Source organism: Marmoricola sp. URHA0025 HA25 (genome assembly GCF_054059435.1).
Genome location: NZ_JBSSCD010000001.1, coordinates 3,592,240 through 3,649,763, shown reverse-complemented (window position 1 = coordinate 3,649,763; position 57,524 = coordinate 3,592,240). Strand labels below are relative to the sequence as shown.

Annotated in this window: 49 protein-coding genes and 1 tRNA gene (2 of these 50 only partly in view); 21 read left to right on the top strand and 29 right to left on the bottom strand. The window is 66.5% G+C overall.

From position 1 onward, the window contains the following. Positions 1–93 carry the final stretch of a LysR substrate-binding domain-containing protein gene (locus tag ACVW00_RS17990; RefSeq protein WP_457112265.1) on the top strand. It extends 795 nt beyond the left edge of the window, so 93 of the gene's 888 nt are visible here — the last part of the coding sequence; its start codon lies beyond the left edge, outside the window; the stop codon is at positions 91–93. 583 nt (positions 94–676) lie between these two features. Here ACVW00_RS17990 and ACVW00_RS17985 read toward each other — a convergent pair. The 4 genes from ACVW00_RS17985 to ACVW00_RS17970 all read right to left on the bottom strand — a co-directional run bounded on the left by ACVW00_RS17985 (position 677) and on the right by ACVW00_RS17970 (position 5,866). Next, complete coding sequence (locus tag ACVW00_RS17985; RefSeq protein WP_457113135.1) at positions 677–964, bottom strand: DUF4913 domain-containing protein; 288 nt, start codon at positions 962–964, stop codon at positions 677–679. 543 nt (positions 965–1,507) lie between these two features. Continuing rightward, a complete protein-coding gene (acs, locus tag ACVW00_RS17980) occupies positions 1,508–3,484 on the bottom strand; it encodes an acetate--CoA ligase (protein WP_457112264.1) in 1,977 nt (658 codons plus the stop codon). Beyond that, entirely contained in the window at positions 3,477–4,334 is an 858-nt protein-coding gene (locus ACVW00_RS17975) for an MBL fold metallo-hydrolase (protein WP_457112263.1), read from the bottom strand. Before ACVW00_RS17975 ends, acs begins: the two co-directional genes overlap by 8 nt. 68 nt (positions 4,335–4,402) lie before the next feature. Then, a complete protein-coding gene (locus ACVW00_RS17970; protein WP_457112262.1) occupies positions 4,403–5,866 on the bottom strand; it encodes a purine-cytosine permease family protein in 1,464 nt (487 codons plus the stop codon). Between the two features lie 110 nt (positions 5,867–5,976). On the opposite strand from ACVW00_RS17970, the gene ACVW00_RS17965 reads away from it, so the two are divergent. Next, a complete protein-coding gene (locus ACVW00_RS17965) occupies positions 5,977–6,759 on the top strand; it encodes a helix-turn-helix domain-containing protein (protein WP_457112261.1) in 783 nt (260 codons plus the stop codon). Positions 6,760–7,369: 610 nt separating this feature from the next. Here ACVW00_RS17965 and ACVW00_RS17960 read toward each other — a convergent pair. From ACVW00_RS17960 to ACVW00_RS17920, 9 genes are all read right to left on the bottom strand, one after another. Then, entirely contained in the window at positions 7,370–7,930 is a 561-nt protein-coding gene (locus tag ACVW00_RS17960) for a hypothetical protein (RefSeq protein ID WP_457112260.1), read from the bottom strand. Next, on the bottom strand, positions 7,927–9,654 hold the full coding sequence (locus ACVW00_RS17955) for a type IV secretory system conjugative DNA transfer family protein (protein WP_457112259.1): 1,728 nt from the start codon (positions 9,652–9,654) through the stop codon (positions 7,927–7,929). Before ACVW00_RS17955 ends, ACVW00_RS17960 begins: the two co-directional genes overlap by 4 nt. Beyond that, on the bottom strand, positions 9,651–11,099 hold the full coding sequence (locus ACVW00_RS17950; protein WP_457112258.1) for an ATP-binding protein: 1,449 nt from the start codon (positions 11,097–11,099) through the stop codon (positions 9,651–9,653). The genes ACVW00_RS17955 and ACVW00_RS17950 overlap by 4 nt, the downstream gene beginning before the upstream one ends. Next, positions 11,096–12,574, bottom strand: a complete 1,479-nt coding sequence (locus ACVW00_RS17945; RefSeq protein ID WP_457112257.1) for an SCO6880 family protein — start codon at positions 12,572–12,574, stop codon at positions 11,096–11,098. Before ACVW00_RS17945 ends, ACVW00_RS17950 begins: the two co-directional genes overlap by 4 nt. Then, complete coding sequence (locus ACVW00_RS17940; protein WP_457112256.1) at positions 12,574–13,965, bottom strand: hypothetical protein; 1,392 nt, start codon at positions 13,963–13,965, stop codon at positions 12,574–12,576. The genes ACVW00_RS17945 and ACVW00_RS17940 overlap by 1 nt, the downstream gene beginning before the upstream one ends. A 7-nt stretch (positions 13,966–13,972) precedes the next feature. After that, positions 13,973–14,350, bottom strand: coding sequence for a DUF6112 family protein (locus ACVW00_RS17935; protein ID WP_457112255.1), 378 nt, complete (start codon positions 14,348–14,350; stop codon positions 13,973–13,975). A gap of 100 nt (positions 14,351–14,450) precedes the next feature. Beyond that, complete coding sequence (locus tag ACVW00_RS17930; protein WP_457112254.1) at positions 14,451–15,494, bottom strand: M23 family metallopeptidase; 1,044 nt, start codon at positions 15,492–15,494, stop codon at positions 14,451–14,453. Continuing rightward, on the bottom strand, positions 15,491–16,108 hold the full coding sequence (locus ACVW00_RS17925) for a hypothetical protein (protein WP_457112253.1): 618 nt from the start codon (positions 16,106–16,108) through the stop codon (positions 15,491–15,493). Before ACVW00_RS17925 ends, ACVW00_RS17930 begins: the two co-directional genes overlap by 4 nt. A 142-nt stretch (positions 16,109–16,250) precedes the next feature. Beyond that, positions 16,251–16,562 (bottom strand): hypothetical protein, encoded by a 312-nt coding sequence (locus ACVW00_RS17920; protein ID WP_457112252.1) that lies wholly within the window; start codon positions 16,560–16,562, stop codon positions 16,251–16,253. A gap of 984 nt (positions 16,563–17,546) precedes the next feature. On the opposite strand from ACVW00_RS17920, the gene ACVW00_RS17915 reads away from it, so the two are divergent. Then, positions 17,547–17,807, top strand: coding sequence for a hypothetical protein (locus ACVW00_RS17915; RefSeq protein WP_457112251.1), 261 nt, complete (start codon positions 17,547–17,549; stop codon positions 17,805–17,807). Between the two features lie 183 nt (positions 17,808–17,990). Here the strand turns inward: ACVW00_RS17915 and ACVW00_RS17910 are convergent, their stop codons facing one another. Next, positions 17,991–18,887, bottom strand: coding sequence for an endonuclease/exonuclease/phosphatase family protein (locus tag ACVW00_RS17910; RefSeq protein WP_457112250.1), 897 nt, complete (start codon positions 18,885–18,887; stop codon positions 17,991–17,993). A gap of 331 nt (positions 18,888–19,218) precedes the next feature. On the opposite strand from ACVW00_RS17910, the gene ACVW00_RS17905 reads away from it, so the two are divergent. Beyond that, positions 19,219–19,395, top strand: a complete 177-nt coding sequence (locus ACVW00_RS17905; protein WP_457112249.1) for a YegP family protein — start codon at positions 19,219–19,221, stop codon at positions 19,393–19,395. A gap of 178 nt (positions 19,396–19,573) precedes the next feature. Here the strand turns inward: ACVW00_RS17905 and ACVW00_RS17900 are convergent, their stop codons facing one another. Both ACVW00_RS17900 and ACVW00_RS17895 read right to left on the bottom strand, forming a co-directional pair. After that, complete coding sequence (locus tag ACVW00_RS17900) at positions 19,574–19,963, bottom strand: hypothetical protein (RefSeq protein ID WP_457112248.1); 390 nt, start codon at positions 19,961–19,963, stop codon at positions 19,574–19,576. Between the two features lie 388 nt (positions 19,964–20,351). Then, positions 20,352–21,176, bottom strand: coding sequence for a hypothetical protein (locus ACVW00_RS17895; RefSeq protein ID WP_457112247.1), 825 nt, complete (start codon positions 21,174–21,176; stop codon positions 20,352–20,354). A 149-nt stretch (positions 21,177–21,325) separates the two neighbouring features. Between ACVW00_RS17895 and ACVW00_RS17890 the strand changes: the two genes are divergently transcribed. Together ACVW00_RS17890 and ACVW00_RS17885 are read left to right on the top strand one after the other, a co-directional pair. Beyond that, entirely contained in the window at positions 21,326–22,600 is a 1,275-nt protein-coding gene (locus ACVW00_RS17890; RefSeq protein WP_457112246.1) for a hypothetical protein, read from the top strand. A gap of 230 nt (positions 22,601–22,830) precedes the next feature. Next, the gene (locus ACVW00_RS17885) at positions 22,831–24,006 is read left to right on the top strand and encodes a DUF4041 domain-containing protein (protein ID WP_457112245.1); all 1,176 of its coding nucleotides are present in this window, start codon (positions 22,831–22,833) and stop codon (positions 24,004–24,006) included. Between the two features lie 424 nt (positions 24,007–24,430). Here ACVW00_RS17885 and ACVW00_RS17880 read toward each other — a convergent pair whose 3' ends face one another. After that, positions 24,431–24,889: a hypothetical protein gene (locus ACVW00_RS17880; protein WP_457112244.1), complete on the bottom strand. Its 459-nt coding sequence runs from the start codon at positions 24,887–24,889 to the stop codon at positions 24,431–24,433. Between the two features lie 46 nt (positions 24,890–24,935). On the opposite strand from ACVW00_RS17880, the gene ACVW00_RS17875 reads away from it, so the two are divergent. After that, positions 24,936–26,087, top strand: coding sequence for a hypothetical protein (locus ACVW00_RS17875; RefSeq protein WP_457112243.1), 1,152 nt, complete (start codon positions 24,936–24,938; stop codon positions 26,085–26,087). A gap of 113 nt (positions 26,088–26,200) precedes the next feature. Here ACVW00_RS17875 and ACVW00_RS17870 read toward each other — a convergent pair whose 3' ends face one another. Further along, positions 26,201–27,646, bottom strand: coding sequence for a hypothetical protein (locus ACVW00_RS17870; protein ID WP_457112242.1), 1,446 nt, complete (start codon positions 27,644–27,646; stop codon positions 26,201–26,203). Positions 27,647–27,947: 301 nt separating this feature from the next. On the opposite strand from ACVW00_RS17870, the gene ACVW00_RS17865 reads away from it, so the two are divergent. After that, complete coding sequence (locus ACVW00_RS17865; RefSeq protein ID WP_457112241.1) at positions 27,948–28,418, top strand: hypothetical protein; 471 nt, start codon at positions 27,948–27,950, stop codon at positions 28,416–28,418. Between the two features lie 230 nt (positions 28,419–28,648). On the opposite strand, the gene ACVW00_RS17860 is transcribed toward ACVW00_RS17865, so the two are convergent. The 5 genes from ACVW00_RS17860 to ACVW00_RS17840 all read right to left on the bottom strand — a co-directional run bounded on the left by ACVW00_RS17860 (position 28,649) and on the right by ACVW00_RS17840 (position 33,582). After that, the gene (locus ACVW00_RS17860; RefSeq protein WP_457112240.1) at positions 28,649–29,275 is read right to left on the bottom strand and encodes a hypothetical protein; all 627 of its coding nucleotides are present in this window, start codon (positions 29,273–29,275) and stop codon (positions 28,649–28,651) included. Positions 29,276–29,454: 179 nt separating this feature from the next. Further along, positions 29,455–30,999: a hypothetical protein gene (locus ACVW00_RS17855; protein ID WP_457112239.1), complete on the bottom strand. Its 1,545-nt coding sequence runs from the start codon at positions 30,997–30,999 to the stop codon at positions 29,455–29,457. 371 nt (positions 31,000–31,370) lie between these two features. After that, positions 31,371–32,030, bottom strand: coding sequence for an HIRAN domain-containing protein (locus ACVW00_RS17850; protein ID WP_457112238.1), 660 nt, complete (start codon positions 32,028–32,030; stop codon positions 31,371–31,373). Then, positions 32,008–32,919, bottom strand: a complete 912-nt coding sequence (locus ACVW00_RS17845) for a HipA domain-containing protein (RefSeq protein WP_457112237.1) — start codon at positions 32,917–32,919, stop codon at positions 32,008–32,010. The genes ACVW00_RS17850 and ACVW00_RS17845 overlap by 23 nt, the downstream gene beginning before the upstream one ends. Positions 32,920–33,402: 483 nt before the next feature. Beyond that, positions 33,403–33,582 (bottom strand): hypothetical protein, encoded by a 180-nt coding sequence (locus ACVW00_RS17840; protein ID WP_457112236.1) that lies wholly within the window; start codon positions 33,580–33,582, stop codon positions 33,403–33,405. A 208-nt stretch (positions 33,583–33,790) separates the two neighbouring features. Here ACVW00_RS17840 and ACVW00_RS17835 point away from each other — a divergent pair, with 208 nt between their 5' ends. Next, the gene (locus ACVW00_RS17835; RefSeq protein ID WP_457112235.1) at positions 33,791–37,384 is read left to right on the top strand and encodes a hypothetical protein; all 3,594 of its coding nucleotides are present in this window, start codon (positions 33,791–33,793) and stop codon (positions 37,382–37,384) included. Between the two features lie 175 nt (positions 37,385–37,559). After that, positions 37,560–39,713: a hypothetical protein gene (locus tag ACVW00_RS17830; RefSeq protein WP_457112234.1), complete on the top strand. Its 2,154-nt coding sequence runs from the start codon at positions 37,560–37,562 to the stop codon at positions 39,711–39,713. Between the two features lie 209 nt (positions 39,714–39,922). Here the strand turns inward: ACVW00_RS17830 and ACVW00_RS17825 are convergent, their stop codons facing one another. The 6 genes from ACVW00_RS17825 to ACVW00_RS17800 form a co-directional block, all read right to left on the bottom strand. Further along, a complete protein-coding gene (locus ACVW00_RS17825) occupies positions 39,923–41,128 on the bottom strand; it encodes a toprim domain-containing protein (protein WP_457112233.1) in 1,206 nt (401 codons plus the stop codon). Beyond that, complete coding sequence (locus tag ACVW00_RS17820) at positions 41,125–42,531, bottom strand: hypothetical protein (RefSeq protein ID WP_457112232.1); 1,407 nt, start codon at positions 42,529–42,531, stop codon at positions 41,125–41,127. The genes ACVW00_RS17825 and ACVW00_RS17820 overlap by 4 nt, the downstream gene beginning before the upstream one ends. 265 nt (positions 42,532–42,796) lie before the next feature. Then, positions 42,797–46,354 carry a MobF family relaxase gene (gene mobF, locus ACVW00_RS17815; RefSeq protein WP_457112231.1) on the bottom strand — a complete coding sequence of 1,186 codons (3,558 nt, stop codon included), beginning with the start codon at positions 46,352–46,354 and terminating at the stop codon, positions 42,797–42,799. Positions 46,355–46,535: 181 nt separating this feature from the next. Next, a tRNA-Phe gene (locus ACVW00_RS17810) sits at positions 46,536–46,612 on the bottom strand. Positions 46,613–46,670: 58 nt separating this feature from the next. Then, positions 46,671–47,693, bottom strand: a complete 1,023-nt coding sequence (locus tag ACVW00_RS17805; protein ID WP_457112230.1) for a zinc-dependent alcohol dehydrogenase — start codon at positions 47,691–47,693, stop codon at positions 46,671–46,673. Between the two features lie 71 nt (positions 47,694–47,764). Next, positions 47,765–48,211 carry a DUF6069 family protein gene (locus ACVW00_RS17800; protein WP_457112229.1) on the bottom strand — a complete coding sequence of 149 codons (447 nt, stop codon included), beginning with the start codon at positions 48,209–48,211 and terminating at the stop codon, positions 47,765–47,767. Between the two features lie 162 nt (positions 48,212–48,373). Here ACVW00_RS17800 and ACVW00_RS17795 point away from each other — a divergent pair, with 162 nt between their 5' ends. The 11 genes in view from ACVW00_RS17795 to ACVW00_RS17745 are tightly spaced (at most 5 nt apart) and all read left to right on the top strand, a layout consistent with a single transcriptional unit that may run on beyond the window. Beyond that, a complete protein-coding gene (locus ACVW00_RS17795) occupies positions 48,374–49,150 on the top strand; it encodes an SDR family oxidoreductase (RefSeq protein ID WP_457112228.1) in 777 nt (258 codons plus the stop codon). Beyond that, complete coding sequence (locus ACVW00_RS17790; RefSeq protein WP_457112227.1) at positions 49,147–50,538, top strand: cytochrome P450; 1,392 nt, start codon at positions 49,147–49,149, stop codon at positions 50,536–50,538. Before ACVW00_RS17795 ends, ACVW00_RS17790 begins: the two co-directional genes overlap by 4 nt. Beyond that, positions 50,535–50,729: a ferredoxin gene (locus ACVW00_RS17785; RefSeq protein ID WP_457112226.1), complete on the top strand. Its 195-nt coding sequence runs from the start codon at positions 50,535–50,537 to the stop codon at positions 50,727–50,729. The genes ACVW00_RS17790 and ACVW00_RS17785 overlap by 4 nt, the downstream gene beginning before the upstream one ends. Further along, positions 50,729–51,391, top strand: coding sequence for a hypothetical protein (locus ACVW00_RS17780; protein ID WP_457112225.1), 663 nt, complete (start codon positions 50,729–50,731; stop codon positions 51,389–51,391). The genes ACVW00_RS17785 and ACVW00_RS17780 overlap by 1 nt, the downstream gene beginning before the upstream one ends. Beyond that, complete coding sequence (locus ACVW00_RS17775) at positions 51,388–52,893, top strand: aldehyde dehydrogenase (RefSeq protein WP_457112224.1); 1,506 nt, start codon at positions 51,388–51,390, stop codon at positions 52,891–52,893. The genes ACVW00_RS17780 and ACVW00_RS17775 overlap by 4 nt, the downstream gene beginning before the upstream one ends. Position 52,894: 1 nt before the next feature. Further along, positions 52,895–53,641 carry an SDR family oxidoreductase gene (locus tag ACVW00_RS17770; protein WP_457112223.1) on the top strand — a complete coding sequence of 249 codons (747 nt, stop codon included), beginning with the start codon at positions 52,895–52,897 and terminating at the stop codon, positions 53,639–53,641. Positions 53,642–53,646: 5 nt separating this feature from the next. Then, positions 53,647–54,537, top strand: coding sequence for an NAD(P)-dependent oxidoreductase (locus ACVW00_RS17765; protein WP_457112222.1), 891 nt, complete (start codon positions 53,647–53,649; stop codon positions 54,535–54,537). Continuing rightward, positions 54,534–54,896, top strand: a complete 363-nt coding sequence (locus tag ACVW00_RS17760; RefSeq protein ID WP_457112221.1) for a carboxymuconolactone decarboxylase family protein — start codon at positions 54,534–54,536, stop codon at positions 54,894–54,896. The genes ACVW00_RS17765 and ACVW00_RS17760 overlap by 4 nt, the downstream gene beginning before the upstream one ends. Continuing rightward, positions 54,889–55,470: a TetR/AcrR family transcriptional regulator gene (locus ACVW00_RS17755; protein WP_457112220.1), complete on the top strand. Its 582-nt coding sequence runs from the start codon at positions 54,889–54,891 to the stop codon at positions 55,468–55,470. Before ACVW00_RS17760 ends, ACVW00_RS17755 begins: the two co-directional genes overlap by 8 nt. Continuing rightward, positions 55,467–56,687 carry a cytochrome P450 gene (locus tag ACVW00_RS17750; protein WP_457112219.1) on the top strand — a complete coding sequence of 407 codons (1,221 nt, stop codon included), beginning with the start codon at positions 55,467–55,469 and terminating at the stop codon, positions 56,685–56,687. Before ACVW00_RS17755 ends, ACVW00_RS17750 begins: the two co-directional genes overlap by 4 nt. Beyond that, positions 56,684–57,524, top strand: the 5' portion of a protein-coding gene (locus tag ACVW00_RS17745) for a hypothetical protein (protein WP_457112218.1). The gene runs 377 nt beyond the window's last position; 841 of the gene's 1,218 nt are visible here — the first part of the coding sequence; its start codon is at positions 56,684–56,686; its stop codon lies beyond the right edge, outside the window. The genes ACVW00_RS17750 and ACVW00_RS17745 overlap by 4 nt, the downstream gene beginning before the upstream one ends.

Below are 57,524 nucleotides of genomic sequence, written 5' to 3'. Positions count from 1 at the left end.
GCAATCGAGCTCGCCGTCGCTCATCTTGCTGGCCGCACGGAGCCGCACCTTCGGCGAACGCTCGGCGTTGTAGCCGCCGTCGTGCGCGCGTGAACTCCGTGGCGCGCGGTTCCAGGATGTCAACGAGTGGGAGCTGCAAACATGCTACGGATCGTTGAGATCCGGCCTAGAGCCACGAGCATTTGAGCCATCCAAACTGGTTGGTGCGCCGACTGTTGTTTCGTCATCGGAACGCGCCCTGAACCAATTGGTTCCGTTGCTGGCGCGGAGTAAGGCCCCTCAAGGACGTCGGCACCGACCGACTGGTCTTCTTACGTAGCGCATCCAATGCGCGACCGATGCGGTTGTGGGATCTGCGTCACACCGGTGCCAGTGACGCGGAGCCCGCGACGCGACGTTGCGGCGCTGGATCCGCGTTTACTCCGCGGAATGGGCCCGAGGAAGCCCGAGATCTCCCGTGCTGCGCGGGTACAGTCGTAGCCGACAATGACGCCGATGGTGAGCGTCGGCCCAGGTCAGAGCGCGTTTCGCCGAGATGTTTCCAGATCCGACGAAGCGCGGAGTTGGCTCTCTCGCAATGAGAAGGTCAGGGGATCGAATCTCGAGACGAAGCCGTTGCTGCCGCCATGTCCAAGCCTGGCGCGGGGACTGCTCGATTGCCAGGGCAGGGGAACCTTCAGAGTCGAGGATCGCCGGCGCCTGCGCTCGTTGCGTCATGAGCGGGCTCCACATCCTCCGTGCCGTAGGCGGTGGCAGGACGTGTCTGGTGTTTGGGATTGCAGTTGAGGCTGAATGGTCCGTGTTCAATGCGGTGGAGAACGCCGGGTAGCCATCGGTCGTGCCAGTCGGCGGCCGCGGTGAGGCTGGGATCGGGCTCTTCGTAGGCTGCTTGCCAAGCAAGCCACAGGGCAGTGAGTTCCTCGACGATCTCGGGGTGATTGCTCCAGCATGGTGGGATCTTCATGGCCACGGGTAGCGATGCCTGACCCAGTTCATCCAGGTCTCGAGTTGCGCGGAGAGCTCGCCCTGCCGCGTCAGGTACTCGTACCCCGACCCGGCTGACAGCTTCTGCAGCGTCATCGTCATGCACCTTAAGGCCGGAACCGGTGCGCGAGTGGCTACGTCAGGCGGGACCAATGAAATAGGTGTGTGAAGAAGGGGAACGGATTGGGTAGCGGGCTGGATCGAGGGCAGGTGCAAGGGGTGGGTAGCGGTGATTGCCTGATTGAGAGGTTGGGAGGTCAGTGTCAGGAAGAGGGGGAGTGGCGACCCGAGATGCGGTTTTCGGGATGGAAACGCGGTACGACGGCTCGGGGAGGATCGCGCCACCGCCGCCCAAGCAGGCCGGAGGAGTCTTGCCCCGCGGAAAGTGCACTCATCTGGCACTCATCCGATGAGCGTGCGCTCCTGTAGAGGGCAAAGCGGCGGCTCAGCCTCTGACCCGGGCCTCGCGCTCCTCGGCGGCCCGAAGACGGTGAGCGCCGAGGAATCGGGCGGGTCTGCCCTATCAGTCAAACGCCGAGGCCGCTGCGGCCTTCTCCTTTAGGAGATCCATGACGTTGGAGTCGGCCAGTGTCGTGACGTCGCCGACCTCGCGGTGCTCGGCCACGTCACGCAGCAGGCGGCGCATGATCTTGCCCGACCGGGTCTTCGGCAGCTCCGGGACGATCATGATCTGTCGCGGCTTCGCGATCGCGCCGATCTCCTTGCGGACGTGGTTGCGCAGTTCCTCGACGATGTCCTCGCCCCCGTCGCCAGCCTCCTCGCGCAGGACGACGAACGCGCACACGGCCTGGCCGGTGTCGTCGTCCTTGGCGCCGACCACGGCCGCCTCGGCGACCTTCGGGTGCGAGACCAGCGCGGACTCGATCTCGGTGGTGGAGAGCCGGTGGCCGGAGACGTTCATGACGTCGTCGACGCGGCCGAGCACCCACAGGTCACCGTCGTCGTCCTTCTTGGCGGCATCGCCGGCGAAGTAGTAGCCCTGCTTGGCGTACTTGGACCAGTAGGTGTCCTTGAAGCGCCCGTCGTCACCCCAGATCGTGCGCAGCATCGAGGGCCACGGCGCGGTCAGGACGAGGTAGCCGCCGGATCCGTTCGGCACCGACTCGCCCTCATCGGTCACCACGTCAGCGGAGACGCCGGGGATCGGGATCATGGCCGAGCCGGGCTTGCCGTGTGTGACGCCAGGCAGCGGGCTGATCATGATCGCGCCGGTCTCGGTCTGCCACCACGTGTCGACCACAGGCGTGCGATCGCCGCCGATGACGTGGCGATACCAGACGTACGCCTCGGGGTTGATCGGCTCGCCCACGGATCCGAGGATGCGCAGCGAGGACATGTCGTACTTGTCCGGGATCTCCCGTCCCTGCTTCATGAAGGAGCGGATCGCGGTCGGAGCGGTGTAGAAGATCGTCACCTTGTGCTCGGCGATGATCTTCCACCACCGGCCGCGCTCGGGACTGTCGGGAACGCCCTCGTACATCACCTGGGTCGCACCGTTGGCCATCGGCCCGTAGACGATGTAGCTGTGCCCGGTGACCCAGCCGACGTCGGCGGAGCACCAGTAGACGTCGTCGTCCTTGAGGTCGAAGACCGCCCAGTGGGTGAACGAGGTTCCGGTCAGGTAGCCGCCGGTGGTGTGCAGGATGCCCTTCGGCTTGCCGGTCGTGCCGGAGGTGTACATGACGTAGAGGGGGTGCTCGGAGTCGAAGGACTCGCACTCGTGCTCGGTGCTGGCCGACTCGACGGCGTCATGCCACCACACGTCCACCGAGTCGTCCCAGTCGACCTCCTGGCCGGTCCGGCGTACGACGAGGACGTGGGTGACATCGTGTCCCTCCGACTTCGTCTTCGCCCGGGCCTCGTCCACGGCAGGCTTCAACGCCGACGGCGCGCCGCGGCGGTAGCCGCCGTCGGAGGTGATGACGACCTTGGCCTGACAGTCCATGAGCCGGCTCGCCAGCGCGTCGGCGGAGAAGCCGCCGAAAACCACCGTGTGCGGCGCACCGAGCCGCGCGCACGCCAGCATGGCGATGACGACCTCGGGGATCATCGGCATGTAGATCGCGACCCGGTCGCCGCTCTTCACGCCGAGGTCGGTCAGCGCGTTGGCCGCCTTGCAGACCTCGTCCTTCATCTCGGCGTACGTGAGCGTCCGCGTGTCCTCGGTCGGCTCACCGACCCAGTGGACGGCGACCTTGCCGCCGTTCCCGGCCTCGACGTGCCGGTCCACGCAGTTGTATGCCGCGTTGAGCTTGCCGCCGACGAACCACTTCGCGAACGGTGGGTCGTCCCAGTCCAGGACGCGATCCCACTTCTGGTCCCAGCTCAGCCGCTCGGCGGCCTCGGCCCAGAACGCCTCGCGGTCCTGGCTCGCGCGCTCGTACGCCTCCTCCTTGAGATTCGCGTCCTCCGCGATCGCGGCCTGCGGCTCGAAGCGGCGGTCTTCCTTCAACAGGTGCGAAAGGGCCTCGTCAGTCATGGAGTTCTCCCCCGCGGCTCTCATCGACTGCGGGCTCGAAGTCCTTGTTGACTACGATCGAGAAGTCGTTGAACCGCGCTTCTTTGAGCTCAGAGCCGAAACAGTCGCTCGTAGGAGTGAAGCCGCCGGGCGGCTCGCTGGTCGTTACCAGTTCGAAGGCGCTGGCTACTCGCTCGAGAAACTCCGGGTAGCTTGTATAACGAGCACCGTGAGCGCTGAAAATCGTATCGACGAGATGCCCGGTCTCGCGAGCCAGACGACGCGTCGACTTAGCGAACAGGGCTAGATCCGAGTTGACGAACTGCGCATAGATGGGACCGGTGTCCACGGTGTCCCCGCTGAATAGAATTTTCTGTTCTTCGTTGAGCAGACAGATCGAGTCGATCGTATGGCCGGGAGTATGGAGGACTCGAAGTTTTCGATCTCCTAGATCGAGTTCATCGCCGTCCGCGAGAAGTCTCGTGGGGATGGTGGGCGTGGTCTTCCATTGACTTCGGTCAAAGTCTTCGGGGAATTGCCGCATCTGCATCTCGCGACCGAGAACCTGGAACCAGGTCTCATCGATCGCGCGGAAGGCTCCGTACTGCTCGAGCATCTCCTGAGCGAATTCGAGATAGGCGGGAAACCAATGAGGGGGCTGCTCCCGCTGAAGAAACTTTTCCCCTTCTTCGTGGATCGCGATTGTGTTGAACTCATGGTTGCCGCCGACATGGTCGAAATGGTGGTGCGAGTTCACGACCATCACTGGCTTGTCGGTGAGCCCTTCGACGCAAGCCCTGATGCTCGATACACCCAGGCCAGTGTCGAATAGCACTGCACGATGTGAGCCTACGATCAGGTAACTGTTCACGTGCATTGGTTCGCTCACAAGGAAGACGCCTTCGCGAAGACGCTGCGTGGCGAACCACCCCGGGCAAGTCATGCAAGCTCGCTAGTGCTGCGCGCAGGGGCATCGCTGCGAACGGCGGACGGCGAGTTTCGTTGGGGGAGGACGCAAAGAGCCCAGTAGGCCACCGCTCCGATCACGAGTCCGCCGACGGCGCTTAGGTCGCCTCCGTTGAGGAGACCATCCGAAAGTGGGCCGACGAAGTAGGGAGTGTTTGAGAGCATCGCCGAGCCGACCATGCCGATGAGCAGTGCAACTACCCCGCCCCAGCGAATGCCGCCGCTGTACCAATAGGGACCTGACCGCTCGTGGAGAGCCCTGGCGTTGTACCGCCCCTTCCGGACAATCAGCTCGACAAGGTAGATGCCGAAGAAAGGAGCGAGCCAATAGATCGACCAGAGGAGGAAGTTCTGCAGCGCCTCAAGGAAGTGGGCCGCGATCAGAACGCCGTAGAGAGCAATCGCAGTGCCGACGATCGCGTCAATCCATACGGTGCGAGTGCGCTTCAACGGGATGCCCATGGCTTGCAGCACCAGGCCTGATGAGTAGATCGAGTAGATGCTGTTGGACATGAGGCCGAGGATCACGATCAGCAGATAGATCGGATAAAACCACCCGGGGACCACACCTCTGATGGACTCCGTGAAGTTGGTCGGGTCGACAACAGTGCCAGCCAGGATTCCGATGGCCATCAGGCAGACGGCGGGGATGTATCCCCCCGCCGCGGTGTAGAGCGCCACTGCGCGGCTTGAAGTGTCTCGCGGTAGGTAGCGCGCGTAATCAGCGGCGATTGGGTACGACAATGGTCCGCTTAGGACGACGCTGATTCCGATGAGAACGGCAGCCGTCATTGCCGATCCATGCAATGTCTGTGCGGGCTCGTAGGACCAGTCCACGTGCGGGATCAAGAAGATCGCAAAAACGACCGTGGCGATGCCGAGGGTCCACGTTAGGACCTTCTGGACGGCAATGATCGTCGCGTGCCCGTAGAGCCCTAGCACGAATGAAACCCCAGCGATGGCCAAGATGATCAGGGCCTTGGCCGGGGTGCCCACGTGCCATCCGACCTCACTCACGAGGGCGAAGACTCCGAACGCGGCTATCGCGAAGTTCACGCCCTCATAGCCGACCTGGACGATCCAGTTGAAAAGACAGGAGAGCTTGTTGCCGTGCATCCCGTATTGGGCGCGACTGACCACCATTGTGGCGGTGCCTGTTTTCGGTCCGACTGTCGCCACCAGGCCCACGAGCCCCCAGGCGGCGTTGAAGATGACGGCGAGCACGAGCGACGTAGCTAGCGGGAGCTGAAGCTCGACGAGAATTCCGCCGAAGAGCAAGTACGTGAAGATCACGTTCCCCCCGAACCACACCGGGAACAACTCCCAGGGCCGGCCGTGACGCTCCTCGTCCGGGATCATGTCGATCCCGTGGGACTCGATGTGACCCGCGGTATCCGTTTCGACGGGACCGGTGCCTGCGGCGTGGTTGGCGGTCATGGATTCTCCTCAGAGGGATGTTGAGGACATGAAAGGTAACGTGCGCCAGTAGGTTTGTGTCAAGGGTCGCGCCGCGATGAAATCAATCGGGCACCAGATAACGTGTCCACATGCGTTACATAGCGGGGCAGGCGTACTACACGGTGAGCGAGGTTGCGGAGGCAGTAGGAGTCAGCGCTCAGACCGTGCGTGTATGGGAGCGACTGGGCAAGGTCCACGCGCGCCGCTCCCGCGGTGGTCACCGGCTCTTCGACGAGTCATCGCTACAGGCCGCTCGGCAGAACGCGGCCCAGCGCCAGCCCAAACCTCAACCCACTGGCACAGCTGATCCACTCGCAGAGTGGGAACTCACCGCCACCGGCGCTCGTCTGCGCGCATTGCGCGAAGCCGCTGGCCTCACGCAGAAGCAGCTCTCAGAGAAGATCAACGTTTCCCGGTCACTGCTCTCCGCTGTCGAGCGCGGCGAGACGGGGGTCTCCATGACGGTGTTCAGTAAGATTGCCGATGCCCTCGATCTCCCCATGAGCGAGTTGGCTCCGCCCACGTTGGTTTCGCAGGTCGTTGTGACCTCGGATCAACGTCCTCGCACGGCTCTAGGTAATGGCGTCGTTTGGGAGGAACTCGCGTCAGCTGGCCACACAATGGCCCCCGCCATCATGTACGCGGCGGCGGGCGCTTCGAGCGGTGGCAGCATTCTCAACTCCCGCGAGACTTGGTTCATGGTTCTCAACGGCACTCTCCACCTCGCCGTGGCCAGCAAGGGCGAGGCGGAGCTCGTGCTCACAAACGGTGACAGCCTGATGATGAAAGCCGGCCAGATGTACAGCTGGCGCAACGCTGACGACATCCAGGCAAGCGTCCTCGTAGTCGAACGGCAACATCCCGGCAAGTAGTTACACAGAGCGGTTCCCGCGACTGCGCGCACTTCTATCTCCAGGCAGAGACCTTTGAGCAGCTGCTCATAGCCTCAGCCTTTGCGTCTTCGTCCATGTCCGGCGAGCCCAACTCCGCCTAGCCCGTCCGGCGGGGGCTGATCCGGTCGCTTCGACGCCCCGTGCCTCGGCAGCTGCTGAACGCAGCCCGTTGACGCTGGTGGTCAAAGTCCTGGCCACAGGGGAGGCGTCCGCGGCCTTGAGGACGAAAGCGGACGAACGGCGTCTGCCGCGACCTCGGAGCCTGCCATGCCCACCATCGAGCGTGCGGCCGCACCGGCAAGCGCCTCGTCAAAGACCACGCCGCAACTCTAGGGGTGCGTCGTGCAAGGCCGACGCATCGGCGGGCCCTCGCTGGGGGCAGTGGCCGACCGCGCCCCAAAGCGGGTGTCAGCTCTGATTGCCTTCGGTGCCCCCGACGTGCCCCCAGTCGTGGCAGAACCGCCCCGCACAGCCCTCAATAGACGTACCGATTCACGCTCAGAATAGGGCGCCCTGGCCGTCGTCAGGGGGCTCGGATCGATCTAGCGATGAGGGCGTCGCGGAACTGACGCCGGCGCATCGGGTGAGCTCAAGAGCCTGACTGGCCGGGTCGTACTGGCCGGAACGTCGGGGCGGGTTCGGAAGCGCCGTAGGCCGTAGCCGGGCGGGGCTGGTGTTTGGAGTTGCAGTTGAGGCTGAATGGGCCGTGTTCGATGCGGTGCAGGACGCCGGGTAGCCATCGGTCGTGCCAGTCGGCGGCTGCTGTGAGGCTGGGATCGGGTTCTTCGTAGGCCACTTGCCAGGCAAGCCACAGAGCGGTGAGCTCCTCGATGATCTCTGGGTGATCGGTCCAGCATGGTGGGATCTTCGTGGCCAGCGGGTAGCGATGCCTCACCCAGTTCACCCAGGCCTCGAGTTGCTCCGAGAGCTCGCTTCTTGCTTCCGGTCCTAGTGAGCGCCAGGACCACGCTGCTGGTGAGTTCGGTTTGGTTTTGGCGGAATTGTCGATGGATTCCAGTCTGGAGATCATGTCGGCGTAGGCGTCGGTGACTTCGCAGGCGAGCTGGTCGAGTTCGTTGCGGAGCCGGCTGATCATCTCGGCCTGCTGGACCAGCTGGCGTGCGAGTGGATCGGGGGCGACGTCGGTCATGGTGTGCGCCGGAGGTGGCGGTAGCGGCGGTCGGTGTACCAGGGGAGTAGCCGGACGCGTGCGGGTGGGAGGTTCTGGTAGAGCAGCACGGCTTGGCCGTCGGGGAGCTGTTGGAGCAGGTGCAGCGGGGCGAGGTGGTCGGTGTGCTCGTTGGCCGAGCGGCTGCGTTTCCCGTCATGACCGGTCGTGGTCCCGTGCGTGTGGGTTCGGGTCTGGCCCATCAGGTCCGACCAGTAGCGCAGGGTCTCCAGGTCGCCAACGCCAGGTAAGAGCATCCGCATCTTGGCGTTGGAGACCACGGTGCGGGCTACCTGTCGGCCGCCGTAGAGATGCTCAACTTGCGCGAGGTCGTGGTAGATCAGCAGGAGCTGGATCCCGTTGCCGCGGGCGGTGGTGAGCAGGTGCGGGAGGCGGGGGTACCGGAAGACATTCCCGGCCTCGTCTAATGCGAGGAGCAGCCGTGGCTCGAGCGGTCCGCCCCGTTGGGCGGCTCGGTGTTCGGCTTCGTGGATGATCGTGGAGACCAGGGCTGTGAAGTACGGGGCGTAGCGGTCACCTTCGGAGCTCGGGGTGACGATGAAGACCGTCCCGCCGGTGTCCAGGAACTCCCTAGGAGTGAAGCCGCCGGCTTCTGCGGCGTGGGCGACCCCGGGGCGGGCGTAGGTGTCGGCAAGACCGAGGGCGGTGAACAGGACCGAGCCTTTGCCTTCTTCGTGGATCTGCCAGGTCGAGGCGTACTCCTGGGCCGTGGCGTCGAACCCGCTCGTGCGCAGGATGTCTTCGACATTGTCACCTGCGCGTTCCCCGGCGTGGATCCACTGCACCCACTTACTGATGCCGCCGCCGGTGAGGTGGGCGGCGAGGAGGAGGCCTTTGAGGTACTTGCGGGCCTGGGCGTTCCACGGGCGGGCTTTGGGGTCGCCTGTCATCCCGGAGGATTCGACCAGCCACTCCGCGACCCGGTCCGCGGATTCTTCATCAGTTGCGGCGCCGATGGGTGACCAGCCGGCGCAGTCGTGGCCGGGTGCTCCGCCGGGGGCGATCACCCACACCGGCCCGCGGGTTTTGCGGGCGGTGATCATGGGTTCGAGGTCTTGGGGTTTGGCGGTGGTGACCACGACGGGGCCGTCCCAGTCGAGCACGTTCGGGACGATCAGGCTGGTGGTCTTCCCGGACCCGTTGGGGCCGAAGACCACCGCGGAGACACAATCGTGGCCGGCGAGGAGCCGGTGGCTGGTGCGGCCGGTGCCTGCGGTCAGCCGCCACCGCCGCTTGCCGGGTTCGCGGGGTACGGCGATCTTGTGCTCGACCCGGCGGGTGGCCCACCGGGCCGGCTCCGACGCCCGACCTCGCCCGTCGGCTAGGAGCACGATGGCTCCGGCAGCAGCGCCGGCGAGCACGACGAGGAAGAGGCCGAGGATCAGCCAGAACAGTCCGGCCTCCAAGGGTGCCGCGGATGGGTAGGCCGCATGCCACGCCTGTGCCGGCTGATGGGTGCTGGTCAGCCGGAACACGAAGCCGGGCGACCCGGAGAATGGTCCACCGGCGCCGGGCTGGCCGGTGAGCAGCAGGGTGGTCCGGGCAGCCAGCCACACGACCAGGCTGATCCCGAGCAGGCCGCCGCCGAGGATGCCGGCGACCCAGCTGAGCCCGGCGTCGGCCATGGACCCGCCGCTGCGGCCACTTGTGGGGAAGGTGCTGGGGCTGGTGTGGGTGCGGCTCATGGTTGGCCGACCTCTCCGCGCATTCGGTGGTCGGTGTCGACGACTGTCCATTCGTGTGTGCCGAGGATGTGGTCGACGATGGCGGCGTGTCTGCCGATGCGCCACAGGCCGCGGCCGCGGGGGAGGTGGATGAGCTGGTCGGCCTCGACGTCGGAGAGGCCGAGGGCGGTGGCGGTGAGGTTCACCTGGTCGGACTCCTGGGCGTAGACGATCCGGGTGGAGCAGTCGGCGAGGAGTCCTTGGGCCAGGGCGACGGCTTCGGAGCCGGTGGCGCCGACGGCGCCGAGGTCGGAGATTCGGTGGACCACGGCGAGGTTGGCGACCCCGAGTGCGCGGGACAGCTTCCATTGGGACTGCATTCGGCGGACCAGGGCGAGGTGGCGGAGCATCCGCCAGGCCTCGTCGTAGACCACGAGGCGCTTGGCAGTGGTTGAGGAATGGGCGCCATGGCTGGAGTGGGAGGACTGGGTGGTGGGTGCGGTGGCGAGGGTGGTTTCCATCCAGGCCGACGCGCAGGTCATCAACAGCGCGATCGCGGTGTCGTCCCCGGCCAACCTCGAGGTGTCGAGGACCTGGATCGGGGCGTCGAAGTCGAACCGCCGGGTGGTGGGGCCGTCGAAGAGCCCGGCCAGGTCGCCGACCACCAGGCGGCGCAGCTCGAGCGCGAGCGAGCGGGATTCCACGGCCAGCTCGCGGGCACTCATGCTCAACGTGGCCGCAGTCTCCTCGGTGGGGCTCAGCAGGGCCGCGACGATCTGGGGTAGCACCGGCGCCGGCCCTTCAGTTCCGTCGGGGTCATTGGAGTTTGCGGAGTGTTGGCCGGTGACGGCGGTGAGTGCGACCAGGAGGGCGTTGCGTTCGACGGGTTGGAGGCGGCGGTCCAGGGCGGTCTCGGCGAGGGAGGCGAGCAGGGTGTTGCGGCGGGCGAGGACTTCGCGGTGCCACTCATCCGACGGCATGTTGTGGGGGCGTTCGCCGGGGTCCAGGGGGTTGACTCGGGCGGGTAGGCCACGGCCCAGGGTGATGGGTTCGGCGCCGAGGGCTCTGGCGACGGTGCCCCATTCGCCTTTGGGGTCGCCGGGGACGTAGACGCGGACTCCGAAGGCGGTCATCCGCAAGGCGAGGGATTTGGCCAGGGCGCTCTTGCCGCGGCCGATCACCCCGGCGAGCAGGATGTTGGGGTTGGTGATCACGTTCTGCGCATACAGCTCCCACGGGTCGAACACGAAGGAGGCGTCCGAGCCGGCCTGCCGGCCGACATAGACCCCGCGGGAGCCTAGGGCGGAGTCGACGACGAACGGGTAGGCGGCTTGGAGGTTGCGGGTGGTCGCCCGGTGCGCCGGTACCCGGATCGGGCGGAGTACCTTGCCGGTCGCACGACTGGCTGAGGGGTTCGCGGTCGACAGCTGCCGGGTCGGTCGTGTTTTCACGGTGCGGGCTTTCATCGGGCGACTCCTTGGGTGAGCGGGAGGCTGGCACGGAGGAAGGCCTGGTCGACTTCGCCGTAGACGCGGCGCACTTCCAGTGCTGAGCGGACGGCGGCTTGTTCGACCATCGCGCAGGCTGATTCGAGCTCGTCGCGGGTGGTGGCGGTGACGGTGAGCCAGCCGGTGTAGCGGTATTCGGTGTGCCCGCGGACCAGCTCGCGTTCCCGGCGCTCCAACGCTGCGTATTCCTCGTCGTCCTGGGCGGTCTCCACCTGTCCCAAGCGTTGGCGTTGGGCCTCGTCGGCGCGTTTGGCGACGCGTTGGGAGCGCAGTTCGCGCATCGACCGGGACGGAGGGATCGGTTCGGCGGTCACCGACACCGTTCTCCGGATCCCACCGAGGGAGATCAGCGGGTAGATCCAGGCGGCTTCGACCGGGACGGAGGGCCATTCGGCGATCCAGTAGACCGCGTGCAGCCCGGTGTCGGTCTGGTAGTGGTCCCAGTGCGCCACTGCGGCCATCGGCCCGGCGGTGCCCAGGACGGGGGTGCGGTCGTGTTCTTCGTAGCGGGTGGCGCTGAGTGGGTCGTACTGGCTGCGGACGATCCGGGCCAGATCATCGGCATCGACGGTGCCGATCACGTCGATGTCGGCACGGGTCAGGGCCTGGCGGATCCAGGTGACCTCGGCCAGCAGGACCTTGGTGGTGCCTTCGGGGCCGCCGCCGGCCTGGCGGATCGGACGCTTGAGCTTGTGGGCGTCGAGGGAGACCGCGAAGAAGGACTCGTGGCGGGTCGCGGCCGGGCCGGCCTGCTCGAGCAGTTCGGCATTGGCGGCGGCGTAGGGCTGGGTGGGGTCGCCGTGTTGGTGCCACCAGGCGGCCAGGTCGTGGCCGGAGTCGGGGACGGTGCGTTCGAGCCACTGGATGGCCGCGATCCGGGAGCCTTCTTGGCCGCACTGGGACAACAAGGCCCCCCAGTCGGCGATCCGGCGTTCCTGGGTGGCGGAGTCGGCCAGGACGTAGTTGCGGCCGCGGACCTTCAGGATGATCGTCCACCGGTCCCCGACGCGCACCGCGGCAACGGGGCCGTCGAAGGGGCGGGCCTGGTAGACCCGCACCTGCTGGCCCAGGCCGGGCAGGTCCAGGCGCAGGTCTTTACACCGGTGCAGCGCGTTCACCCCACCCAGGTAGCGGGACCGGGAGCTGCCGAGGGTGCGGGCGTGCAGGTGGTTGGCGATCGGACGAGCCCAGTCCACCAGTGCCCGTCCCTGGACCGGGAACAGGGCCAGGAACCCGGCGCCGATCAGGATGGTGAACCCGGTCAGGGCGCCGGTGGTGCCGGCGGTCAGGACGCCGATCAGGACGGCGCCGAACCCGGCGGCCAGCGTGGTCAGCTGGGTGGCCTTGAACCCGAGTAGCAGGCCGCCGCGGTCGCGGCGTCCGAAGGTGTAGGTCGGGGCCTCGTTCAACAGCGGGGTCGACGAAGCGCTCATTAGTGGTTGCCTTCCTGGTCGGTGGGTGGATTAGGGCCGGGCAGTGGCCGGTCGGCCACCGGATCGGCAAGGGTGGTCGGGGTGCGAGTCGCGCTGTCGGTCGCCCGGTGTGTTCCCGTCTTGGCTGCCTGGGCGGCTGCTGCGGCAGCGAGCGCGGCGCCACCGGTGGCCGCGCCGGCCGCCGCCGTACCACCGGCACCGGCAGCACCGGCACTTCCAGCACTGGCGCCGGCACCGGCCGTACTGGTCTCGGTGCCCGGAGTGATCGGCGTGATCGGGCCGGCCTTGACGGGTTCCGGTGGGGGTGCGGTCGCCTGGCTGCGGGCCAGGTCGGTGCGGCCCATCGCCGTGCCGGGGGCGTACTTGGCGAGCCGGGTGGTCATGGGTTGGACCCCGCCGCGCAGGGTGCCGATGGCGTCGCCGGCCAGGTGGCTGTCGGCGGCGAAGTGCACCAGCCGCAGCATCACCATTGGGGCAAAGCAGGCCCCGCACATCAGCACGGTGGTGCCCACGAAGTCGGACAGCGTCTGGTCGGTGCCCCGGGAGAGCAGCGCCAGGCCGATGCCGAAGAGGGTGAAGATCGCGGTCTTGGTGAACACCAGTGCGACCAAGACCTCGGTCAGCTTTCGTACCCAGGGCCGGGTGGGTGCCCAGGCGTAGCCGGCGATCAGCAGCGGGGCGAAGGCGACCACGACCAGGATCGCGATCTTGCGCAGCACCAGGACGAACCAGAGGATCAGGCCGCTGATCAGCATGATCAGCATCAGCAAGATCAACAACATGTTCGCGGCCATCTCACCTGGGGCGCCGGCGATGGCGTGGAACCCGGCGGCGATCTGGGTGATCGAGTCGGCCAGGTCATACCCGGTCACCTCCACCACCCCGTGGGACAGCGAGTCGTCCACGGCGACCAGGAGCTGGGCGAAGACGATGTACAAGGCACCCCCCAGTGCCGAGACCCCGACGCCGACCACGGCACGACCCAGCGTGGTGAAGTCGCGCCGCAGAGCTGCGAAGGTCGTAGCGATCAGCAGCACGATCCCGATCACCGGGGCCGCCAGGCCCAGGAACCCGAAGTACACGTGCCGGTAGGTGGGGTCGGCCAGCGGGATGGCCGAGGACTCATCGATCACCCGGACGATCTCCCCGAGCAGCATCTCCGCGCCTGCGGCGATGGACTTGGTGATCGCACTCAACCCGGAGTTGGCGACCTGCTCGGTGCCCTTGCAGGCCAGGTTCCACCACGCGCAGCCCGTCGTTGGCGGCGCAACCGACGGCCCACTCGCCGGCAAAGTGACCGGAGCACTCAGTGGTGCAGTCAGGTGTAGTGGTGGTGGTCCGGTGCCGCTGACCAGGAGGCTGAGCTGGGCGAAGGCGGTTGTGTTGAACATCGCGGGCTCAGCGGATCTGGGCGCCGAGGTTGGCGAAGAAGTTGATGATCGAGGCGGCTCCGCCGGCGACCAGGGCGGCGGCACCGCAGACCAGCACGCCGGACTTGCCCTTGGACACGGCGTGGTAGTTGCCGCCGAAGCTGCCCAGCGACCAGACCATCACCGAGACCAGCAGCCCACCCAGCGCGGCGAGCAGCGCCCAGGCGCCCAGGCCGTTGAGGATCTGCTGGATCTGGTCCCCGCCGGGAAGCCCACCGGCGTCGGGGTTCACGTGCACCTTCAACGCCACCAACCTCAACCCCGCCTCCCACATCGGGTAGGCCACCAAGCTGGTCACCGAGTTGGACATCGCGTCGGTCATCGCGTTGGACATCGGCTCGTACATGTCGCGCTCCTTCACTGTTCTTCTTCGGGTCGGTCTTCTTGTCGTTGTCTTCTTCGGACTTGCGGTCGTGCTGGTGGTTTGAACGCGCTGTGTTCTCGGGTCAGAGGACGTGGTGAGCGTGCAGCCACGGCATGGGATCGATCGGGGTCCCGGAGGTGCTGGTGCTGGCGTGGGTGCGGACCTCGAGGTGCAGGTGCGGTCCGGTGGTGTTGCCGGTCGACCCGGAGAGCCCGAGCACCTGTCCGGCAGTCACGTGTGCTCCGGTGTGGGTGCGGATCTGGGAGAGGTGGGCGTACCAGGTCGCGATCCCGCCCGCGTGAAGCACGTGGACGGCGTTGCCGTACGGGCCGGCCCAGCCGGCGAAGGTCACCACTCCGTCGGCGGCCACCATGATCGGGGTGCCGGTCGGCACTGCGAAGTCCTGGCCGGTGTGGCAGTGCGCCCACCGGGAACCGCACTCGCCGAACCCGGCCGTCAACACGTAGTGCGCATGTCCGACCGGCAACACCCATGCCCCTCCGCCCTGGCCATTCGGGGCAGCACTGGTGTCGGTCGGGTTGTCGTCGCCGGGGTGGCAGGAGCCGTCGGCGCCGGTCAAGGTGGCCACGATGCTGATGGCTAGCGGCTCCCATTTGGCGTAGGCATCGGGGTAGGCGCTGACCTGGACGGCTTGGGCCGCGACAGTGACCGACAAGTGCTCCCAGCCCGGGATGTCTAGCAGGCCGCGTTGGCCGCTGTGGCCGCCGGTGTAGAACATCCGCGCAGCCGACGCCGGATCCACCCGTTCGGCGACCGTCCCCCAAACGGCGCGCTGCTGGAAGACACCCAGGGAGTCCCGGTCGCCATAGCGCAGCGGCCGCAGCCCGGACTCCTGCATCCCCGCCGCCAACGCCACCACCCAACCCCGCGGCGAAACGTCAAGGCTCTTGCCGACCTCGATCACCGTGCGTGCCACCGCCCACTGCTCGACGTCCAGGCCCGCCCCGGAGACCGCATCCGGTGGCTGCGGCACACAGCCGGCGGCGATGAGGTCGAGCGCCGGGGCTGGGCTGTCCGGGGCGACCGGGGCCAGCACCACGACCACCCCGAAGAGCAGCGCCAGCACCGCGAACCCGGGTGCGGAGAACAAGGCGAGCAGCTTCACAGCCCACCGCCGTGCGCCGAGGTAACCCTCCAACCACTGGCTGTTTCCCGCAGTTCCAGAGTGATTTCGATGAACTCCCGCACCACCGCCAGATCAGTGGTCGTGCTGCGCTCCGCCTCCACGATGACCGTCGTGGACGCAGCCGCCGCAGGTTTCCGAGGCAGGCCAGTTGAGGCAGCTGTCGTTCCTGGTGTTGAAGTGCTGGTGCCGGTGACCTCGAGGGTGACCGACTCACCGCGCGCCCGCAGCATGTCCCAGGCAAGGTGGGCTCGCTCGGAGCCACGCAACCGGAGAAGCTCGCCCGGGGCGATGGCCGGCCTCACCCGGTCCAGGAACGCCTCGCGCTTCTCCGTGGTGGAGTCGTAAGCCAACGCCCCCACGACGAACCGGACACACAACTCACGGAGGTCGGCCGGAGCATCGCCATAGAGGGCCGCCGAGGGTGTCGGCTCGGGGATCGCCGTCGCGGTCAACGTCGACGTGTGGTCTGGGCCGGCGGTCGAGCCGAGCTGACTCGGGCCCGCGCCGGGTAGGACCCTGAGCGCACCGAGCACGACGAGAAGTACCAGAACGACGACGGCTACGACGGCGAGTGGGCCCAGACGAAGGCTCATGGTTGATCACCCCGAGACGGATGCGAGACGCGAGACAGCTGCGTGGCAGGTACTGCCCCACGACCCTGCGCCTGCAGACCGCAGCTTCGTAAGCGGGTTTGGGTGATCTGTGGAAAAGTCGACGCCGGGACGGCGAAGCGGCTTAACGCAGCAGGGCCGCGATCAAGCTCACTGCGTAGGCCCCCGCGACGAGGACGAACAGAGTCCGGAACATTCGGTGTCGGCGTCGACGGATGCGCACTCGTACCGGCATCGCCGCCGCCGAGCTTGAACGGGCGGCGAGCTCAGTGTGGTCATTCCAGCCGCGTGCGTAGCCTTCACGGAACGCGTGTTCGGTGGCCTGCGCGAGCAGACTCTCGTGATCTTCGCGCCAGAAGAACTCCCCGGAGATCTCCTGCATCGGATTCTCCGCATCGAGCACTACGACATGCTTCGGCCGAGAGATCTCGGTCATCAAAGCTCACCTCCCGAGTTGTGCAGCGCCGAAGGCTCACCTACGAGCCTAATCCCAGGCCAGACAAAGTCGGTCCGCCTTTGTCGAGGGCACTCTGAGGCCGTCCGCACAGATCAAGACTGACGCTCGTCTGTAGACCAAGGCGGGTGTCCAGTGCTCGGAGGTCGGCGATCCGTGCGATCCGTGCCATCGACGTGAGTACCGTTAGCTTCTTGTCCCGTTCACGCCCTGTGCGTTGGGAGGTGGCGACATCGAGAGGACCACGCCACACAGTCCACAGGCCACGTACTCAAAGGCCGAGCCCGGCCAGCTGATCGCGCGGGCGTCGTGCTGACAAGGAGCCTTCTCCGGGTCACTCGTCCTCACCACCATCGCGTGACCTGCACCCTCGTCGAAGTCACGGGTGACCCGGGTGCCCTGGTCGAAGCCGGATCCAGAGGCTGGCCCCACGCAGCACGTCGCCGACGTCGACCTTCAGGGCTCTGATCGGCATCAGAGCCGCCCCAATCCGGGCCGGTCGCAACGAGCAGACCCGACGGTCTCACCTTGCTGCCACCTCTCGGTTCCGTGATACCGGCCTGTGCAGTCCGGTGATGGTCCGAGAGATCGGTACGGGCGTGGAGACCCGTACACCCCGAGGAGGGAACAAGGAGTGTGTTGCGCCGGCTACGCCCCCATGCGACGACCCGTCACGAGAGGCGCCTGAGCTGCTGGGCGCCCGCACCGATCGACGCTGACGCTAACGAAGCACCCATCCGAACAATTGACGTATCGCGCTACGGACGAGTAACTAATGTGTCCGACAAAATGCGAAGACAACGTTCTGAATATGATTCTAGTTAGCGCAAGTTAATAGCGGCTCTAGGCTTTCGGCAATATGCCAATACTTGCCACCCCGTTCGATAATCGCCGATAGGGTCAACACACCATTCCTCCCAGGTGCTTCCCCGGTCTGCACCCGACCTCTCGACCCTTGGCGGCCGCATGAACCCGACTGAGCAGATCGCGCTTGAACGCGCGATCACTGCCGAACTACGGGGAACTGGCGCCTACCTGGCCGAGATGGACCAACTCGGCGCGCAAGGGGTTGTGGATATCCAGTGGGCCGCTTACCGGGCGGCCCGCGCGCTCGGAGTGACGGCCACGGTCAGAGTGCGCCAGACGCGGTCAAAGGGCCAGTCCACCAAGACCGTCCTGTTGGTCAACGCCCAATCCAGACTCGCCCCAGCCCCATTGCCGGACTAGAAGCGTCCGGTCGAGCTGGCGGGTGCCCCGACCAATCAGGGCGGACGGGCGGGCCGCTGCTGGTTCTTGCGACGTCTGTCTCGATCGCGGACCGGTAGTTGTCCTATCCCAAATGCGTCGTCCACTCGCATCTGCGAGCGACGGCACCCGGGTTGTGGGACGGCGTGAACTCCTGCTGGGCGGTCATGGCTGGGTCAGGTGAAACTCGACCCACAGCGGATAGTGGTCGCTGATCCGCCAGGACACTGAGGTCTTGGACATGCCGGCATAGACGTGGGGGACGAAGTCGAAGTTGCCGGCGTGACCGGTGAACTCCAGGCCGGTCAGGAGGTTGTGGACGACGCCATCTCCGCTGACGTCGGAGAACCAAGCAATCTGGTCGTAGTGGTGCGGGTGGTCGCTGGAGTCGAAGATGGTGCGGGGCAGCTGGCTGAGTTGACCGGGAGGGAACAGACCGGTCGAGATGAACGCCTGGTAGAGCGGTGTCCCGGGACCCTCAAGGTTGAAGTCACCCAAGGCAAGCAGGTTGCCGTTCCAATCCCGTTGCCGCACAGCCCAGGCACGCATCCACTCCGCGAACGCGGTCACTTCGCCGACCCGCCCGACCGGAGCGTCACTCCAGATGATGTGCACCGTGGTCAAGATGAACTCGACGTCAGCACGACTGAAGGAGACCGCGAACGGGCTGCGGGCGAACTGATCTGCTGCACGGTCAGCGACCGCGGGAAGCACGATCTCACCGACCAAGCCCGACGGTCGGACCCGGGTGGTGTCGTAGAGGAACGACAGGCGCTCGCCGTTACCGGCATCGCCTTCGGTGACGTCGCTGCACACGAACCGCCAATCTGGCCCGAGCTCGGTGAGGACTGCCCGCAGTCCAGTGGTGTCGCGGCGAACCTCTTGGACAGCGACCACGTCGAACGCAGAGATCACCCCAGCGACAAGAGCAGCCGCCTTCCAGTCCCGTTTTGGCGACGCCGTTTCCGGGGCATCCCAGGAATCAGTCAGCCCGGCGAGCGCTCGGATATTCCACGACCCGATCAGCAGGTTCGACGCTGTCCGTGCCGGCACGACCTGCATCACCGCATCCTTCAGAGCGGCGACCTCCGTCCGAACGGATGCCGGCATGGGAGATGTAGGGGTGGGACCTGGCACACGCTCAGCACACCACCCGAACAAGCCGTCTGGCCAGAGCGAGGGTGTCGCATACGCACCGCGATCGAAACACGAACGGACGTGCTCCACCACGATGGTCGAGCACTTGCGCTAAAAGGACGCGGCAGGTAGCGGTGACCGTCGCGCCGCACCATCGGGTCGGAGCCTCCGTGGCGGTGTTCGTCGTATGGACCTGCTCGCACCAACCGCCATAGGCTGCTTGTGCACTCGCATCCGACTCTCTCGAGGAGTACGCATGGCAGCGAAATTCGAGATTTACAAGAGCGGCGAGCAGTACCGGTTCCGCCTCAAGGCCGGCAACGGAGAGATCGTGGCCACGGGTGAGAGTTACTCATCGAAGCAGGGCGCCGAACGAGGAGTTGAAGCCGTCAAGGCTGCCGCTGCCTCGGCCGAGGTCGTAGACCTGACCTGACGACCCGGTCGGTCGTCAGGTCACCGCTCGGGGTTACCAAGTTCGGCCTTACCGTGCCCCTTGTCTGCGGCGACCTGCGAGACGACGCACGCGGGAGTTGGAGGCTCGGACTATGAGTCGCCGGCGAAACCTCGGACGCCCTTTGGCAGCGTCCGACTGGCGGCGGAGTGACGCGGGTCTAGTACGCGGCGAACCACACGGCCGCAGCCCCGACCAAGGGCGTCGAGATGAGGAGCAAGATCCAATATCGAAGACGCTTCGTGACTTTCGCTCGGCCGAGGCGCTCTGTCTGGTGGAGGGCGATGGACCCAACGATCTGTATCCACCCGACCGCTAGACCGAGCGCCACAAGAACCTCGTCCAGCGCGGTGACTGTTCCCGTGGCGATAACGAACATTGAAGCCATCCATGCAAGCGTCAGCATGAACAAAGTGATCACGTCGAACGCGACGTCGCTAGGCCGCTGTCGTGCTTGACTGGCCCAGGCTCGAGTGTCGATAGCAGCTGCAACAACCAGCAGCGGGATCAGTTGCGCAGACGTATTGAAGAACTCCGTACGCAGTTGCATGCATGACCCCTAGCAAGCAACAACCACGGCGCCGGCCTTCAAGTAATCCGACCAACCTCGACGGACGAGCTCGTCAACTCGCCGCGAGAGTCGATCGCCTTGAAGTAGGGCAGTGCAGTCAGAGCAGACTGGAGCAGAGCCGCCACCTGGGGCGCCGCCGCCAGAAGGCGTACACCGAAGCGCCTCAGGAACGCCGCGGGCTACTCGGACGCACAGCGTGAGTTCTTCGTGCCGCTCGTTGCACTGGAGCCGTACCAATACATGGTCAGGTTGCATGTCGCAGTCCCCCTACCGATCGTGGTCACGTGCTCGGACCGTACGACGGGGCACCGACAGAAGCATGATCCGGCGGCGATGTGACGCGCCTACTGGGCTGCGTCGGTGACGGTCAGCCGACCAGCTTGGCGAGACGCTGTTGAATGGATGAGCCGTCGCGCCGCTCGGGCGGGCAGGCGGCGAGCCAGCGGCGAAGCACGGCTTCTTCCTTGTCACGTTCTCCGAGCTTGCGGTGGATTATGGCGGCCTGTTCGGTGTACCAAGGCGCCGGCTCACGCCGGTCGCGAGAGTTCTCGGCGGCTTCAATGGCGCCGTAGCATAGGGCCAGGGCTTCAGTTAGACGCCCTTCGCGCTTGAACTGCTTGATGGGCTCGACGGTCTCCAGATAGTGCAGACCGCCGACCATGCCCTTCTTGAACTGCTCGGCCCGCTCGCCGCCGCCTCCAAGTGCCTGGTTGACCATTCGGGTCGTGTCTGCAGCCTGTTCGGCGCGCCGCTCGTCAATCGTGACTGGCGGCGGGTTGGACGCCATGTGGGGCCAACGCACTGGCCCAGTCCCGGCAATGACCCAACCTCGGACCCTCAGACCTTTCGGGGTTGGCGCAGCCCACAGCTGCACTAGGCAGTCCAGCGCGCGGTCCCGGGGCATCCCTTGAGCGATGAAACCAGGGACGTAGCCGATCCGGGCATCAGCCACCTGCACGGCGACCGCGTTCGAGTCGGCGGGGTTGTCGTGCTCGGGGACGAGGCGGCCTTGCAGCTCAAGGATGCCGCCGGCCGCTCGACCGTGGGCCGCGTAAAGCGTCGCTAGGGCTTGGGCGCTGACGGTGGTAGTGCCGGTCATCTCGACCGGCTCAGACAGATCGGGCACGACGAGACCGCTGCGGATGGTGACATGCGACAACTGCTCGGCGGGGCGTCGTCGGAAGAACTTCACGGTTCCGAGGGTGCCACCAGCCGACTATGCGCTTGACCCCTGCCCCAGAGAGCGAACGGTGGGACCGACCTCCGGGTTCTCCTACATGTATCGGACACCGGGTCTACGGTGCTGTGGGTTCGAGAATTTCGGGTGTGAAGGGTGCGGTTATGGCGAAGCGGGGCTTTTTCGCGGAGATCAACTACCAGGCACAGCAGGCGGAGAAGCGCCGCCGGCAGCAGGAAGCGCAGGTGGTTCGCGCGCACACTGCCGCAGTTCGTGACCACGAGCAAGCAGTCAAGGCCGCCGAGCGTGCCCGGTCCACCGCGGCGCGAGCGTCTGAGGCACAGCGCAAGGCTGCAGAGAAGGAGGCGGCGCGCCTGCACGTGAACGCGCGCACAGCTGAAGTCCAGGCAATGAACGCGGATCTCGCTGCGTCCTATGAGGACATCGATGGGCTGCTTGCTTGGACGCTGGACACCGACGACTACATCGATCTGGAGTCGCTCAAGGTTATCGCCGCGCACCCGCCGTTCGTGCCGGGCAAGATCGCCACACCACTCCCGCCGGTTCCCGAGCTCGTCTATCCACCGCAGCCGACCTACGTGGAGCCGCCCGCGCCGAAGGGTCTCGCCGGCGCGTTCGGCGGGAAGAAGAAACACGCCGAAGCTGTCGCAGCCGCGCAGGCTGACCACCAACAGGCGGTTCAGTTGTGGCACGAGAAGAACACCAAGATGCACGAACACCACGTCGCGGCACTCGCCCAGCGTGAGAAGGACGAAGCAGACCGCCTCGTGAAACTTGCCGAGGCGAAAACCGCGTATAAGGCCGAATGCGCTCAGCGGGATGGTGACGCCGTCGCCAGAAACGAGCAGTTGACCAAGTTCATCAACGACCTCGCCTTCGACGTGGAGTACGCCATCGAGGACTACGTCGGCATCGTGCTTTCGAACTCGGTATACCCCGACGCGTTTCCTGTCGAGCACGACCACAGTTTCGACCTTGCGTCTCGCGAGCTGAGCCTGCAGGTCAACATTCCCGAACCATCCTCGGTCCCGTCAGTCAAGGAGTACCGGTACACGAAGGCGAAGGACGAGATCACCGCCAGTCAGCTCACCGCGAAGGCCCAGAAAGACCGGTACGCCGCGGCCGTCCACCAGGTCGCGGTCCGCACCCTCCACGAAGTCTTCGAAGCAGACCGTGCCGGCAAGATCCACTCCATCGCGCTTACCGTTGGCGTCAACCGCATCGCGCCGGCGACCGGTCAGCCCGAATACGTGCCGCTCGCGATGGTCGCCGCGGATCGCGAGACCTTCACCTCCTTCGACCTGGCCAACGTCGTCCCTTCAGCGACCCTGGACCACCTCGGCGCCGCAGTCTCCAAGTCACCGTTTGACCTCATCGCGGCCGACACCAGCCGCGGCGTCCGACAGCGCGGCCTCTGATGCGGTTCAACCCGCCACCCGGCTGGCCGCGACCACCGGCAGGGTGGGTGCCGCCGCCGGACTGGAAGCCCGATCCCGCCTGGCCAGCCATGCCCGAAGGCTGGCAACTTTGGCTACCCGATGAGGACACAGCACTACCAGCAGAACCGCCAGCCCCTGCGGCGTCGGATCCACCTATCGCTGAGGTTCCGGTGCAACCCACGGTCCCGGCTCTGCGCGCCCAACCACCGATGCCCGCACCCGTGCAGCGAGAATCGCCGCCGATTTCCTTGCCGCCAGCTTCCCCGAGGCCCGATGCAGCCGACACTGATGCGCTCTTGCGACGGATCGCTGACCTCGAGTCCGTTCTGGCTCAATCCGGGGGCGGCGAGATCATCGAGCTCAACGACCAGCGCGTCCTCCAAGACGTCGGCATCTACCGCTACCACCACCCGCTCGAGGACGCGGCTGCATACAAGGACCGACTGACCGAAATCAACGCGAATGTCGACGAGTTGGTGAAGGCGAGCCAAGCAGTAGTCGCTGCCGACCTGTTCACATTCGACGGTTCGCTGGCGAAGGGTCGCAAGATGGTTGGCGACCTCTCCAAACTCATGCTGCGCGCCTACAACGCTGAAGCCGACAACTGCGTCCGCTCGCTCCGCAACGGCAACATTTCCACCGCGAAGAAGCGCCTCGAGAACGCGATGAAGTCCATCGAGAAGCTCGGCGTCATCATGGAGATGCGGGTCAACCCCGACTACCACCATTTGCGCGCCCAGGAACTCGAACTCACCGCTGACTACCAGATGAAGCTCCAGGAGGAAAAGGAGAAGGCCCGTGAGGAACGTGAGCTTCTCCGTGAGCAGCGCAAGGCCGAGCAGGAGCTCGCCGCCGAGCGGGAGCGCCTGGAGAAGGAAAAGGCGCACTACGAAACCGCGCTAGAACAGCTCCGCGCCAAAGGCGACCGCGCAGCAGCCGACGAGCTAGCAGGTCGCCTGGTGCAGATCGAGGAAGCAATCAAAGCCAACGACTACCGCACGGCGAACATCCGGGCGGGCTACATCTACGTCATCTCCAACGTAGGCGCTCTCGGCCCCAACATCGTCAAAATCGGCATGACACGACGCCTCGAACCACGAGACCGCGTTCGCGAACTGGGCGATGCATCCGTCCCGTTCTTGTACGACACTCACGCACTGTTCTTCTCCGACGACGCCATCACCCTCGAAAACGAACTGCACAAGGCATTCGCGCACCGGCGGGTGAACTTCGTGAACGAGCGCCGCGAGTTCTTCTTCGCCACGCCCACCGAAGTGCGGGACCTTCTCCTTCAGAAGGTCGGCGGCGGTCTACTCGAATTCAACGAGACTGCCGAAGCACCCGAGTACTACCAGTCGCGAGGTCGGTGGCCTGCCCCTAACTAGCGGAGATGTGCTTGAAGTGCACGCTTTGCTGGCCCGCCTGCCTAGCGTCCGGCTCGCGGCGATATGACGCACCCATTGCGCAACCAAAGCACTTCTTAGGTTTCGTCCCGGCTCAACATGCCACGGTCGCACGCCGATGACCCGAGCCCTAGCGTTGCCGGTCTGCCTGCGGTTGAAGAGGTTACGAATGCCGGGATCGCGCGGGAGGTCGAAAGACGTCGGTGCCATTTACAGCCGCGTGATGCGAAACGGTCCTGTAGAGGCGTCCGGGGCGTCGACAGCCAGGAGGCTTGTTCCCGTCTCTGAGAGCGCAGCTGCAACGAACTCCTCGAGCGAACCGTCGGCCACAACAGCTTCCTTCCAGGGCTCGTCCTTCGTCCAGATCAGCCCACGGCCCGACTGTGGGATGAGCAGGCCGAGCGCCTCAGGAGTCGGGTCCGTTCCAGGCACGACGATGATCTGGTAGATCGACGCCGTCGACGCCGTCGGGCACCACCATCGTGACGAGAAGTTTGCCGTTGTCGAGCCGGACCGACTCGACCTCGAGGTAGTGCGGTCCGACCCAGCTGAATAGGGGCACGTGCCGGAAACCCTCCGGGAACAGCTTGACCTTGAACGTGGTCCCGCCGACGGCGTTGATATACCCGAAGGTCGTGAGGTGTTGCATCGACTTCATGAGCTTGACACACACCTCGTCGCCGGCAATCTGCGGGTCGTGCATGGCGCGTTGGAACGCCTCATACCCGTCGTGGCTACCTGCCCAGCCTCGGTTCCGCGCCGTCACCTCTTCAACCGTGCCGCTCTTGATCTCCCACAACTGAAGGGGGTTCTTCCCGGCGACTACGAACTCGGCCTCCGGCGTAGACGCGAGAAGGGCAAGCACGTTCGACCGCCGCGCGGCGGTCAGCTACTAGGTTCTCGATGACGCGGTGCGGGTCTTCACCGGCAACACCGACTGCCAGGTCGTCACGCAAGATGACGATCTTGGCGAGCGGCTCCTCGAAGATTCGGCGCGTGCGTTGCTCGTCGATGCCTTTGACCCGGTCAGGGAAAGTGATCTTCGTGTCGGCGACCATCGTGATGTGGTCGTCGTGAATTCCGGCGACGACGAGGGTCATACAACGAATCTATGCGGCGATAAGACGCACTCACGCATTCGACACCGAGGCATCGCTTGTGCGCGCCAAACAATTGTCACGACGCTGTGGATACACGCGCGCATAGAAGGCATACCTCGGTTCACGTCGCGCCGCTGTGACGATTCTGCCGGAAGTCCGTACCTGCCGCCGGCCCGACTGCAACACTGTCCCGACTTCGACGAAAGGACCGGCATGAGCGAAGGCGTGCCTTCCGGTGAAGGTCGCGTAGTACCGAGCCGCAGCGGGGCGTTCGCAGCCATTCAGCGGTGGTGGGCAGGCGGGCCCCTGGATGACGACTTCGGGCGAATCGCCGCGCTACTCGACCTCCGGACCGATGCGCTCATTCACGCGATGGAGAAGTTGGAGAGCTCAGCACCAGAGCACTTCGCAGACCGCGAGACACTCTTTCGACTCGCCGCCGTAGACCTCTTCGTTGAGAAGGCCCAGGCCGTGCTTACGGCTCGAGCCCGGCGCATGTCCAGGGCCGGAGCCGCGGCTTCCTTTGCCGCGGTGTTGGCGCTTCTCGGACTCAGCCTCTACATCGCTTTTCACACGACGCGCGAGCGCGATGTCCTTACGACTAATGAGCTCGTGATCCGGGTGGTTTCCGCGATTTCTCTTGGCGCGATCGTTCTAGTCGCCGTCAAGTACATGATCGCCCTCGCCCGCTCGTTCTTTCACGAGAGCGTGACACTGCTGTCTCGGCGACATGCCCTGAGGTTTGGTCGGATGTATCTGTATTTGAATCCCAAGGACGTAAAGTTGGACCACCTCAGGGAGGCATTCGACTGGAACCGTGGTGGAGAATCTTCCTTCCTCGACATTAAGCCCGGTGAGATTGGTCAGACGCCGTACTCCGCTCTCGCTGTGAGCGTGGGCGAAGCCGTCGCCAAAGCGATCGAGAGCGCGCAGGACGCGCGCAGGAACGATCGGGGTTCTTAGGCGTCTCGCGGCGGAATGGGGCGGGCCGACCGACGATGAGGCTCTGATCTGTGGTTTTGGGGCGCTGAGCAAACCAATTCGGGCATCTCGCCGGTCTGCCGACCGGCTCGTGTTTAGAGGTCATCGAGCGGGAACTCCGGCTCGGGGTGCGTCTCGTCCCACGGCTGAGCAACATTAGGCAGGAGCCGGACGGTGATGTACACGGGTTCATGAGAATCCTCTAGTGATTCGTCGGTGTATTGACGTACCGCGTCCCGTGATTGGGTGTCGATTGGCAGACCGACTGGTCCTTCCTTGCTCTTGACGAGCAACTGACTGCGTTCCTCTAGTTCGGCCACTCCCATGTAGTCGTACAGGAAGCCTCGAAGCGTCTGGTTGGAGTAGTCGGAACGGATCGCTGCAATGACTGACTCCCAGAAAGCGGTCCGATCCGATTCGAGGAGTCCTTCGTCAGTGACTTCCACGCCGTCAGCGCGGTGAGTTGTGATGAAGGGGTTTCCGGATGCGAGCCGGACCCAGACCGAGGGGAATAGGACTGCGACTTGTCGCAGAGTCTCCACGTCTGTCTCACTAAGGACGAAACCAGCGTGCAGACCAGGGACGGAGTCGACGAGCCGGTCCACGTACGGCGCGTGGTGACACTCGATCATGAACGAAAGTCGACGAACCTTCACGGTGTCCTCGAAGATGCTCAGGAACAACCTGGCCACCGCGTCGTCGTCTAGCTCACCGGCCGGGAGCAGCTCCAGACGGCCATCAACAACTCGACAGAACGGCTCCTGCGCGAGTTCGGCGACCGCCTCCGCAAGCTCAGCGTCGTCCGCAATCGGCACGCTCATTGCCCGAAAGAGTCGTCCAAGCACGATCAATCGTGCGTCGTGTCGTGCCTGCGCCGCCGCGCTGGCCTCTTCCGAAGCCAACAGCACACCGGGCAGGGAGTTCTCCAATGCCGCACGCAATCGCTCGATGTCTTCAGTGGTCAGCATCTCGCCGCGGGCACTGACCACCGAGTACTCGCCCTCGTGTTCCCACCAGACCACCCAGTGGTAAATCCCTCCGTAGTAGGCCGTCTCGACGCGGTGCGGGACCCGCTGGAACTGAGCTTCCGCCGCCAGGAGCACCGCAGACTCGTCGGTCAACTCACCCGCGGAACGCGCGAGGTCCTCGAGGTCACTGCCCTCAAAGACGAACAGCGCCGAGTCCTGGCCCTTGAGACTCTTGTAACTGCCGGCGACGTTGCCGTTGATCCCGTTCAAGGCCACCAGGATCCCGATCGTCGTTGATTGGCTCGTCCGTTCGATAAACAACTTCCCCAGGAACTTCTGCCACGTCGGCATGTTGACGGGGCCGGCGTACGCCTTCGCCTCTCCCATTAGGGGAGTGATCTGGACTCCGCCCACGACGGCCGACTCACGGTCGGCGTCCAAGTCCAACTCGTTTCCCCCCGCACCGACGACGTTTGAACGGACCCGCTTGTACCCCTGTTGCATCAAGACCGTACGGACGAGGGCCTCAAGCTGTGCACCCTTATCGTCCGATGTAACGCCCAGAACCAGCACCGAAACTCCTCCAACCGCGGCGCGTCGACCGCCGCCCCTGAACCCTAGGCATTGGGAAGCACACGCGGGCTAAGTTGGCGTTTGTTCTGCTGAGTGGGTCGCCTCTAGGTACGCCGACAGGCGGCGGAATGACGCCGGTCGGCTTGGATCGGTGCGAGAGGTGCGAGCCAGGTAGGCGGAACAGGTCGGCCCGCCAAGGCCTGTCGGATCGCCGGTCCCGGCGGGGTCCGCGTACTCGCTCATGGACCCGCTGCCGCGGCCATCGTCTTGAGGTGTCGGTGGTTCGTGAGAATCTCGATCTATGAAGACGAAGCAGGGCGAGTTCGTGGGTCCATACGAAGCCACAGAAGATCACACGGTCCAAGGACGATTGACTGGGGCGGTCACGGTCCGCTCTGGTGCGTGCCTCGTGGTCCAAGGACTGATCGACGGCACGGTTGAGGTCGAGGCCGACGCCGTGCTCAACGTCCAGGGATTGTTCTCGGCCCAGGTGGCTGCAAATGAGGGACTGATCATGATCGCCGGGATGACGACCGAGATGCCATGGACAGGGTCACTCGGCGGCCGATACGCAGTCGCAGAGGGCACCTTGATCCAGGTGAGGGGCGAGAACTATTCGCTCGGTCGCGATGGGGCTTTCGAAGATCTTGTGGTTGGCCCGGACGGCAAGGTCAACATTGACCAGAGTGCTAGTGCCGCCTCGAACTATCTCGCCTTCGATCACCAGGAGGAGCGGTTCGTTCGGCTCGACCGAGATGACGAAGACGAGTGATGCCTTGGATCTAGAGGCACTGCGCCGGTCATGCCTGACGTGGAGGCAGGGGACAAGGGTGTTTCTGGCGAGGGAGACCAGGCTTTACGACGGACTGCCACACGCTCTGTGCGGCCCCGCCATTCAGGGCGACGCGAATCCCGCAGCCACAGTTGCCTTGCGGAACAATGCCCATCGTCTCCGGGGTGTTCCACCTTTCTTAGAGAGACCACCGCACTTTTGTGGCCCGGCTAACCGACTGCTGGCGGATCGCCCTTGGCTAGCTTCGCAGCCAGCTTCTTGTTGGCTCGATTGGCCTTCTTGAGAGCCAACTTCGTCCGTGTCCGACTCCAGACGCTCTTGCCCTTCGGCGGATCTTCAACATCCATGCTCACCAACATGTGGTTCCGAAGGTTGACCCGCCCGACGCGAAGGGTTTGGAGGTTGGTGCTCGCGGCCTCCAGGTGCGCGAAACTCACCGCCATGTCCAGGAGTTGAAAGGCCTTGAGCATCTCGTTCAGCCGCGGGATCACGTCTTTCGCGAGTAGATCGAGTTCGGCTCTGAGCTCACCCCACTTGTCGTCCAGCATGACGCCCGTAGGAATGGAGACCGAGACCTCGCCTGCGTTTAGGCGCTCTATCAAGTCCTCGTACGCCAGGACTTGTTCATCGAAGGTCTTGAGAGTCTTGACGAAGAGGAGTCGCTTCTGGTCAGCAAACGCTGACCTTCGCGCTTCGATGCGCCGAGTTCGCGCGGCCCTCGTCTCACGCCGACCTGTGAATATGGCGGACACGACTTGGGCAAGGACAGCGCCGGCGGCCCCGACGGCGCCGCTAACGACTGGAATCCAGTCGGTGCTTATGTGAATGCCGAGCATGGACCGCAGGGTAGTGGTGCTGCGCGAGCAAGACCCGGTTGTTGCTCCAGGCGCCTCTCAGGGGCGAACAGGCGGCGGAAAGACGCACTCCGGCGGGCAGGGCGTCGACGCTCACCAATCAGTAAGCGCGGTGGACCGCGACGGGCGAGGCAACCCGGCAGAGTCGTCGAGCACGCGCATTACCGGGCCAAGTACTCCTTGAGTTCGTTAAGGCTGACGACGGCCGGAAGTGCCGGCAACACGTCTCGGGACTGGTCTGCGTGCGTAAACTCGACTGCAGGAGTGCAGACGACGCCTGCGATGTCGTAGCCGCGGAAGTCATAGTTGTCGCCCTCCGGGCTACTTCGCAGGATGTCCATTCGGCCCTGCCAGAACGCGTCGTACTTCTCAAGGTTCGTTCGCACATTCCGGACCAGAGCGAAGGCTCCAGCGTCCAGCTCTGGGGTTCGCACAATGCTCTTGCATGAGACGAGAAGGAGTGTGTTGCCGACTAGCGCGAGGGCGTCGACGTCGGTAACAGCATCTCCCCTAAGGCGAAGGCTGCGACCGCGCATGATTCGCAAGTCAGCCGGCGGTGACGCCGCTGTGGCGTCAATCTCGTGCTGAACGAGTTCCTCGAAGTGTGTCGCGCGGGCTTTCACCAGATCCGATGGCGCGTCCTTGTCGACAGTCAATAGTCGCTCAAGCCACAGCGAGGCTCCCCGCAAGTCGACAACGGTTTGGTCGCCTGCGACTCGGAGCGGTGGCCCTGGATCCAACGGCCAAGGCGAAGACCGAAACCCGACAAGCGTTTCCACCGCGGCTACCCCACTCCTCGGGAGGCCGAGATCGCCCAGTCCCAAATCGGCATCAGGGAATGTTCGGAGATCTTCGTCCAGGAGGACCGCAAGTACCTGGCTGGGAAGTACAAGGTAGCCAGCCTCGGTAACCGTCCTGCTAAAGGGATCACCCCAATCCGTCGTCCATGCGTTTACGAATAGACTCCGAAGCAGTAAGACCACGGCCGACAGCTCTGCCGAACCCCACCCGTCGTCGACCCATCCGGCGACCACCTTCAGCGCAGGTGAGATGGTCTCGACGCCCGCGATGAATGCCCCTCGACGCGTGCCGACCCAAAGCGGCTTGTTGGCCGGACCCTTCCACACTGGGACCTGTGTGCGTGTGGGCACAGGTTGGACAGATAGGAGCAACTCTGATGGTCGGAGGGGGTGATCTAGGTCGGCGAAGAAGGGATGGAAGAGCGCGACCTGCGTGCCAGCGCTGAGCAGATGTAGGCGCTCGATTCGCTTGTCGTACCGTTCGATCGCCGAATCCAGGTCCGTGTTGGGAACTGCCCAAGGCAGATCGTCTGAGTGCCATGCGATGTGTTGACCTTTGCCCGCGCGGCGCAACGCGGCGTGGATCGTCGAGAGCGCGCCTGTCAGGTGGGCAAGTCGTAAGATGGTCTCCGCCTGCGCTCTGGTGACCCCTGGGATCACCTGTCGTACAGCGGGCGGCAGAGCAAAGCTCGCGGGTCGCGCAGTGGAGGCGCTCAAGGCCTCCGCCAGCATTCGCCGATAAGGACCGGTCGTGCTGAGTCGCCCTGCGAAGATCTCATCTGGCATGCGGCGCAAGTAAAAGAGCCAGGTGTACGAGTCCAACTCGGAAACGAGTTCGCCAGCAAGTTCTTCCAGCGCGGCGCGACACTCGTGAAGCAGCGGCTCGGACGTCTCAGGGTCGCTCACGAAGCTTCGCCTACAGCTCTCCGGAAGCCGGGCGAGCGCTTGAGCGCTAATATCCTGTTGGAGCCGATCGCTTGCGGACAGGGCTCGCGCGAAAACATCCCGAACTGGTGAGCCACGCTTTGCACGCGGCGGACTTTTCGTGCGTGCGCGCTTTCTGCTCACAGGCATTGACTGAGCGTCGCACAACGAGATGGCCGGGCGCGCGAACACGAGTCATGACTGGGCTCACGAGCCGTCAATCGAGCGCTCCGCTCGCGGCGGAAAGACGCACGCCTCCTCGAAACGTGCGAGCGTCCCAGCCCACAGCAAGTCCAGAAGCCGTGCGTCGTAGGGCCCCACCTGATTCAAGCGGATGCGACGAGGCGCGCAGGTCAGCCGTCGTAGCGTCCGTGCAATTCCACGAGGAGCCTCATGTGCAACCCCGCCTCAACGTCGTTCACGCGCAGGACCTCGAGCGTGAAGTCCTGTCGCATGATCGGATGCACAAAACTCAGTAATGGGTCAGGGACATAGCCGAGTCGGCTGCCGTCGGCAGTTACGAGCAGAGCCCGCTCGTTGTACTCGTTGTCCGGCTCTGGGATCAGATCCAATAGCTGCCCCGGGACGAGCGTGTCTATGGCTTCTCTCTCGGATCCGCTTAGGTGCCGCACGCCATGAACCAAGAACTGGAGTGCGACGAGCCCGGGCTCAGGCAATGGCGTTAGCTCGTAGGTGTCACCCGTACGTCGTCCCCCCGAAACGGCGAGGACCTCGAAGGGTCCGGCTTCTGGCGGCAGCCCAAGTTGCGCGAGCGTGCGCTCGCGATCAGGTCGTAGCGGATGCATCACCCGTTCGGCGAAAACGGGGAACAGTGAGTCGCTTACGTTGTCGCGTCCCAAGGGAAGACCGGGCAAGGCACGCTTGACGTCATCGTCATAACTAAAGGCATAGCGATCGTCTTGGCACGACAGCACCCCGACCCGCGTGAATCGCTTGGTTTCAGGGTCCTGGCGCGACACAAGCAAACGCTTAGTTCCGACTGTCGTCAGCATCGCCGCTCAACCTTTCCCTGTTGATGGTGAGTACCTGTGTCATGAAGGTAGACGCCTCCACCGACAGTCTGCCTTGCGGTGCTTGCAGTGCGTCAGAGAACACGGCGCTGTCTAGTGCGCGGACGCGCTCCAGCCAGAAATCGGCTTCCCCGACATTCGTCGCCCGCCGAGCGAGCTCAACCAGCGTCTGTTTGGCGGGGCTGAAAGGGTTTGCCATCCCTCTGCGGCAGAACGCAACTACGTCCCGGGTCTCGCGGTTGGGCTCGGTTAGGCCGGCGCCCAGCGCCGTTCCGTGGTCAAAGGTGGGGGCAATGACGCGTCGACCATTTGCACGGTCCTCTAAGACGGCCCAGTTCCTTGGGTGACGATCCGTGTTGGCGATGAGCGCGTCCAGAACCAAATACCCGGCGAAGACCTGCAGGGCGCTCATGGCCTCGTATCCGGGCGGTCCATTCATTCCGTCGAGCACTGCGGAGACCGCCTCAAGGGTGTAACCGATGTTCGACCGGACCCGACCCTTCTCGACACCACGCTCGTCGAACTGAGGGTCCCGCCTGTCGTAGCCCTCGATCTCGTGCAGGAAGACGTCGCCGTCATGGAGGTCGTATCCGGACGGGGTGACGTTGCGAGAGATCACACCCAGATCACCCTTGCGCGCGTATGAGCACTCCGCGGCCGGTAGTCCCATGACGGCGGCGATCCGCGAGGCTGCTACTTCGGCGACGTCATTCAGCGCTGGCCAGGTGCCGTCTCCGGTAAGCGTGCGCGGCTTCCATAGCCAATGGTCAGTACGAGCTGCGCCCGGCTCCGTGGCGACCCAAGACTTGCCTTGCTCGCGGCCGCCCGGTTCTGGGGCTATGACTGCCCAATCGCCGATATCCACCTCCACGGCTGAACTTCACCACATCGGGGACCGGTAGATGGGGAGGCGGCCGCCAGAGAAGCCGGATCAGATGCCGAGCCTGCCACGTGGGCTCGCCGGCTTCCCGGGCGTCAGCGCCAGCTGTAGGCGACGGAAAGACGCGTCGAGATGGTGGACCTGGCGCTGACGAATGAGTCTGTTCAATCGAGATCGCGTCGCCGGCAGACGCAAGGTTCCGACTCGGGCACCGGGTGACCACAGAAAGGGCACGGAACGCCGAAGCCAGGCTCCGATGCCTTCGCTTGCTTGTTCTTGCCGCGCTCTGGCGGGAACCAGTCCGAGGGCATCCATGAGCTCGGCGTGTCCCGCCAGCCTCTACTGCCCTTACGTTGCCCCATCGCCCGAGCATCTCAAGTCGAGCCGCGTTGCGTCCAAGCTTTGGTGCACGAAACCTGCCAGACCATGTCGCTGACTCGGGGCGATATCGCAGTGCGTTCAAGCATCGCGCGATCAGATGAAGCGCACGGTCACCTCAATCGTTCGCGGCGGTTCGTCGCCGATTGCGTCGATAGCGAGGTAGAGATCGCTCAACGCGTCGCCCTCACCGATGGCCGTCTCCTTGTAGCGATACTTGTTCGGCGTCGAGGTGTAGTAGCTCATGACGAGGTTGATCGGTTCCCGATTGCTCATGAAGCCACTTTCGCAGGATCGACTCGCTCATTGGATCACCACCGTTCGCGGCGGAATGACGCGGGGTACGGCCCGAGGCTTACTTGGCCACCGCCTCGTTTGGAGAGGCGCTGCCACGGTGCATGCCCCCTCGATGCCGTGTTTGGTGCGTCGGACTGGTTCGCGCAGGCTCGATGTCGTGGGCGCCAGTTGTCCCTAGGGTGATTTCATGAGTTCTGCGGGGCAGGCGAATGAGGCTGGGAGCGTTGCCCGTCGCAATGCGGGCACATATCTTGCCGTTTACATGCTTGCTGGGCTTCCGGTCGATGCGTTGGAGAACTTCAAGGCCATCTCGCATGTGGGTTTCGAGTCCTCGGATCCGACCGACGACATCGTCTTGACGTTTGATGGTGGTGCTCGCGGGTTTGTGTCGTCGAAGCGGAAGGTCACCTACGGAGCGGCTTTCAAGGGGACGGTTGCAGGTTGGGTCGCTCAGCTCGATGAAGTCCTCGACGCGGATGACTTGCTCATCTTGGTATGCGAGGAGGCCGCTGAGTGGGTTCGTAACTTGGCGGACGCATTAGCGAGGATCCGTGGCGGCGGGGTGGCGGAGAGCAGGAGGCATGTCGAGGCGCTCGCTCGTTTGGACGGAGAGGTCCCGGCGGGCAAACGCGACGAGGTGAGGCGTCGCGCACGCATTCTTGAATTGCCTCGGGTCTCGACTAACAACGACAGTCGAGCCGTTCTGGCGTTGATGATGGAGCAGCTCGTCGAAGGCAACGTTGGCGCGGCTGCGGTCAGTGCGATTGCAGAGCGAGTGCATGAGTGGGCCAGCCGGGCGAATGGGTTCGACGCTGACAAACTGGTGGACGCGATTGCGTCTGCGGAGATAGTGGTTCATGCAGATTCGCACGGCTCTGCCGCGGCTCAGGCTGCCGCCAAGCGGAATGCTGTCGATGGGTACCTGGGTGCGCTTGCCAGGTCCAACGGGCGAGTCGACCTGACGTTTCTGGCTGAAGACCTGAACTCGTTCGTGGTTGAGGACCTCCTGGCGAATGTGCGCGTGACCAGTCGCGTTCGAAGTGGTGATGGAGAACGTGACCTGCGTCTGGTTCTGCGTCGGTACGGGCGGATGTTAGTCGTCGGTCAGCCGGGGTCCGGAAAGTCGCTCGCAATGCGTGAACTCGCGGGCTGGGCTGCGATGGAGCCCGACGCTCCGACGCCTGTGACTGTGCATCTTCCCGACTTGCTTCCTCGTCATAGAGACCGGACGGTCACGGTCGATGATCTGGTGGCAGTTGCCGCGACTCGGAGCCCTGGTGGCGACCGCGTGTTGGTGGAGGGATTCCTCGCTGATGCAGTTGCGGACGGCGATGCGCTACTTCTCTTGGATGGCCTGGATGAGTGCCGGACAGGGGCTCCGTGGATGGCAGAGCAGTTGCAGACGCTTGTTGCCGGTTTGCCTCCGCTGGTGGCGGTCGTGGTCGCTACCCGGGGCACCATGGCGGTTCCGGGGGAGCGGATTGGCCTCCCGCGGGTCGATCTGCAGCGTCCCTTCAATCTGGACGAGACAATTGATGCAGTTCTCGTTCAGTGCGCGAATGTACGCGTCAGGGACCCAGCGGATCGTGCTGACTGGCTGCGTGTACGGCGGGAGTGGTTGTCGGAGACGAAGAACCACCAGGCCGGGATGCTCGAGGTTCCTCAGTTGGCGTTGCTGGTCACTCTCATCCTCGGGTCGACGTCTGACCTGGAGGTGCCCAAGCGACGTGCGGAGCTTCTTCATGAGGCGGTACGCCAGTCTGTTATGCGGTGGGAGCACAAGAGGTTCCGAGGAGCGCTCGACGAGGACTGGGCTCTCGAGCTGACGCCGGCGATGCTCGTAGATGGGTTTGTGGTTCTCGGGCGACTCCTCGAGGACCGGGCGACGGCGCCGGAGCGCGGTGAGGCTCTCGCTGCGTTGAACGACATGTTGGTTGATGCTCAGCAGTGGAGCTTGTCGGGTGCGAAGGCTCGTGAGCTTGCTGGGGAAGTGTTGAGGTTCTGGGACTCGCACGTGGCTGTGTTTGTGCTCGATGAAGAGGACCGGTTGACGAGTCGTAGCCGGGTGTTCACCGAGGTTGCGACTGCGATGTGGACGACCCGCTGCAGCGCTCAGGAGTTGTTGACCTGGGCGGCTGAGGCTGTTCGTTTTGAAGACTCGGAGGGCGTTGTCGCTTTGGCGCTCGGCCTGAACGACAAGTTGGTCGAGATGATGTTGGATCTTGGCGACTTGGTGACCGAGGCGACTTTGGCCGTGGCCTCGGCGTTCACCTCTGATGCAATCACGTTGAGTGCTGAGCAGGTCACGATGCTGGTTGAGCAGACCGGCCGGCACGCGTCTGACATCCAAGGTGGTGCCAGGCAGCCGCCTGAGCGCCAGACTCGTGATGAGCGGCCATGGGCAAAAGCGCTGATCGCTCGGTGGGGTGCCTACCCCGCTTCGTGGCCGCTCATCGAAGTGCTGTGCTCGATGAAGCTAGCGGGGGAGCATCGTCGACAGCGTGATGAGGCCCTTGGGAGGGTGCCGCTCGATGCAGACGACGCGGCGGCTGCGGCGGCATGGATTGCGCTTTCTGATGCTCAAGCTGATCGGCGCCAACTCACGCATGCTGAGGTCGAGGTCGTGTCGTCGGTGCTAGCACGTGATGTTCCAGAGACACGCAAGCCCTTCAGGGTGGACGGTGTCCTCAATATCTCCAGCAGCTCGCCCCTCGATCCGGGCGTCAGCCACATCGCACGCAACGCGATCGAGTTTCTGGGACAGCTGCCGGAGGGCGCCCCTGAGCTCATCTACAAGCTCTCGTATCACGTGCCGCACAGATTCTCCGTTGACATGCGAAGCGAGCTGCGCGACGCGGGATACAACACCGAAGAGTGGGAAGACCCGAGCCCGGGTCGGAGGGTTCTCGCTGCGATGGAGGACCGTGACTACGAGGAGCAAGTGCTCAAAGACGCGGCGTCAATCGGTGACGCGAGTATCGAGCTCAGCAAGCATGAGCGCTGGCGGTTGCCGCATCTCGCAGAACTCATCGACATCACCGGTTACGGGCACGTGTCGAACCCCGATTTCACTGCCGCGTTCGTGTCGGACGACGCTGAGTTGCGTCGCCGGTGGCTCAAGGCGCTCGCGCATGCATCCCAGTTGGACGCCGACCGTGTCGCTGCAGAAGCAGCACTGGCCCTCAGCAGGCCGTTCGACCAGTTTGCAACCCCACCAGACTGGTCGCTCGTGAGCTACGGCGGGCTGGACGAGGTCCGTGCTATTGGGGGACTGAGCTTGGACGCCGAGGACCAAGCGGCTCTGCTGGACAGCATGCACGCTGCTTCGCATTGGATTGCCTTCCCGGCTCTCTACATCCTCGCGAACGTCGTACCTACTTGGGACACGGATGCGTTCTTCGACATTGACCGAAGTGACTGGCCGCCGTACCGCGCGTCGGAGTGCTACCTCCTTGCGTTGCTGGTCAGCCCAAACCGCGTAGAACTAGCCGCGAAGGCTGCTGGGTCTTCTGAACCGGCTCGCCGTCACGCCGCGGCGCGCGCTATCGAGATTCTGCGCGAGCTCGACCCAAAGGGAGAGCTGCGGACCCTGATCTACAAGGACGAGGACATGTGGGTCCGAGAGGACCATAATCCACTCGACCCGCCAGCGAGGTTTTGGACTTGCAGGTGGTGCGGACAGAGCAACGAACCAAGCAACGGCTCATGCGTCAAATGCGACCTATCGTCGCGCCCAGGTCCAAGACAGCCGAGGACCAATCCGAGCGGCTACGAGAGCTGACCGCGCATCGCAAGCCCGGACGCTCGGGCAGATTCTTGCCCGCGGCATCCGATGGCTCGAGTCTCAGGAGCATCTTCGAATCGAGACAAACAAGCTCCAGTACCTCCGGCGCCTCTGAAAGAGTTGCGGCAACCGCGAAGGCGGAAGAAGGGGAACAGACAGGGGGAACCGACAAATGAACGAGTACCTTGGCCAGCAGGCGCTGGCACGCTCGCTGTCCCCGGTCCGCGTTGCGTACGTGTATCCGCAGGGAGATGAGGTCGCATTCCGGCGGGCCGTCTTACATGCATCCGAGCGTTGGGCGGGCATCACCGAACCGATCATTCCCATCGACTCATCTGGCACGGTCACCGACGCAGACCTCCAGATCGTAGAGATCAGCGACGTGGATGCCCTCATCACGATTGGAATCGACCCCAAACGGGGTCACGACGCCGCAACCTCGATGGGTCTGGACGCAGTGGCATCGATCGAGGAGGTGTTGAACGGCCGGGCCTGGTATCCAATGCGCACGTGGGAATGGCGGCCGCTTTCCCACGAGCCGAAAGTCGGAGCGCGACACGACGGCGACCTATGGGAGCTGGTGGCGGCCGGCTCACCATCAGATGACCTCCCTGCTACCACCTTCACGACAGAAGACCACGCCGGCCGGGCACAGTTCTCCTCGACAACGGTGCTCGAACGCAACCGTGCCGGGCTAAAGGAGTACTGGACCAGGGGCGTGGCCACGGGTCCCGTTCTCCTCTGGGTTACGGACGGAAACTCGCTCGAAGACTGCGCCTACTACTGGAACATGCGCGCTCTACGGCCAGAGCAATTCGGGGACGCACCCACCTTCATGCTCCCCCGCCGCGCCTTTGCGGACTGGGTCGACCTGGCCGACCTAGTCAGGAGCGTTGTCGCCGGTCGCAGGTACGCAGGCTCGCCCCACGTCGTCATCGCATCGTGGACGGTCGCCGACGCCGATCTTCGTTCGATCGGCGAGAGCCTCGGCTTCACCTACGAGGAGGTGCAGACTCTCACGTGCAAGCAGGTTTGGGGGGACGAACGCGACCCCGGCGAGGGTCCGCCCTACACGTTCGCCGTTGGGATAGACCCACGGAACTGGGTCATCTTCGAACGGGCGCTCGGGTACCGAGCTTCCAGCCAGGTCCAGCTGTTCCGGACAGATACCCCCGTGCCGGTCGATGTTCCTTCTGTCTTGGAAGCCGTTGAAATCTCACCGATTGCCCCACTGCGGCTTCGGTACCAGGCCCAGTTTCTCGACGACTTGCCGCGGCGAGTGTCTGTGGCCCATGCCGTACACCCAAACGGGTCGTGGAGGCGTGGGGAGTTCACGATGTTCGCAGGCAACGCCGTCGGGACCGAGATGCGAGTCAGCGTGCCGGCAGCTTCAGAGGTCTTGGCCTGCCTCACTCGCGACATCGGATCGTCTGCCACACCGAGCGACAAAGGGAGGTTGGCCGCGGGCCTGCTCTCAAGAGACACCAAGGCTTTCGCGGATGTCCACGCCTTGGGCGCCATTCGAAGTCTGACGACACCAAGATCGCTGCGGCTCGCCAAGAAGCTTGCTGAGTTTGGCCTAGCGCCAGACCGACACGAGGCAGTAATCGAATGGCTCGCCTCGGTAGGAGGCCGATCTACCCGCCGATACGGCCACATCGAATCTATCTACGTTCGAGGCCTGAACGTCGAACTCGTGGGCAATGCATTGGAGGATTTGGCTCGCGGCGGGTGGGTCGAAAGAGGCGTCGAAGTCCTTTGCCCGAGGTGCGGAATCCCGAGCTTCCTTGAGTTCAAGGATGTGCCTGGCGTTGTGACCTGTCCGGGCTGCGACGCCGTCGCGGACCTAGCAGTCGATCGGGGTCGAGTTCGGGTGCAGTACCGGCTCGATTCGTTCTTGGATCGATGCAGCGACCAGGGGGTGGTGGCTCACGTAGCGGTGGCGTCGGCACTCGTGGAAGCGCAGCCATTCACCGGTTTGCATCTCGGCCTCGATGTGAAGGTCGAAGGCGCGCAACAGGAAGTCGACCTCTTTGGCTTCGTCGGTCGCAGCGTCGTCGCCGGAGAAGTCAAGACGTCGGCGGTGGAGTTCACACGTGATCAGATCGACCGCGACATTGTTCTCAGCGCGGCGCTTGGCGCGTCGGCGCACGTAGTCGGGTGTACAGAACCACTCGCATCCGACCTGATCGAAGCGATTCGAGACAAGTGTGCGATGCAGAGAATGGGAGTCATCATTGCGGCGCCGGAGGATGGCTCCCGCCGCCTCGTCGCCGACCTCAGCTACGCCGAGGTCGGCCCGGAACTCGGGCCCCGACCGTGGTAGTTGGTTGCGGCCCTTCAATCGCCGAGTCAATCGGTGAATCCATCGACGAAAGCGCGCGTACTTCGCGGTCCTTGGGAACCGACGGAGATCAGAGTCGACGATCACCATGATCGGAGTGAATCTGCAAGGAGACGAGCTCGGGTCGCGTCTAACTGGGCGGTGTGCAGCGCCTGTTTGAGTTGGCGATGATCTCGCGGGCAACGGGTTGGCTACAGGGATGCGACGTGGACGCGAGCTGCGTGCAGCGTCGTAGCGTTGGTGCGAGGCGCAGAGGCGGTGATCGCGTTTGCAAGTTCGCGAGTCACGACGGGTGTCGGTAGGCCGACCGCGACGCTGAGGCGGATCGCGTGGCCCGCCATGTCGGTCGGCTCGAGGTAGGCGAGAAGGCGAGCGAGGTCGCGAACGGCAGCGACGGCGATCTCGGCGTTGTTTGACGCGTCGGTCCATAGGGCGAGTCGAGCGTCGACGATCACGTCAATCGCTCGCCTAGGGGTTGACAGCAGAGAGTTGAGACCCGAGGGCCCTGCCGTCTGGAAGGTCTCGGCGAGGTCGGTGCCTTGAAGACCTTCGAGCGCCTTGATGTCGACGGCGCCCCGCAGTGTCCGGTAGGCGTTCTCTCGTGCCCGTGCGCCGGCGGGATCAGCGTCGAAGGCGAGAATGACCTGCTCTGCGCCAAGTGAGCGGATTGCGCTGCGGTGGTCGTCGGTGGTTGCGGTGCCGCAGAGGGCGAGCGCAGCAGCATGTGTGGTGTTGGCATCCGTGGACAGTTCGACGGCGATGGCATCGAGTGGTCCTTCGGTGAGGATCGCCGTCGCGGGTTGGGTCCGGGTGGCTTCGCCGAGCCCGAAGAGCAGGTGGCTCTTGTTGTAGATCGGGGTGGCTGGGGTGTTGAGGTACTTCGGTACGTGCGCTGGGGAGTCCGGCGCACAGCGGCCGGTGAACCCGACCAGGGCGTGGTCGGTGTCGCGGATCCCGAAGGTGATCCGGTCCCGGAAGCAGTCGATCGGATCACCACGCCGGTTGAGCCGGATCAGTCCGGCGACGAGAAGCGTCTGGTCGTTGTAGCCAAGACTGGTCAGGTGCTCATGCAGGCGGGTCCACCCGGTCGGGGCGTAGCCGACGGTCCAGGGTGTGTCGTCGAGGAGTGCTTCGAAGCCGCGGTCGACCAGGTAGCGCCGCGGGCCGGCGCCTTCGGGGCCGAGCAGCATCCGCCGGTAGAACTCAGCGGCATCTTCGTGCGCCGCGACCAGACGGGCGCGCTCGAGTCCGGTGCCGTGCAGCTCGTGCCCGCTTGCGATCTCTCGAGTGCGCGCGGAGTCATGCGACCCGACGTTCTCGACCGCGTGCGCAGCCGTGTCCGCGGCTCTGCTGCCGGCGCTGTCGGCCGGGGGCGGGGGCGGTGTGCTGCTGGTCATGGCGCGACCTGACCGGACAACTCTCGGTGGTCTTCGATCTGGACTCGATTGTGTGGCCGAGCCGACTGACGCTGCTGGCGTAGTGCCTGGAGTTGGCTGGAGATGGTCAGTGCGTGGCGGGATTTACGGGCGGCGGTGGTGAATCGTTCGCTGATCGTGGCCGCGTGGTCGGGGAGGATGGGTCGCCACTCGTGCCGGGTTGCCAAGGGTGGTCGTTGGAGAGTGACCAGGTCGGCGCGCTGGGCAAGCTGTGTGACGGTCGAGGCGGCCTGGGTCCCCATGGCCGGCAGGACGGCCGCCAGGGCGCGGTGTAGTTCGGGGGAGAGGTCGGCGTGCAGGAGGTGGCCAATAGCGGCGCCGTACCCGGCGGGTGCCTTGGTCAGACCCTGGACGGTGCGGGTCAGCTCCGCCGCGGCGGCGCTCCAGGCGTCGTGGGCGGTGGTGAGCTGGTCGACCAGGTGGGCGCGCCGGAGCCGGTCCAAGCCCGTGCTTGCATCAGTCACCTCCGTGAGGGTCCGCAGCATGGTCTCGGGGTCGGTGATCCGGGCACCGAGGAGGGCGAGGTCGCGCAGGCTGGCCGGGCTCGCGGCGCTCAGCCCGCGGGCCTGGGCATAGGAGTAGTGCCGCAGGACCCGCAGAGCCGCGAGGCTGGTGCCGAACGCCGGCGGCCCTGATTGCCCGGGCCGGTCGAGTTGGCCGAAGTGGCCGAGATTGTCGAGCTGGTCAAGTCGGCTGGCGACACGCAGCTGTTCCAGCGCGCGCGGCTGGTTGGTGCTGGTGCTGGTGCGGGGGTTGGTGAGTTGTTGGTTGAGGTCCCACAGGGCGGCGCGGGCGTAGATGCTGGCGGCGCGGTTGGAGCGGTGCCACCCGAGCAGGGCTGCCATGGGCACGGTCTTCTGTGTTTGTCTCTTCTGGGCCAGTGTGGTGCGGCGGATCAGGTCTCCCGATCCGTCGACGGCGGTCAGGATCAGCGAGGCGAGGTCGACGCAGGCCGGCACCAGGGCGGGTCCGGTGAGGCTCTCTTCGCCTTCGGGGGTGCGGGGGATCCCGACGCCGGTGAGGTGGGTGGCGACCACGTCGTGCGCGGTACCGAGCAGGGTCGCGGCGTGCAGCCACCGGCTGCCCGCCGTCGCTACATCACCGGCAACATCATCACCAGTGAGGGAGAGGCCGGCTGGCTTTCTGGCGGGTTCGATCTCGGCGACGTTGTTCAGCCGGTGGATGAGGCGGGTGATGCCGTCGTTGCGGACCTCGGCGAGTCGCATCAAGGTGTGCAGGTGGTTGCCTGCGTAGCGCAGGAACCGGGCGTACCCGGCGAGCTCAAGGGCCCCGGTCTCCGCGTTCGGCAGCGGCCGGGCGCCCAGCGCGAGGGCGTCCTCGACCGCTTCCCGCGCGGCTGCCATCAGCGCCCCGTAAGTGGCCGGCGCCCCTGGTGGGCCGGGCTGCGCGGCCACCCGGACATCAGCAGCCTGAACACGTCCTGCCTGGGCGCGGGCTGGATGAATGGGGGCGGCCCTGCCTTGGTGCTCCGGGGCTGGGTGTTCCTGGGCTTGGAGTGTCTGGGTGGGGGCAGGCGGGGGTAGGGCAGGGGACAGCACGGCACCTCCCGAGATGGGTGCAGCGAAAGGACGGGTAGACGGGCTTAGGGATTGGCGGTTTGGGTTGTGCTCAGCGGCTCAAGTGGGGACCTCGTTGGCTGGGACCTTGATGGCTGGTTGTTCGTGAGGGGACGGGTGGTTCGGGGGCCCGAGGCCGCCGTGGGGCGGGCTCGGGTCGTGGTGGGGTTGTGTGTTCGAGGTCGGGGGCGGCCACCCGGTAGGCCGTGGCCTGTCGGGTGCCTGGCTCCGGCTCGGCGCCGAGACCGGTGGTCGTGGTGATGGCGTAGTGCTCGCGGTAGGCGGCGGCCAGGCCACCGAGCTCAGCGGCACGGTCGGCGATCAGCCGGGCTCGGGCGTCCAGGTAGGGCGCCCACCCGGGATGACCGACCTCAGGGCCCGGCAGCCACGGCAACGGCCCGGCCGACGCCGGAGTGTTCGGAACGCCGAGAGTGGTCGGGTGGTCGGCGATCCGGGACGCGAGCACCAGCGCCGGCTCGCTGATCCCGGCGAGGTCGCCATACTCGTCGAGGTCGTGGGCTGCCTGGAGCAACCGGGCCGGGTGGGCCCCGCGGGCGACAGCGTCGGCGAGCACGGTGGCGAGGTGCCCGGCACCGCGGCCACCGCCGATCTTGGCCCGTTCGGCGTCCGAGAGGTCGGGGAACGCCTCGTCGACCGCTTGGTGGAGCGCGTGGCGGGCGGCGAGGTCGCGGGCGTGGTCGTAGCGGGCCACCAACGCAGGCAGGGTGGTCGCCTCGTCGAGTGTGTTGCGGATGGTGGCGGTGGCCGATGCCTCGGCACCGGTGCAGGCCAGCACGCCGGTGAGCACCTCGGTCGGCGTGCGGGGGGTCTCGGGTTCGGCTTCGCAGTCCAGGTCCAGGGCGGGTTCGGTGGCGACGTACCAGGTTGTCGAGGTGCGGCCGCGGGTGGAGGCGACGTAGAGGGCTTCGCGGGTCATCTCCGCAGTGACCAGGGCATGTGCGGTGTCGGTGGTGGTCCCTTGGCCACGGTGCGCGGTGCTGGCATAGGCCAGCTCGACCGCCTCGCTCACGTAGGAGCCGGGGAGCCGGACGGTGCCGCGGTTGGTCAGGTGCTTGACGGTCAGCGACCCGTCGGCGTGGGTGCGGGTGACCTGCCAGGTGTCGCCGTTGTGAACCCACCGAGCCCCGCGGCGACGTCGGGCATAGCGGAGCAGCCGGGCGTTGGACCGGGTGACCACCCAGTCACCGACCCCGGCGGTGTTCCCGTCACCGAGCCCGACACCGGCCCCGGAGACTTGGCCGGCCAGGACCCGCTCCAGGCGGGCGCGGGCGTTCAGCGCGACCACGTCGGCCCGGGTCGCCGCGATCAGCACCGACACCTTCCCAGCGTGGATATCGGCCGCCCAGGCGTCGTAGGCGTCCTCGAGCATCGCCTCCCGTGACCCGGCCCGGATCCGGTCTCGGTCGGTGTAGAACCGCAGCGCTTCGGGGTCCCCGGTGCGTAGGCCCAGGGTGGCGTGGCCCTCGGTCGGGTCGGTGAACCGGTGGAGGTCGGTGAGGTAGGTGGCGCCGACCTCTGCCTCCAGCAGGCTCAGCGCCCCGCCGGCATCAACGGCCGCCAGCTGGGCCGGGTCTCCGAGCAGCCGCACCGCCGCGCCAGCGGCGGTGGCCTTCGCGACCAGGTCGGCGAGCTGGAGGGTGCCGGCCATCCCGGCCTCGTCGACCAGCACCACATCACCGGCCCGCAACCTGAACCACGGATCAGCCGAGCCTGCGCCGGCCTGGTTGACGTTGTTCTCGTAGAGGAACTTGTGCAGGTTCTCCGCCCGCGCCCCCAGCTCGGCACCGAGGACCTGGGCGGCCTTCGAGCTGGTGGCCAACGGCACCACCCGCCCACCACCCTGGCCGGCAGCGTGGGGGCTGGCGGTGGCCCAGGCATGGGCGAAGGCCTGCATCGCGGTGGTCTTCCCGGCACCGGCAGGCCCGATCCCGACCGCCACCCGGGCCGGGGAGAGCGCGAAGGCCTCCACCAGTGCCCGTTGGCCAGGATCCAGGCGCAGCCCCGTGCTGGCCTCGTGGATCGCCAACGCAGCATCCAGCACCACCGCTTCCAGGTGTGGCCCGTCGCTGCTGCGGGCCGCGGCGACCAGGTTGTCTTCGGCGAGGAGGACCTCACTGGTGGTGTAGCGGGCCGTCCCGTGGGGGACGAACACGCTCTGCCCGTCACTGGTCCGCAGCAGTGTCTGTGCCTCGGTGACCAGCTCCGGTTCGCTGATCCGCACCGACAACCGCGGCCCGGTCGCCAGCTCCACGACCGCCCGGGTCGCTTCTTCACGACGCTCGGGGGAGGAGAACCGCAGCGGTCGCAGGGCCCGTTCGGTCTCGGCCCAGATGTTCCAGACCGTCCAGGTGCTGCGCTGCTCGGCCACCGCCCGAACCACCCGGGCCGCCACCTTGGCCGCCAGCTGTGCGGGGGCGTGCTCGTCGAGGTCGTCGAAGTCCGGGGTGCCGGCGACCCGGCTGCGCAGGAACCCGGCAACGTCGCGGTCCCTGAGCCGACCGACGAGGACGCTGCGGGCCTGGGCGGTCCAGTCGGCCACCTGCTCGGCCAGCGTCCGACCCGCGGCCTTGGCTTCGCGGGTCTCCAGAGTGGCCTGCTGGGCCAGCTGCAGCTGCGTCGACCTGCCGGGCTCGCGCCCGTGGACCCGCCGGTAGTCGGCAGCGAGCTCGGCGTACCGGGTCTCGATCGCCGCCCGGCGCCGCGAGAAGTGACCGACCAGCTCGAGCGGGACGCCGTCGATCTCGCGGACCGGTCGCTTCCCGTCACGCCCGGTAGCGCTGCGTTCGGTGAAGGAGATGCCGAGGCGTCGGGTCAGGGCGTCTTCGAAGCGGGTGTTGTACCGCTCGGAGGCGGCCACCCCGAGGGCGTAGAGGCCGCGAGCGTCCAGGGAGCGCCACTTGCCGTCGACGCCGCAGACCTTGTTGGCCACCGCGACATGGGTGTGCAGATCCGGGTCACCGGCCCGGGACTCACGATGGTCGAAGGCCGCGCACACCAGCCCGGTCGCATCGATCTGCGCCACCCCACCACGCCCGGTCCGGGTGAACGAGGCGTGTTCCTCAAGCCAGCCGATCGCGTTGCCCACCGCCTCGTGATGGGCGTCCTCAACCGCCGCCCGCACCTGCGGATCACCCAGGCCCCAGAGGACTGAGGCGGACTTGACCGGGGTGAAGACCAGGTCGAAACCGGCCACCGCCCGCCGACCACGGCGAGCCTCCGTTGCCGCAAACTGGTTGCGTTCGGCCGCGGACGGTGGCCGGCCGTTCAGAGAGGTGAACTCCTCGACGCGAGCCGCGACCCGGTCCGCATACGAGCCCAGGTCGGCATAGTTCGGATACGCCGCACCCAGCTTGTGCAACCCGTCCGGGTGCAGCCCGCGACCGAACAGCGCCCGCATCTGCGCCTCAGTCACCTCACTGCCGACAACCCCCAGCTGTTCCGCGCCCATGCCCATCCAGACACCCGGCGGGTTCCCACGCGCCACGTAGTACTCCGCCAACGACTGACCCGCGCGCCGCTCATCAGCCGAAGCGACCTGCCGCGTCAGATAGGTGTAACCATCACCCGCGCTCAGCTTGTGCACCGTCATCACGACGCCCACCGCCGCTGAGGTGGCTGTGCATGCCTCGGCGAGTCGTGCACTCCACGTGCACTAAGGAACAGAAAACCGCGGGTATCCGGGGTCAGCCGCGGTCTGTCACGGTCAACGGCGATATGGGTCGGGAATGGGCAAAGCCGCAGGTCAGAGGCTGTCTGACCTGCGGCTTCTGTGGTGGGCAGGGGCGGGGTCGAACCGCCGACCTTCCACTTTTCAGGCGGACGCTCGTACCAACTGAGCTACCTGCCCAACAGCCCGGAAGCATACATGCCGGCGGGCGTCGGCCCGGAACCCGGGTGGCCCTCCCTCAGTGCGTCTCACCCGTGCCTGAGACCCGGATGACGGTCTTGTCGCCGGTCCGCCGGGCGGCGTGCGCGAACGCGTCGGCAGCCTGCTCGATCGAGTATCGCGCGGTCACCAGTGAGTCCAGGTCGAGACCGGTGCCGGCGAGCTCGATGGCGCGCTTGTACGTCTCGTGCATGCGGCGCACCATCACGAAGGCGAGCCCCTTCCTCCTGGCCGGTGCTGCCGGGAAGCTCGAGTGCGACTCGGACGGGATGCCGCCGAGCGCGATCCTCGCTCCAGCACGCGCACAGTCGACCGCGGTGCTGATGGCCGCGTCCGTCCCGGCCATCTCGATGACCACGTCGACTCCGCGGCCCGAGGTCCGGTCGTCGATGCTCGCGGCAGTCTCTTCGGGGGCCCAGGCTTCGTCGGCCGCGAGCCGCACGGCGCTCGCCCGGCGGTGCTCGAGCGGCTCGCTGACGAAGACGCGAGCGGCTCCGGCGCGTCGCGCCACCTCGGCAGCGAGTACGCCGATCGGGCCGGCGCCCACGACCAGCACGTCGTGACCGGGTCGGACCTGGCCGAGGTCGACGGCGTGGATCGCCACACCCAGCGGCTCGAGGAGTGCCCCGGCGTCGTCACTGAGGGAGTCGGGCAGGGGATGCAGCAGGTGGGTCGGCCAGGACAGCTCCTGCCGGAGTGCGCCGTCGAGGTCGCCGTGCCCGGCGAAGCGCACGGTGGGGCAGAGATTCCCGTGCCCGCCCCTGCACTGCTCGCACGCGTCGCACGGGATGGCCGGGTCCACGGCCACCCGACGGCCCTCGTGCGGTCCGTCGAGCGCGACGCCGGCGAACTCGTGGCCCGGCACGACGGGCCGCTCGAGGGACACCTCACCGATCCCGCCCTCGAGGAACCAGTGCAGGTCGGACCCGCAGATGCCCATCGAGGTCACGGCGACCCTCGACCACCCGGGAGCGACCGACGTCGGCGGTGGCTCGTCGACGAGCCGCAGGTCGCCGGGAGCGAACAGCCGGGCTGCAAGCACGGGGTGCCTCTCTCTCGAGCTCGTGGACGTGGTGCCCGGACGATCCTCCACCCTTGCCGAAGCCCGGTGGCTCAGTCGGACAGGCGCGAGCCGATCGCCGGGATGATCACCGCGGCGGCGACGAGGTGCAGGACCACGAGGGTCGCGACCGCCGCGGCCCCGAGACCGATGAGGGTCGGTGCGGCGCAGGAGACCACGGCGAGGGTCCACGCCGTGCGCGTGAAGGTACGCCGCGGCTGGGCGGCCCGCCGCCGGAAGGCCGCGGCGAGAGCGGCGCCCAGGAGCGCTCCGATGAAGGTCAGCTGCCCGAAGGCGACCCACGGGATGGCCTGTCCGGTCGCGTCGGCGTACGAGACGCCGGCGGCGTGCGCTGCCGCCGCGATGGCCGTCGTGGCGGCCGCGGCGACGGCGCCCGCCGCCGCCCCGGTCCGCAGGAGCGGGAAACGTCGGGTGGTCCGGGTGGTCTTCCCGGCGGTCGTGCGGGTGGTGGTCCGGGTGGCGGTCGCGGTGGTGCTCATGGTGGTCTCCGTCCTTCTGCGCCGGCTCCTTGCCGGCTGTCGTGATCACGACGAACGGCCACCGGTCGATACGACATCCCGGTGGCGCTGCTTCAGCGACGGCCCGGCAGGGGGTTGCCAGGGCCGGCTCGGTCGGGTAGAACTGGACAGGTGTCCAATCAGGTGTCCAAGTATGCGCAGCCCGACCGCAGGCCCGCCGTGGTCAGCGGCGCCTCGTCGGGCATCGGGGCTGCCGCGGCGCTGACGCTGGCGAAGGCCGGGCACCCGGTCGCCCTGGGCGCGCGCCGGGTCGAGAAGTGTGCCGAGATCGTCGCGGAGATCCGCAGCGCCGGTGGCGAGGCGGTCGCGCACCCGCTCGACGTCACCGACGCGAGCTCGGTGGAGGCGTTCGCAAAGGCGGTGACCGGCGAGCTCGGCGACATCGAGGTGCTGGTGTCCAATGCCGGCCACGTCGCCCCGGGGATCGTGCACGAGGTGGAGACCGAGCGGTTCGCCGCCGAGATCGACCTGAACCTGCTCGGGGCCCATCGCCTGGTGCGCGCCTTCGTGCCGGGGATGGTGGAGCGGACCCGCGGGGACGTCGTCTTCGTCAGCTCCGACGTGGCCGTGCGGGCGCGTCCGTTCATGTCGTCGTACGCCGCCGGCAAGTGGGGCCTGGAAGGGATGGCGCACGCGATGCAGATGGAGCTCGAGGGCTCCGGAGTGCGGGTGAGCATCGTCCGGCCCGGCCCCACCTGGAGCGAGATGGGCACCGACTGGGACGACGCCGCGGCCGCCGACGTGCTGACCGGTTGGGTGCGGTTCGGCCTCGCCCGGCACCCGCACTTCCTCAAGCCGGCCGCGGTCGCCGACGCGATCGCGACCATCGTGGGCGCCCCGCGCGGGGTGCACCTGAACCTGGTCGAGGTCAACCCCGAGGCACCTCTGGAGGAGAAGTGACGGTTTCGACAGGCTCCACCACCGGGGGCGGCTCGACGACCGGGGAGATCCGCGAGGTCTCCCGCCGGTTCCCCGACAGCCCGCACGGGCACCTGGAGGACCTGCGTGCCGACCCGATCGACCTGCTCCACCGGGTGCGCGACGAGTGTGGTGACGTCGGCCGGTTCCGGCTCGCCGACCGCGACGTGGTCCTGGTCTCCGGTGCCGAGGCCAACGAGCAGTTCTTCCGGGCGCCGGACTCGGTGCTCGACCAGGCGGCGGCGTACCCGTTCATGACCCCGATCTTCGGCAAGGGCGTGGTCTTCGACGCCAGCCCGGAAGAACGTCAGCAGATGCTGAAGAACCAGGCCCTGCGCGGCGACATGATGCGCGGCCATGCGAGCACGATCGAGCGCGAGATCCGGCGGATGGTCGCCGCTTGGGGCGACGAGGGCGAGATCGACCTGCTCGACTGGTTCGCCGAGCTGACCATCTACACGACGTCCGCGTGCCTGATCGGCACGCCGTTCCGCGAGGAGCTGGACGCCACGTTCGCGGAGCACTACCACGAGCTCGAGCGGGGCACCGACGCGTTGGCCTACGTCGATCCCTACATGCCGGGCGTGGAGAGCTTCGAGCGACGCGATGCCGCGCGCGAGGCCCTGGTCGCGCTGGTGCAGGGCATCATCGACAAGCGGAAGGCACGCGGGACGGTCGCCAAGGAGGACCGCGACCTGCTCGACGTCCTGATCTCGATCGACATGTCCGCCGACTACATCACCGGCATCTTCATCTCGATGATGTTCGCCGGCCACCACACGTCGTCGGGCACTGCGTCCTGGGCGCTGATCGAGCTGATGCGGCACCCCGAGGTGATGGCCGCGGTCGTTGCCGAGCTCGACGAGCTGTACGCCGACCCCGACGGGAACGGTGCGGTCGAGGTGTCGTTCCAGGCGCTGCGATCCATCCCGCTGCTCGAGGCCGCGCTCAAGGAGACCCTGCGGCTGCACCCGCCGCTGGTCCTGCTGCTGCGGGTCGCGCAGGAGGAGATCGAGATCGGTGGCCACCGCATCGCGGCCGGCACGATGGTCGGCGCGACGCCTCGGGTGTCCAACCGGATCGCCGAGGACTTCCCCGACCCCGAGCTCTTCGACCCGGGACGGTACGTCGATCCGCGGCAGGAGGACCTCGCCAACCGGTGGACCTGGATCCCGTTCGGCGCCGGCAAGCACCGCTGCGTCGGCAACGCCTTCGCGATGATGCAGCTCAAGGCGATCTTCTCGGTGATCCTGCGCGACTACGAGTTCGAGATGGTCCAGCCCGCGGAGAGCTACCGCGACGACACCTCGAAGATGGTGATCCAGCTGGCGAGGCCGGCCCGGGTGCGGTACCGCCGGAGGCAGCGATGAGGGTCGTCGCCGACACCGACCTCTGCCAGGGCCACCAGCTCTGCCAGGGCGAGGCGCCGGGCGTCTTCGGCTTCGACGATGCCGCCGACACGGTGGTCCTCCTCGACGAGCGCCCCGACGAGTCGCTCCGGGACGCGGTGCGCACCGCGGTGAGGTACTGCCCGGCCTGGGCCCTGACGCTGGAGGACTGATGGTTTCAACCACTGGCGGCGACCTGACCCGCGCCGAGATCGAGGAGTTCTGGGACTCCTGGCTTGCGGTCAACCGCGAGGCCGAGCGGATCGGCGACTGGCGGATCATGGCCGAGCACTACGCCGTCGACGCGACGTACGGGTGGATGTACGCGCCCGACGAGCACTTCATGGCCGTCGGCCGCGACCAGATCCGGGACTGGGCGATCGGCATCGAGATGGACGGTCTCGACGGCTGGCACTACGACTACCAGGCCACGCTCATCGACGAGAAGCAGGCGATGGTGGTCGGTTTCTGGAAGCAGCGCTCGGGGATCGTCGACGACAGCACCGGCGAGGAGTACGAGATCCTCGGCATCGGCGGGTCGTGGTTCGGCGTCGCGCGCCAGACAGAGGGAGAGGACGCCGGGAAGCTCAAGTTCGCCTGGCAGCGCGACTGGTTCGACATGCCGTCGACCGCGCACACCTTCCTGTCGATCATCGAGGCCGGCAAGGCACCCGAGACCCTGCTGAAGCGGATGTCGGTCACCGGGCTCGAGGTGCCCGGCCACTACCGCTACCGGGACCTGCCGAGCAGCGTCTGGCCGCCGCCGGTCGAGGCCGGCAGGTTCGTGACCCAAGAGATTTCGACAGGCTCCACCACCGACAAGGACGCGCGATGACGGTTTCGACAGGCTCGACCACCGGGGACGGCTCGACCACCGGGGCGGTCCCCGCGCCGCAGCTGCTGATCGACGGCAAGCTCACGTCGGCGAGCGACGGCGCGACGTACCCGATCCTCAACCCAGCCACCGGGCAGGAGATCGGGCGGGCACCGGACGCCACGGCTGCCGACGTCGACGCGGCGATCGCCGCCGCCCGGCGGGCCTTCGACGAGACCGACTGGTCGACGGACCACGAGTTCCGCGTGCACTGCCTGCGCCAGCTGCACCAGGCTCTGCTCGACAACGCCGACGAGATGCGGGCGCTGACGACCGCCGAGGTCGGCGCCCCCGCGTTCCTCACCGCCGGCCCCCAGTACGACGTGCCGGTGGCCTCGGTCGCCTGGGTCGCCGACCTCGCGGCGTCGTACGCGTGGGAGACCGAGCTCGGCGTCGCCGCGCCGATGGGCATCGCGACCCGCCGGATCGTGCGACGCGAGGCGGTCGGGGTCGTCGCGGCCATCACGCCGTGGAACTTCCCGAACCAGATCAACCTCAACAAGGTGGGCCCGGCGCTCGCGGCCGGCAACACCGTCGTGCTCAAGGCAGCGCCCGACACGCCCTGGGTGGCGTGCGAGCTGGGCCGGCTCGCGCTCGAGCTGACGGACCTGCCGCCGGGCGTGCTGAACGTCGTCACGCCGCGCTCCAACGAGGTCGCCGGCCTCCTGGTCACCGACCCTCGCGTCGACCTGGTGTCGTTCACCGGCTCGACCGCGACCGGCAAGGCGATCATGGCTGCCGCGGCGCCCACGCTGAAGAAGGTCTTCCTCGAGCTCGGCGGCAAGTCCGCCGCGATCGTCCTCGACGACGCGGACCTCGCTGCCGCGGTCGGCACCACGGCGTTCTCCGTGTCGATCCACGCCGGACAGGGCTGTGCGCTCACCACCCGGCTGCTCGTGCCACGCGAGCGGTACGACGAGGCGGTGCAGATCGCCGCCGACACGATGGCGTCGATCGGCGCCAAGGACCCGACCGACCCGGGCACCATCTGCGGCCCGGTGATCTCCGAGATCCAGCGCGACCGGGTCAAGCGCTACCTCGACCTCGCCCTCGAGGAGGGCGGCCGGTTCGCCACGGGTGGCGCGATCGACGCGACCAAGGACGGCGGGTTCTGGATCGAGCCGACCGTGATCGCCGGGCTCGACAACTCCGCCCGGGTCGCGCAGGAGGAGATCTTCGGTCCGGTGCTGGTGGTGATCCCGCACGACGGCGACGACGACGCGGTGCGGATCGCGAACGAGTCGCCCTACGGGCTCTCCGGATCGGTCGACAGCGGCTCGCTCGAGCGTGCCCGCTCCGTCGCCGACCGCATCCGCACCGGCACGCTGGCGGTCAACGGCGGCGTCTGGTTCAGCCCCGATGCGCCCTTCGGTGGCTACAAGGAGTCAGGCATCGGCCGCGAGATGGGCGTGGCCGGGTTCGAGGAGTACCTCGAGATGAAGCTGATCGCGGAAGGGGTCTGAGGTGAGGTTCGACGGCAAGGTCGCGATCGTCACGGGGGCGGCCCAGGGGATCGGCGAGGCGTACGCCCGCGCACTGGCGACCGAGGGAGCGAGCGTCGTGGTGGCCGACCTCAACGAGGACGCCGGCAACCGGGTCGCGAAGGAGATCGAGGCGACGGGGGGCACGGCCATGTTCGTGCGCACCGACGTCTCCGACGCGACGTCGGCCACCGCGATGGCCGAGGCGACCGTGGCGGCGTACGGCGGCATCGACCTGCTGGTCAACAACGCGGCCATCTACGGGGACATGCAGTTCGACCTGCTGATCACCGTCGACTGGGACTACTACCGCAAGTTCATGAGCGTGAACATGGACGGTGCGCTCGTCGTGACGCGCGCCGTCTACCCGCACATGCAGAAGCGTGGTGGCGGGGCCATCGTCAACCAGTCCTCGACCGCGGCCTGGCTCTACTCCGGCTTCTACGGCCTGGCGAAGGTCGGGATCAACGGCCTCACCCAGCAGCTGGCCCACGAGCTCGGTGGCATGAACATCCGCGTCAACGCGATCGCGCCGGGGCCGGTCGACACCCAGGCGACCCGCACCCAGGCCGGTGACGCGGCCCACGACATCGTCCGGAACAGCCTGGCGATCAAGCGGATCGGGCAGCCCGAGGACATGGTCGGTGCTTGCCTGTTCCTGCTCTCCGACGAGGCGTCCTGGGTCACCGCGCAGATCCTCGACGTCGACGGCGGGCAGGTGTTCCGGTGATCCCGATGGCTGAGCGTGTGGAGACCAGGGTCGGGTTCATCGGCCTCGGCAACATCGGCAAGCCGATGGCGACCCGGTTGGTGGCCTGGCCGGGTGGCCTGACGGTGTACGACGTGGCGCCGGATCCCCTTGCCGAGCTGGAGAAGCTGGGCGCCCGCCCGGCCGCGTCGGTGGCCGAGCTCGCGGCAGAGTGCGGCGTGATCTGCGTGATGGTGAACACCGACGAGCAGGTCCGCGACGTGATGGGACAGGTGCTCGGAGCAGCGCGTCCCGGCGCCGTGGTCGTGGTGCACTCGACGATCTCCCCGGACCTGCCGCCACGTCTGGAGGACCTCGCCGGTCGCCACGACCTGCTCTTCGTCGACGCACCCGTGAGCGGCGGTGCGATGGGTGCGGCCGACGGCACGCTCGCGATCATGGTCGGAGGGACCGACGCAGCCTTCGCCGCCGCCCGGGAGCCGCTCGCGCTGATGGGCACCGTCGTCGTGCACTGCGGACCGGCCGGCAACGGCACCGCAGCCAAGCTGGCCCGCAACCTGCTGCACTTCGTCGCGTTCACGGCCACGGGCGAGGCACTCCGGCTCGCGGAGGCAGCCGGGGTCGACCTGGTCGCGCTCGGCCGGATCGTCCGGCACACCGACTCGATCACCGGAGGTCCCGGGGCGATCATGCACCGCGACACCACCGCGCCGCTGGCGCCCGACGACGGCTGGACCTCGATCTTCGGGCACGTGCTCGCGATCGGCGCGAAGGACCTGGCGCACGCCACCGAGCTCGCGGACCGGCTCGGGGTCGACGTACCGATGGCGCGGTACGCGTCCGCGCACCTCGCCGAAGCGCTGGGGCTCCCACCGCCTGGTGGTCAGTCGAGACCCACCGAAAGGATCGAGTCATGACCGACGAACGACGACAGCGCGGTCTCGACCGCATGACGGAGGTCTACGGCTTCGACTTCTCCGACGGCCCGGGCGACTTCTTCGGCTACACCGCGGATCACCTGTTCGCCGAGATCTGGAGCCGCCCGGGGCTCTCCGACCGGGACCGGCGGTTGCTGCTGATCGGGATGCTCGCGGGGCAGGGCGCTCAGGACGTACTGACGATCCAGGTGCCGGCGGCGTACCGGAGTGGGGACCTCGACGAGGCGGCGCTGCGCGAGATCGTCATCTTCCTCAGCCACTACGCGGGGTGGCCGGTCGGCGCACGGCTGAACAGCCTGGTCGAGGAGACGATCGGCAAGGGACGCGACGATGGCTGAGTCGGCGCTGATGCCCAACCTGCGCCAGGGCCTGAACGCGCGGCAGGCCGAGACCGTCGAGCGGCTGCTCGCCGCCGGTGAGGCCGAGCTCGACGAGGTGGGGCCGGAGGCGCTGACGATCCGCACCGTCGCCCAGCGGGCAGGCGTGTCACCGGCGACGGCGTACACCTACCTGGCCTCGAAGAGCCACCTCTTCGCCGAGCTGTTCTGGCGCCGGATCGTGACCGACCCGGGGCCCGAGCCGACCGGCGCCACCGCGACCGAGCGGATCCAGGCGTTCACCCGCCACATGGCCGCGATGCTCGGCCGGTCGCCGCACCTCGCGACGGCCGCCAACATCGCGCTGCTCGGCACCGACCCGGAGGTCGAGCGGCTGCGCCTGGTGATCGGTGCGCAGTTCGTGCAGCGCTTCCGTGAGGCCATCGGCGACCCGGTCGACCCGCGCGTGCTCGAGGCGCTCACGTTCGCGTTCTCCGGCGCGCTGCTGCAGGCGGGGATGGGGCTGATCACCTACGACGACCTCAGCCGGCGTCTCGACGACGTCGTGGCCGTGATCATGGAGGGCCACGAATGAGCGCCGAGCAGTCCGGCTGTCCGCTGCACTTCGACCACTACGACCACGCGCTGCAGGACGACCCGTACCCGACGTACGCGCGGATGCGGGCCGAGGCCCCGCTGTACCACAACGAGGAGCACGACTTCTGGGTGCTGTCGCGCCACGCGGACCTGCACAAGGCGTTCCGCACCGACGACGTGTTCTCCAACCGGATGGGCGTCTCGCTCGACCCGAGCTCGTGGAACGAGGACGCACACCTGGTCACCTCCTTCCTCGGGATGGACCCGCCGGAGCAGACACGGCTGCGCAAGCTGGTCTCCCGAGGCTTCACGCCGAAGCGGGTCTCCGACCTCGAACCCAGGATCACCGAGATCAGCGGGGAGTACCTCGACGCTGCCGTCGAGCGCGGGTCGTTCGACTGGATCACGGACTTCGCCGGGAAGTTCCCGATGGACGTCATCTCCGAGATGCTGGGCGTTCCGCAGGCCGACCGCGACGAGGTGCGCAAGTACGCCGACCTGCTGGTGATCCGCGAGGACGGCCTCCGCGACGTGCCGCCGGCCGGCTTCGAGGCGGCGATCTGGCTGTTCGGCTACTACGCGGAGCTCCTCGCCGAGCGGAAGAAGAACCCGTCCGACGACCTCGTCAGCGCCTTGATCTCGGTGACCGGTGAGGACTCCGAGGACGGACGGATGAGCGACCAGGAGCTCACCGCATTCCTCTTCCTGATGGTCGTGGCCGGCAACGAGACCACGACCAAGCTGCTCGGCAACGCGGTCGCCCACATCAGCCGGCACCCGGACCAGCGGGAAGCCGTCTTCGCGGACCCCGCGCTGGTCGAGCCCTGGATCGAGGAGACCCTCCGGTACGACGCGTCCAGCCAGCTGCTCGGCCGCCTGACCGTCAAGGACTTCACCGTCGACGGGGTGACCTGCCCCGCAGGGTCCAGGATCATGCTCAACATCGGCGCCGCCAACCACGACCACGAGGTCTTCACCGACGCCGAGGAGTTCGACCTCCGGCGCGAGAAGGCCGAGCTGGCCAGGCACATCGCGTTCGGCGGCGGTCGGCACTACTGCCTCGGTGCCAACCTCGCGCGGCTGGAGGCGAACATCGCCCTGCAGCAGCTGGTGTCGCGGTGCTCCTCGATCGAGGTGTCCGGTGAGCCGAAGCGGTTCTACTCGGCGAACGTTCGCGGCTTCGCGTCCCTGCCCGTGACGGTGACGCCTCGATGACCTCCCGCTACGCCGCGCTGACCCGGTCGGAGCTCGCCGTACTCGTCCCCGAGCTGCTGCTGATCGGTCAGCTGATCGACCGCTCCGGGATGGCCTGGTGCATCTCGGCGTACGGGCGCGAAGGCATGCAGCAGGTGGCGATCGAGGAGTGGATGGCCGCCAGCCCGATCTACACCCGGAGGATGCAGCGCGCGCTCGGCTACGAGGGCGACGACGTGGTCACGATCTTCAAGGGGCTGCAGCTCGACATCGGCGCGCCGCCGCAGTTCATGGACTTCCGGTACGCCGTCCACGACCCGTGGCACGGGGAGTTCCACCTCGACCACTGCGGCGCACTGATGGACGTCGAGCCGATGGGACCGGAGTTCGTCCGCGGGATGTGCCACGACATCGAGGACCCGACGTTCGACGCCACCGCGGTCGCGACGAACCCGCACGCACAGGTGCGTCCCGTGCACCGGCCGCCGCGGACGCCCGCGGACCGCGCGCCACACTGCGCGTGGACGGTGCGCATCGACGAGTCGCACCCACCGGTCAGCGAGTCCGAGAGCTGCCGCGAGCTCCAGCGCTCTCTGGCGGCGACGACCGAGCTGGATGCCGTCGATCGTGGCGACGAGGGTCTGTCGGACTACTCCGGGCCGCTGCTGTCCGACCTCGACTTCTCTGCGTTCTCCCACTCCGCGCTGGTGCGGATCGCCGACGAGGTCTGCCTGCAGATGCACCTGCTCAACCTCGGGTTCCTCCGCGCGATCGGCCGGCGCAGCAGCCCCGAGGCCGCGCGCGTGATCGCCGTGCACCAGCTCGTCGGCATCGCCGGGGTGGCGGCCGAGCGGATCC

What these genes read in the sequence shown, in the direction of transcription:
- ACVW00_RS17755 (WP_457112220.1), top strand. Translation starts at nt 54,889, where the DNA reads ATGGCTGAGTCGGCGCTGATGCCCAACCTGCGCCAGGGCCTGAACGCG.
- ACVW00_RS17985 (WP_457113135.1), bottom strand. Translation starts at nt 964, where the DNA reads ATGAAGATCCCACCATGCTGGAGCAATCACCCCGAGATCGTCGAGGAA.
- acs (WP_457112264.1), bottom strand. Translation starts at nt 3,484, where the DNA reads ATGACTGACGAGGCCCTTTCGCACCTGTTGAAGGAAGACCGCCGCTTC.
- mobF (WP_457112231.1), bottom strand. Translation starts at nt 46,354, where the DNA reads ATGACGGTGCACAAGCTGAGCGCGGGTGATGGTTACACCTATCTGACG.
- ACVW00_RS17960 (WP_457112260.1), bottom strand. Translation starts at nt 7,930, where the DNA reads ATGACCGACGTCGCCCCCGATCCACTCGCACGCCAGCTGGTCCAGCAG.
- ACVW00_RS17890 (WP_457112246.1), top strand. Translation starts at nt 21,326, where the DNA reads ATGGCGAAGCGGGGCTTTTTCGCGGAGATCAACTACCAGGCACAGCAG.
- ACVW00_RS17970 (WP_457112262.1), bottom strand. Translation starts at nt 5,866, where the DNA reads ATGACCGCCAACCACGCCGCAGGCACCGGTCCCGTCGAAACGGATACC.
- ACVW00_RS17900 (WP_457112248.1), bottom strand. Translation starts at nt 19,963, where the DNA reads ATGCAACTGCGTACGGAGTTCTTCAATACGTCTGCGCAACTGATCCCG.
- ACVW00_RS17800 (WP_457112229.1), bottom strand. Translation starts at nt 48,211, where the DNA reads ATGAGCACCACCGCGACCGCCACCCGGACCACCACCCGCACGACCGCC.
- ACVW00_RS17785 (WP_457112226.1), top strand. Translation starts at nt 50,535, where the DNA reads ATGAGGGTCGTCGCCGACACCGACCTCTGCCAGGGCCACCAGCTCTGC.
- ACVW00_RS17940 (WP_457112256.1), bottom strand. Translation starts at nt 13,965, where the DNA reads ATGTTCAACACAACCGCCTTCGCCCAGCTCAGCCTCCTGGTCAGCGGC.
- ACVW00_RS17955 (WP_457112259.1), bottom strand. Translation starts at nt 9,654, where the DNA reads ATGAGCCGCACCCACACCAGCCCCAGCACCTTCCCCACAAGTGGCCGC.
- ACVW00_RS17910 (WP_457112250.1), bottom strand. Translation starts at nt 18,887, where the DNA reads ATGCAGGTCGTGCCGGCACGGACAGCGTCGAACCTGCTGATCGGGTCG.
- ACVW00_RS17825 (WP_457112233.1), bottom strand. Translation starts at nt 41,128, where the DNA reads ATGACCAGCAGCACACCGCCCCCGCCCCCGGCCGACAGCGCCGGCAGC.
- ACVW00_RS17780 (WP_457112225.1), top strand. Translation starts at nt 50,729, where the DNA reads ATGGTTTCAACCACTGGCGGCGACCTGACCCGCGCCGAGATCGAGGAG.
- ACVW00_RS17920 (WP_457112252.1), bottom strand. Translation starts at nt 16,562, where the DNA reads ATGACCGAGATCTCTCGGCCGAAGCATGTCGTAGTGCTCGATGCGGAG.
- ACVW00_RS17775 (WP_457112224.1), top strand. Translation starts at nt 51,388, where the DNA reads ATGACGGTTTCGACAGGCTCGACCACCGGGGACGGCTCGACCACCGGG.
- ACVW00_RS17830 (WP_457112234.1), top strand. Translation starts at nt 37,560, where the DNA reads ATGAACGAGTACCTTGGCCAGCAGGCGCTGGCACGCTCGCTGTCCCCG.
- ACVW00_RS17820 (WP_457112232.1), bottom strand. Translation starts at nt 42,531, where the DNA reads ATGGCAGCCGCGCGGGAAGCGGTCGAGGACGCCCTCGCGCTGGGCGCC.
- ACVW00_RS17915 (WP_457112251.1), top strand. Translation starts at nt 17,547, where the DNA reads ATGAACCCGACTGAGCAGATCGCGCTTGAACGCGCGATCACTGCCGAA.
- ACVW00_RS17945 (WP_457112257.1), bottom strand. Translation starts at nt 12,574, where the DNA reads ATGAGCGCTTCGTCGACCCCGCTGTTGAACGAGGCCCCGACCTACACC.
- ACVW00_RS17860 (WP_457112240.1), bottom strand. Translation starts at nt 29,275, where the DNA reads ATGCTCGGCATTCACATAAGCACCGACTGGATTCCAGTCGTTAGCGGC.
- ACVW00_RS17965 (WP_457112261.1), top strand. Translation starts at nt 5,977, where the DNA reads ATGCGTTACATAGCGGGGCAGGCGTACTACACGGTGAGCGAGGTTGCG.
- ACVW00_RS17765 (WP_457112222.1), top strand. Translation starts at nt 53,647, where the DNA reads ATGGCTGAGCGTGTGGAGACCAGGGTCGGGTTCATCGGCCTCGGCAAC.
- ACVW00_RS17865 (WP_457112241.1), top strand. Translation starts at nt 27,948, where the DNA reads ATGAAGACGAAGCAGGGCGAGTTCGTGGGTCCATACGAAGCCACAGAA.
- ACVW00_RS17835 (WP_457112235.1), top strand. Translation starts at nt 33,791, where the DNA reads ATGAGTTCTGCGGGGCAGGCGAATGAGGCTGGGAGCGTTGCCCGTCGC.
- ACVW00_RS17885 (WP_457112245.1), top strand. Translation starts at nt 22,831, where the DNA reads ATGCCCGCACCCGTGCAGCGAGAATCGCCGCCGATTTCCTTGCCGCCA.
- ACVW00_RS17950 (WP_457112258.1), bottom strand. Translation starts at nt 11,099, where the DNA reads ATGAAAGCCCGCACCGTGAAAACACGACCGACCCGGCAGCTGTCGACC.
- ACVW00_RS17925 (WP_457112253.1), bottom strand. Translation starts at nt 16,108, where the DNA reads ATGAGCCTTCGTCTGGGCCCACTCGCCGTCGTAGCCGTCGTCGTTCTG.
- ACVW00_RS17840 (WP_457112236.1), bottom strand. Translation starts at nt 33,582, where the DNA reads ATGAGCAATCGGGAACCGATCAACCTCGTCATGAGCTACTACACCTCG.
- ACVW00_RS17905 (WP_457112249.1), top strand. Translation starts at nt 19,219, where the DNA reads ATGGCAGCGAAATTCGAGATTTACAAGAGCGGCGAGCAGTACCGGTTC.
- ACVW00_RS17750 (WP_457112219.1), top strand. Translation starts at nt 55,467, where the DNA reads ATGAGCGCCGAGCAGTCCGGCTGTCCGCTGCACTTCGACCACTACGAC.
- ACVW00_RS17850 (WP_457112238.1), bottom strand. Translation starts at nt 32,030, where the DNA reads ATGCTGACGACAGTCGGAACTAAGCGTTTGCTTGTGTCGCGCCAGGAC.
- ACVW00_RS17935 (WP_457112255.1), bottom strand. Translation starts at nt 14,350, where the DNA reads ATGTACGAGCCGATGTCCAACGCGATGACCGACGCGATGTCCAACTCG.
- ACVW00_RS17760 (WP_457112221.1), top strand. Translation starts at nt 54,534, where the DNA reads ATGACCGACGAACGACGACAGCGCGGTCTCGACCGCATGACGGAGGTC.